The sequence below is a fragment of the Enterococcus sp. HMSC076E04 genome (genome assembly GCF_001814285.1).
Classification (GTDB): Bacteria; Bacillota; Bacilli; order Lactobacillales; family Enterococcaceae; genus Enterococcus_B; species Enterococcus_B lactis.
In genome coordinates this window covers 1-57,671 of sequence record NZ_KV815580.1, presented here as the reverse complement: position 1 = coordinate 57,671, position 57,671 = coordinate 1, and the positions used below count along the sequence as shown (strand labels likewise).

Here is a 57,671-nt window from a genome sequence, read left to right as displayed (position 1 = left end):
AATTTAGCGTGATCGACACAGGCGGAATTGATCTTGGTGATGAACCTTTTATGGATCAGATCAAACATCAAGCAGAAATCGCGATTGAAGAAGCAGATGTGATCATCTGTGTCGTCAGCGGACGCGAAGGCGTGACAGACGCAGATGAGATGGTTGCGAAAATTTTATACAGAAGTAATAAACCAGTGATTTTAGCAGTCAATAAAGTAGATAATCCGGAAATGAGAAATGATATCTATGAATTTTATTCTTTAGGACTAGGCGATCCTTATCCTGTTTCAGGAAGCCACGGACTAGGAATTGGCGATATTTTAGATGAAGCAGTGAAGTATTTCTCTGAAGAGACTGAAGAAGAGGATGACGACACGATCAAGTTTAGTTTGATTGGTCGCCCAAATGTTGGTAAATCTTCTTTGATCAACGCGATTTTAGGAGAAGAACGTGTGATTGTTTCGGATATTGAAGGAACGACAAGGGATGCAATCGATACTCACTTTGTTTCTGAAAATGGACAGAAATTCTTGATGATCGATACAGCCGGCATGCGTAAACGCGGAAAAGTATATGAAAATACTGAGAAATACAGCGTGATGCGTGCGATGCGTGCGATCGACCGTTCTGACATCGTTTTGATGGTACTGAACGCGGAAGAAGGGATTCGAGAACAAGACAAGCGAGTAGCGGGTTACGCTCATGAAGCTGGTCGTGGTATCATTATCGTTGTGAATAAATGGGACCTTGTGAAGAAAGAAACCAATACGATGCGTGATTTCGAACAAGAGATCCGTGATGAATTCCGATATTTAGATTACGCACCGATCGTCTTTGTTTCTGCAGTGACTAAACAACGGTTGGAACGTCTTCCTGAAATGATCGAACAAGTAAGTATGAACCAGAATCTTCGTATCTCTTCTGCTGTTTTGAATGATATCATTATGGATGCTGTAGCCATCAATCCAACACCGACAGATAAAGGAAAACGGCTGAAGATTTTTTATGCTACACAAGTTGCTGTCAAACCGCCTACATTTGTTGTTTTTGTCAATGAAGAGGAATTGATGCACTTTTCTTATGAGCGTTTCTTAGAAAATCAAATCAGAAAAGCATTTACTTTTGAAGGGACATCCATTCGAATCATCCCTCGTAGAAGAAAATAGGCATTTTACCATATCAACGTTTTTTTTTCAAAAGAAAAAGACAGTTTTGTTTGTTACGTTTCTATGACTAAAAAAAGCATATGAAAATTGGTAAAAACCTTGCTATTAAGCGGTTCATATGATATCGTGATAACAGAATATTGAAGTTAATCAATATTTCTTTTTAAACTTCTGGACCACTCAGAAAGTTTTAACTAAATGATATTTCTATCATATCTCTTGTGGAGGAGGTGAATCTATCCATGGCAAACAAAGCAGAATTAATCGAAAAAGTTGCTTCAGCTACTGATTTAACTAAAAAAGATGCAACTGCAGCAGTAGATGCTGTATTTTCAACTATTCAAGATGCTTTAGCTAACGGCGAAAAAGTTCAATTAATCGGTTTTGGTAACTTTGAAGTTCGCGAACGCGCAGCTCGCAAAGGTCGCAACCCACAAACTGGTGAAGAAATCGAAATTCCAGCTAGCAAAGTACCTGCATTCAAACCAGGTAAAGCATTAAAAGACGCTGTTAAATAAGACAGTAAAAAAGCGCTTGTGGCTCTAGGGCTACAAGTGCTTTTCTTTTTATTTCCTAGCAGAAAAAGTCAATTAAGAGACAAAAATTTCGAATCCGCATGTCATACATAAAAAACACATGTATTTTATTTAATTTTTATTTATTTCTAAGTTAAGAGGTGGACTTTGCCCTTATCTTTTCTAGATTTTGCTTACTAATGGTAAAATAAAAATAAGAAGAGGAGGGATGCGCATGGAACTTGATTATCAAGTAGAAGAAGCATTGACGAAAGTGTTCTACGGAGAAACGCTTGTCAGTCAACTAAGAGCACTTTCGATCGATCAACCCATCTTGTTTTTAACAAATCAGCGTTATTATGATTTGTTTGCAGATAAGATTAACCCATTATTTGCAAATCAGGCAAATAATGACTGGTACATTTGTGCCAATACTCAATGCAATCATTTAACAGAATTGAAGAACTTGCTTGATTTCACCAAACGCTATCCCGAAAATCAATCCATGTTTGTTATCGGATTTGGAAATGAAGGGATCATGGATCTGGCAGGTTTTTTTCAAAAACATACAATCCTTGATTCATCACTTTGGCTGATTCCTGTGTCGATCCGTTCGCTGAGCCGAGCATTAACTCCACAGCGAACGATTTTGCAGCTACCGAATCGTGTCGTGCTGCAAACCATCAACATGCCAGAACGTATCGTTTATGATCAAACGATCAGCGAGCGGCAAGTGGACGGAAAACAGATTGACTTTTTGACTTTTATCTGTTGCGGAATGATTTGTGATCACCGTTTTTTACAAAATTTGTATAAAAACTATCCAAATAAAAAGCAATTAACGACCCGGCCATTTGCCGGGATGATCGAAGAAATGATTTATTTTTATCAATTAGAGGCAGAAAATCTGTCAAATTATGGTAAACTGTTTGAACAAGCTTTTTATCTGACTGAAAATGGGCACTTGCTTTCTGCTAGTATGAAAAAATTTTTAGGGATGATGTTTCATTTCGTGTGGAATCTCCAAGCCTATCCTTTTGATTTCCAACTAAAAAATTTTTTTGTATGGCTAGACTTGCTTGGCTATCCTATCCAATGGTTAGAACAGATTTCAAAGATGGAGTATTTGGAAAAAGTCCTTTTCTTGGCAGAAAAAAGCAAAAAAATACTTGTTTTAGAAAAAATAGGTATAATAGACGGATACCAACGACCAAACGAAAAAGAATTGTTGAGAACAATGACGGTATTTCAACAAATCGTCAGCGAGATAAGAGGGAATTGAAATGAATACAAATAGCGAAAAAATGTTGCAAGCTTTATCAGATGAAGATCTGGCACAAGCACAACTCTTTTTAGAAAAAGCATTAAAAGAAGATCCAGCAGATATATTAGCTGAACTAGGGGAAGAATTGCTAGCTATTGGCTTTTTGATCGAAGCAAAACAGATTTTTGAACAATTGATCAACCAATATCCAGAAAATGACGGACTAAACATCCCCCTAGCAGAAATTGCAATCGAAGACAATGAGATCGACCTAGCTTTTGAATACTTGGAAAAAGTGGATAAGGAAAGTGATTACTATCCGCAAAGCTTATTGGCGATAGCTGATTTGTACCAAGTCATCGGGATTCCTGAAGTAAGTGAAGCAAAATTGAAAGAAGCGGCAGGGTTGCTACCGGATGAACCATTGATCCAGTTTGCACTAGCTGAATTGTATTTTTCAGTCGATCGTTTCAAAGAGGCAGCAGTGATTTATGAAACATTGTTGGCAAGTGGGATAAACGAGATGTCAGGAATCTCAATGCAAGAACGTTTAGGGCAATCCTTAAGCATGCAAGGTGAATTTGAAGCAGCTATCGCACCTTTAGAAGAAGCATTGAAAGAAGAAAAGACAGATGATCGACTGTTCCAGCTAGCCTTTACGAATCTCCAATTAAAAGAAAATCAGCAGGCAATCAACTATCTGGAAGAACTTCGAGAAGTCAATCCGCATTATCAATCGTTATACCTATATCTAGGACAAGCTCTTCAAGAAGAAGAAATGGTTGAAGAAGCGCAAACAGTGTTAGAAGAAGGAATCAAAGAAAATCCTTACCAAGTTGAACTTTATCATCTAGCCTCTGAAAATGCTTTTCGTCTCCACGACAAACAGCGAGCAGAGGAACTCTTGCTGAAAGCTTTAGAAGTAGGAGACAAACAAGATGAAACATTACTTACTTTAAGCAATCTTTACTTGGATGATGAAAGATATGAAGATGTGATACAAGTGATCAATCAGATGGAAGAAACTGCTAATCCGTATGCGGAATGGAATCTAGCGCATGCTTATAATGAATTAGAAGACTTCACCGTTGCAGCTGTACACTATGAACAAGCTTATCATGAACTATCTCATGAACCAGATTTCTTGAAAGAATATGCCTTTTTCTTAAGAGAAGAAGGACAGCTAAAAAGAGCGCAAGAATTATTGACTCATTATTTAAAACTTGAACCAGGAGATATGGAGGCACTGTCATTATTAGATGATCTAACAGAGAGGTGAGAAAAATGCTAATTGATGTACGGGAAAAGAAGAATTTTTTAACGTGGATGGTCAATCATGTATCTTTTAGCCGAAGAGAAGTTTTTTGGATCTTGAATTATCTTGCCAATCATGAAGCGATTTTAAGTAATGTCCACTTTGTAGAAGGGGCAAATTTTGCGGATCGAGGTCTGCAAATCAATGATCTATCTGTTGAAGGGGAACCAATGAAATTGTTTTTGCAGGGAAAAGAATTTACGGATACAGATCAGATTTTTCATGAGATCCGATTGAATTGGAAGAAACCCTTATATGTGGAATGTCTATTTGAGAATGCTTGGCAGACAAGAGAATACCTATCGATCTTAGAAGATAATCCATTTTCTTCTTGGGATGCTTCTGTCAGTGAAGAAGATACTGAATTGATCGAGCGATATTTTCAAGAAAAAGAAGAAGCAGCAAAACTAAATATGCTTTATGCTCAAATCGATCAAGCGCTAGAAGATGGAGACAGGGATGCATTTTTGAAATTGTCTGATGAAGTCAACCGAAAAATCCTTTTGCAGACGCAAAAGAAAAATAATCGAGTAAGTGAACATAATAATTAGCTAAAAATGAATCATACCAAAAAAGACAAGGGGTAGCTGTGAGGAAAGATTCCAAATCCAGCTGCCCCTTGTCTTTTTTATCGTTTTTTCAGTAATCTTGTTTGTGGCTTCAAATAGGTAAACCCTTGCCCTTCAACTTCATGCACATTAATGATCGACAGAAAAGCTTTTTCGTCAATCTCGTGGACAATTCTCTTGGCTTCCGTTAATTCACTAGAACTAACGACCATGTAGATGATCTTTTTTGAATTTCCAGAGAATGCGCCTTCGCCAGAGAGGAAGGTGACACCTCTTTGCAGACCGGTCATCAGCAGCGGTGCAATTTCTTCGCTTTTGTTAGAGACGACAAGCAGACCTTTTGCAGAATACCCACCATCCAAGATTGAATCAATTACGCGACTGAAAACATAGGAAACGATCAATGTATACATCATGCGTTTCAAGTCGATATAGGTTAAGGAAGCAAGCAAGACGATGATATCGAATGCCAATAGAGAACGCCCCATGGAGATGCCGTAATTTTGTTCTAAAATCCGAGCGATAATATCGCTTCCGCCTGTTGTTCCACCCATCCGATAGACGATCCCGCTTCCTACCCCTGCAACCAAACCCGCAAGTAGAGAAACGATCAGTAGATCATGCTGTAAATTGATTTCTAGCGGAACCCGTTGCCAGATCCATAAAAAGAATGACAAAGAGAGTGTACCTAGAACAGTGTAGGCTAAAGAACGTTTTCCGAGGATCTTTCCCCCTAGTAAAATCAACGGGATATTGATTAATAAAGTCGTATAAGCTGGATCAATTCCGAATAAAGCTCTCAAGATCAAGGTGATTCCTGAGACGCCCCCTTCTGCTAAGTGATTAGCGATGTTCAAATAAACAAGTCCAAATGCGTAAATACTCGTTCCTATAATAATAAAAAGTACTTCTTTTACTGTTTTCCGTGTGGCCATATGAATCCCAGCTTTCAATTATGTATTTTCACAGAATCTCCATTTAGAAAATCCTTCCTAAATGTAGCATGGAAATTCGATTTTCTCAATTGCTCTTATCTAGGATTTGCGTTAAAGTTTTGGTAAGATAGTTTTGGAGGGAAAAAGATGGATGAAAAACGTTCTTTATACAGTATGCAGCAGGAAGTAGATGAATATATCCAACAATTCAAGGTCGGGTATTTCTCTCCATTAGCTCAGCTGGCTCGATTAACGGAAGAAGTAGGTGAATTGGCCAGAGAAGTCAACCACACTTATGGAGAAAAAAGCAAAAAAGCTTCGGAACCAGATAACTCGGTAGCAGAAGAACTTGGAGATGTTTTATTCGTTACGATGATCATGGCTAATTCATTGAATATCGACTTAACTGATGTTTTTGAAAAAAATATGGAAAAATTCAATCACAGAGACTATAACCGCTTTGAACGGAAGGACAAGTAAGAAAGATGAAGTGGTTTGTGCTTTGAAGCCGCTAAAACGGACGTATCAATCAGGCATCATGCAACTGATTGCTTATCTCAGTACAAGAAACACACAGGAAAGGTTGGAAAAATGAAATTAAAACAATTACCTCTGGAATACCAAAAGGCAATTCCAGTTCTGAAAAAATTAGAAAATGCAGGATATGAAGCTTATTTTGTAGGTGGAAGTGTTCGTGATATCTTGCTGAACCAGCCGATCCATGATGTGGATATCGCAACAAGCGCATTTCCAGAAGAAATCAAACAGCTTTTTCCAAAAACGATAGATATCGGGATCGAACACGGGACTGTATTGGTATTAGAAAACGATGAACAATATGAAATCACCACATTTCGGACGGAATCAACTTATCAAGACTACCGCAGACCAGATCATGTAGAATTCGTTCGTTCGTTGGAAGAAGACTTAAAACGAAGAGATTTTACAATCAATGCCTTTGCTTTGAAAGAAGACGGCGAAATCATCGATTTGTTCGATGGCCTGCAAGATTTAGAAGAACAAATCTTGCGAGCTGTAGGCAATCCTCATGAGCGGTTCCATGAAGATGCCTTGCGAATGATGCGCGGGTTGCGTTTTGTCAGTCAATTAGGATTCAAATTAGAGGAAGAAACCTTCTACGCCATCAAAGAAAACCACGAGCTATTAGGCAAAATATCTGTAGAACGTATAAATGTGGAATTCATCAAGATGCTTTTGGGAAATGAACGGTCTGCAGGAATCCATGCATTCATTGAAACAGAATGTTATATTTGCTGCCCTGGTTTGAGAGAAGAAGGTGAAGCACTTTTACGCTTTGCTGAATTACCTTCCGTTCCATTGAAAGAAGAGAGTCAAGCATGGACATTATTAATCAGTCAACTGGATCTAAAAGAAAATGAAATCCGCTCCTTTTTGAAATCGTGGAAGTGTTCCAATCAAATGATCAAGGATGTCCAAGCACTTGTTCAAGGACTGCGTCAACGAAAAACTGGAGTTTTAGAACCGTTCGAATTATACTTCTTAGGCAAAGAGCATGCATTGCAAGTAGAAGAATTGATGACTTATTTTGATGAAACACCACAGATGGATGTCGTAGAAGAATCCTATGATCGTTTACCTATCAAGTCATTAAGCGAATTAGCTATAGATGGTAAAATCTTGTTGGAAGAAAGTGGAAAAAAACCTGGCAAGTGGGTTAGTGAAGCTTTGCAATCAGCTGAAAAAGCTGTCGTAGAACAAAGAATAGAAAATGATAAAAAACAGGTTTTGGATTTTTTATCGAAAGAAAAATTGATTTAAAAAACGCTAGACTGTATCTGCTCAGCTTGGCTAGCTACTTAAACTGGGCAGATACGTCATTAGAAGAAAAAACATAAAATGTGACCACTTACATAAATTTGTGCTAAACTGAGGAAGTACAAGAATAAATTACATCATAAAGGAGTCTTTTTAATGAGTAAAGAAATGACAGCGCTAAAATTTTATTTTAGAAATGGAGAAACATGGACGATTAACCGCCGCCACATCGGCGATCTTTGGATCAAACAAATCACAACAAGTTTTGGACGGATCAACGGCAGTGAATTTGTTGAAATCCATCCATGTGCCGGATTTAAAATCGAAATCTTCCATGAAGGGGACGCAGTTGCGACACATGATATCAACTTAGGTGGACTGGAAATGGGCATGTTTAATCGTGCATTGAAATACGAAGATATCGAACGAATGGAAATCCTTTATCGCAATGAAACACCTGATCTTGTATACTTCCCATATCTAGATAAAGGAACAGAAGGATTAGACAACCAATACCAATCTACAAAAATCAGCGAAAAAACAGGTAACTTGTACATCGTAATCAACCCAGACCAACGTGTAGAAGATGTATACGGAGAATTTTTCGAATAAATTGATTTTACGCAAAAAATGAGGTTGTGAAAGAGACATTCAGCCTTGAGCGATGATGAAAACTCTAACAAAAAAATTGCGACGAGTAACCGCAGGAGCGATAAGAAGTGATGTTGAAAAATAGCTTCTCATATTTTACAAAATCGTGCCTTATGGCTGATAGGCTGTCTCTAGAACACCATTTATTCAGAATAAGGGGCTGTGACAAGATTTTTGTCACAGTCTTTTTTTTGTTATGACAAAGGAACAAGGAGGATATGATAAAAAAACGAATATTATTTTTGTTAGAAACTTTTATCTTTCTTAAGTTTTACTTGATATCTGAGACTATTTGGAATAGAATGAGGCGTTGAAAAATTTATGGAAATTTCTAACTAGCAATAAACGATGAAACAATGAAATATTTTTCATTCAAAGAGAACTTTGCTATAATGATGGAAGTTTGTGTATAGGAGATCTAGAAAATGAGAGAAAGTTTTGAACAACAAAAAAAACTGTTGCATGATCGCTATGGCGCCCTTTCGATGGATGACCGCCGTCAAATACTTTGTAAGTTGCGTAAAAGAAATATATTGATGTATCGTCAGTTGGAACGTCTGAAACATGATCTGCTTCGTTTGGAGTCAAAACGTGTACAGTGTGAATTAGAGGGAAATCAAACACAAGTTGAAGTAGTTGAAACCAAAATTTTAAAGAAAAAAGAACAATTTTTAAAAATGCTTACACAAAATAAAAAATAAAGGGGATGAACGATGGAATTTGCTGAGTTAGTTATTGTATTTGCAGTAACGATCACCTTATCGAACATAGCTAGCCGCATTTTGCCAATGATCCCAGCTCCACTGATCCAAATTTTCCTTGGAGTGGTATTAGGTCTGACAGAGTGGGGACAATCAGTTGATTTTGAACCTGAATTGTTCTTGGTTATGATCATTGCACCATTATTATTTAGAGAAGGAGAAAAAGCAGATATTTCTTCGATTCTCAAAAATTTCGGGACGATTCTGTTCTTGGCATTTGGCGGAGTCATTTTGACCCTTGTCGGCGTAGGTGCGACGTTGTCATTCCTGTTGCCAAGTGTCCCTCTTGCTGCCTGCTTTGCTTTTGGAGCAGCGTTAGGTCCGACAGATGCGGTGGCAGTCAGTTCGCTTTCTGGACGGGTGAATATCCCTAAGAAAGCAATGCATATTTTAGAAGGAGAAGGCCTGTTGAATGACGCATCTGGTGTTACTGCCTTCCAGTTTGCTCTTGGTGCGCTGATCACCGGTTCTTTTTCCGCAGTAAATGCTGGGATGAGTTTAGTGGTCTCCAGTATTGGTGGAGCTTTGATCGGTTTTTTGCTTGTCTGGTTCAAACAAAAAATAATCCATTTGATTGAAAAAGCATCGGCACAAGATGTCACAGGGTATCTGCTCATCGAACTTTTGCTTCCTTTTCTAGCCTATGTATTGGCAGAGGCATTTGATGTATCTGGGATCATTGCTGCAGTAGCAGCAGGTATTCTCCAAGCTTCTGGTTTTAGGAGAATCACCGTGTTTGATGCAGAGTTATCGAGTTTGTCCCACAGTACATGGACAACTATTGCTTTTACACTGAATGCATTAGTGTTTATATTCTTAGGAATCGAACTGACACAAGTATTCTCGCCGGTATGGGGCGACGGTTTATATCCAAACGGTCTTTTGTTAGCAATTATCGTATTGATCTCTATTATGCTTTTTGTGATTAGATTCATTTCCATCAGTCTTTTTTATGTATTCAAAGATGGCAGTAAAAAGTTCAAAAAACAGTTGAACGAGATCTTGATTTTGACATTTGGCGGTGTAAAGGGAACAGTCAGTTTGGCTACGATCTTTATTTTGCCCTTTTCGATCAATAATATGATGTTTTACCAGCGATCTTTACTTTTGTTTCTGACGGCCGGTGTCATCTTAGTGACTTTGGTCATAGGGATCATTGTCTTGCCTATGCTGACGGAAACAGAGGAAGCGAAAAGTACGGATTTGAATGCTTTGATGATCTTAGAAGAGGTCGTTGAAGTTTTGCGAAAAGAAATAAAGGAAATTGATCGTGATACAAAAGAATTTTTAGCCACTGAAGCAGTGATAGAAAATTACCAGGAACGGATACGTGATCTGTACTTGGAAGATTTAACCGATGATGAAAAGCAAGAAGTACAAGAAATACAAGCGCTGATTTTGTCGATCGAACGCGACGGATTAGATGAAAGTTATCGTTCGGGTAAACTTTCTTCTAATGGTTATCGCTTTTATTCCCGTTTTCTTTCCCGGTTCGAACATTCGATCACCAGTCAATTTTTATCTTTTATCGGCTTTTGGTTCATTGTTGTCCGTAGGTTGATGCGAATCGTTCTCCACCCCAAAATGTTTTGGCAAAGAAGGTATGCGGATCGTCAGACATTTATTAGTGATGAAGATATCCAAGAAATCAGGGAGACATATCAAAAAAATACCCAATTGATTATTGAAAGTTTAGATAACTTGACTGATATTTATGATGAAACGATGCTTCAATTTTTTATCCAGCAACGCAAACTTGAGGGAATAAAAATGAGCTCGGGGAATTTGATTTCTTCGTGGATGATCCAGCAAGATAGCCTGTTTACGAAAAAAATGCTGAGAGGTTATTATCTTGAAAGAAAAATCATTGATGAATACGAAGTTGCTGAGAAAATCACGACGTTTTCTGCGAATAGCTACCGTAGGAATATCAATTTGTTAGAATCTTATACGATGAACAAACCGTCAGATAACTTTTCTTTCCGATTTGCGTTTCGAGCAAAGTCAAAAAAATCGAGCGCAACGAAATAAAAAAATAGATTTTCAAGAACGATAAAAACAAAACATGTCAGAACAGGATCGGATTGGTCCTGTTCTTTTTTTGGAACACAAAAAGAACAAATTCGAAAAAAATTTTCCTGAAGTTCACTATTTTTATGATACAATATCCAAGATAAGGAGGGAACACGTTGAAAGAATTAAAAGTAACTGACCTCAAAAAAACTTATGGTGAAAAAGATTTGTTTGACCAGATTTCTTTTTTGATCCACGAAAAAGACCGTATCGGGTTGATTGGGACGAACGGGACGGGTAAAACAAGTCTCTTAAATATTATTGCTGGTATCGATAGCGGCGATGGCGATCGGCAAACAGTGTTTTATCCAACTGATTACCGTATAGGTTATCTTTCTCAAGCAGCTGAATTTTCCGATGAATTAACTGTTCTCCAAGCAGTCTTTCAAGGAAACAGTCCCTTGATCCAAACTGTTCGAGCATATGAGGAAGCATTGATCGAACTAGGGGAAAATGGAGAAGACCCTAATGTGCAAAAACGTTATGCTAAAGTAGAAGAACAAATGAATAAAGAAGATGCTTGGACTACAGATACCAATGCGAAGATTATTTTGCAAAAATTAGGAATCAGTGAATTAGATAAAAAAATAAATACGCTATCGGGTGGACAGAAAAAACGAGTTAGTTTAGCTCAAGTGCTGATTGATGAACCCGATTTACTATTACTAGACGAGCCAACAAACCATTTGGATTATCAAGCGATCGAGTGGTTGGAAAACTATTTGAAACAATACCGTGGCGCCCTACTGATGGTTACCCACGATCGGTATTTTCTAGATAGAGTAGCAAACCGGATCTTCGAACTTTCATTTGGGAAATTATACGAGTACAAAGGAAATTATGAAGCTTACGTCTTAGAAAAAGCAGAACGTGATCGTGTAGAAGTAGAACAAGAAGAAAAGCGCAAGCGGCTTTATAAGCAAGAACTAGCATGGATGAGGGCAGGAGTGCAGGCTCGCGGTACCAAGCAGCAAGCACGAATCAACCGTTTCGAAGATCTAAAGGAGAATTTATATCAAGTAAACCAAGAAGATGACTTAGAATTGAATCTAGCGACACAACGTTTAGGAAAAAAAGTACTGGAAATCAAAGATGGCAGTTACCGTATAAATGACCAAACACTGCTAGAACATTTAGATTTGCTGATTCAATCTCGGGAAAGGCTAGGAATTACTGGTAAAAATGGGGCAGGGAAATCGACATTGCTTAATATTCTAGCTGGCAGAATTCCTCTGGGTAGCGGTACAATTTCTATCGGTGAAACGGTTCGGCTTGCGTATTATACACAAGAAAATGAAGAAATGGCACCAGATAAACGGATGATTGCTTACTTGCAAGAAGCTGCTGAAGAAGCAAAAACGGCTGATGGCAGTCAAATCGGGGTAGCAGAATTACTTGAACGATTTTTATTTCCGAGATTTATGCATGGGACACTGATTGGCAAACTTTCAGGCGGAGAAAAACGGCGATTGTTTTTGTTGAAACTGCTGATCCAACAACCCAATGTGTTATTATTGGATGAACCGACCAATGATTTGGACATAGCAACATTGACGATTTTGGAAGACTATTTCAGAAGTTTCCCAGGTGCTGTAATCACTGTTTCCCATGACCGTTATTTCTTGGATAAGGTAGCAGATAAGCTATTGGTATTCCAAGGAAACGGAAAACAAGAACTTTATTATGGAAACATGTCCAGTTATTTGCTGAAGCAAAAAGAACTCCAGCAGCCTGCTGAAAAAGTGAAGCCAAAAACACAGAGCAAGGAACCTGCTGGAAAGAAAAAATTATCTTATATGGAGCAAAAAGAATGGGAAACGATTGAAGAGGATATTGCAGAACTTGAAGAAAAAATCTCATTGCTCCAAGAAGAGATGAATCATCAAGGTGATGATTTCACTCGGTTACAGGAATTGCAAAACGACGTATCTGAGACAGAAGCACAACTTGAAGAAAAAATGGCACGTTGGGAATATTTGAGTGAATGGGCAGAAGATTAGGAGGAAAAGGGATGGAACAAGCGTATCTTGACTTAGGAAGAAAATTGTTGGAAGAAGGACATCGTAAAGAAGACAGAACGGGCACGGGTACGTTAAGTTTATTCGGGTACCAAATGCGGTTTGATCTGCAAAAAGGGTTTCCTTTGTTAACAACGAAACGAGTACCTTTTGGCTTGATCAAAAGCGAACTGCTTTGGTTTTTAAAAGGAGATACGAACATCCGCTATCTATTACAAAATAAAAACCATATTTGGGATGAGTGGGCATTTGAACGCTATATCAAAAGTACAGATTATAACGGACCAGATATGACTGATTTTGGACATAGAAGTTTGGCAGATCCTGAATTCAATGAAGAATACAAAAAGCAGAGCAAACTTTTTTGCGAAAAGATCCTAACAGATGATTCCTTTGCTGAGAAATACGGTGATCTTGGTCACATCTACGGTTATCAATGGCGGCATTGGGAGACAAAAGACGGCGGTTTTATCGATCAAATCAAAGAAGTGATCGAAGCAATCAAAAAGACACCTGATTCTAGAAGATTGATTGTCTCTGCATGGAATCCAGAAGATGTTCCTAGCATGGCTTTGCCTCCTTGCCATACAATGTTTCAATTTTATGTGCAAGAGGGACGGTTAAGCTGCCAATTGTATCAACGTAGTGGGGATGTCTTTCTAGGTGTTCCGTTCAATATTGCAAGTTATGCGTTGCTGACTCACTTGATTGCACATGAAACAGGTTTAGAGGTGGGAGAATTTGTTCATACATTAGGAGATGCTCATCTTTATATCAACCATATCGAACAAATGAAAGAACAATTAAGCCGAGAAGTACGCGCATTTCCAACTTTAGCTTTGAATCAGGAAAAGCAGTCAGTATTTGATTTTGAGATGGAAGATATCCAGTTAGAAGGATATGACCCACATCCAACAATCAAAGCGCCTATCGCTGTTTAAAATCAGAAAGGATGAGAAAATGTTAGCTGCAATTTGGGCACAGGACGAAAACGGATTGATTGGAAAAGAAGACCGCCTTCCTTGGCGTTTGCCAAATGATCTGAAATTCTTTAAACAAATGACAGAAGCAAATACATTAGTGATGGGACGTAAAACTTTCGAAGGGATGGGCAGCCGTCCGTTGCCGAATCGTCAAACGATTGTTTTGACTAGAGATCCTTCCTATACAGCAGAAGGCGTGCATGTTATGCATAGTGTAGAAGAAGTGCTTGCCTTGGAAAAAGAAACAGACGGTATTTTTTTCATCGCTGGAGGTTCAGCTGTTTATCAAGAATTTCTACCATTTTGTACGATATTATACCGGACAGTCATCCATCATGTATTTGATGGAGATGCTTATTTTCCACCTGTTGACTGGTCTGATTGGTCATTGATCAATACGAGTCAAGGAGAAATAGATGAAAAAAATCGTTACCCGCATCAATTTGAAACCTATCAGCGTAATGAGAATCCTTTAAAAAAAGGGACAGGCGAATAGACGATAAAAAAAACTATTGATGGAACAGCTTTTATTTAGAGCTGACCCATCAATAGCTTTTTTATTAAGTAAAGAATAAAACAGAGAAGTACATAAAACCTGCACCTAACATAACAAACAAATGCCAAACAACATGCATATAGCGGATAGAATTCAAACTATAAAAGAATGCGCCTATCGTGTAAGAAAGGCCGCCTGCCACCATCAAAATAACACCAGTCATTCCAAGAGAATGATAAAGAGGAACAGCAGCCACGACACAGAGCCACCCCATAAAAATATAGATGATCGTAGATACTTTTGATACTCTCTCGCGTTTATGCAACGTCAACGCTTTATATATAATGCCAAGAATCGCAAACAACCAGATCAATACAAATAAAGTCCAACCTAGCCATCCTCGGATACTCAGCAAACAAAAAGGAGTATAACTTCCTGCAATCAAAAGAAAAATCGAACTATGATCGAATACTTGGAACACCTTTTTTGCTTTTGTAAAAATCAATGAATGAAACAACGTAGACGTTAAAAATAAAAGAATCATCATCGATCCATAGATAGCATAAGAGACAATATGGAGTGAGGAATGCAAGTGGGCACCCTTTATCAAAAGAATCACTAGTCCTGCGATACTCAATCCAGTCCCAATTCCATGGGTGATTGCATTAAACACTTCATTTAATATTTCATACGTTCGATTAAATTTCGTTTTTTCCATGAAAACGGCTCCTTTACTAGGTGTAATTAATGAAAAATCATTATTTGTCTGTTATACTAAAAATAGAAATTGTCTTACATGTAGTTTAACATGAATAAGGCATCTTGTTAAAGAAAGAGAGAGAAAATAATGACAAACGTAAAAATCGTAACAGATTCTTCATGTACGATGGAAAAAAACATACGCGACGCTTTAGGCATTCGTGTCATGCCGCTATCCATCATGATCGACGGAACAGTATATCCGGATGATGACCAATTAGACGGTGAAAGATTTATGGAAATGATGGCGAAAGCAAAAAATCTGCCAAAAACCAGCCAACCACCGATTGGAGAATTCATCTCAATGTATGATGAGTTAGGAGAAGACGGCAGTGAAGTGATTTCGATCCACATGACAAAAGGCTTGAGTGGAACAGTAGAAGCAGCAAGACAAGCTAGTAATTTAACAAAAACGAAAGTAACGGTTATCGACAGTGATACCACTGACCAAGGATTATCGTTTCAGGTAATTCGAGCAGCTGAATTAGCAAAAGAAGGTAAATCAGTAGAGGAAATCCTTGAAGAAGTCAAAAAAGTACAAGATCATACAAAATTATACATCGGAATTTCCACACTAGACAACTTGGTAAAAGGTGGAAGAATTAGCCGAACGACTGGTTTACTGTCTAGTGTTTTGAACATACGCGTGGTGATGAATTTCGCCCACTCTGAATTGATTCCTGTAACGAAGGGGCGAGGAAAGAAAACGTTCGACAAATGGTTCAATAATTTGAAAAACGAACTGAAAGAATTGCCAAATGTGCGGCAAATCGGCATCTCACATGCGGATGCAAAAGAATTGGCACAAGAATTCAAAGAAGGTCTGCAAGAATTGTTTCCTGATATGCATATCCCTGTACTGCATACGAATCCGGTTATCGCTACGCATACTGGGAAAGACGCGTTTGCAATCATGTATTACGTAGACTAGTCAAAAAGAGGATAAGCCCTCAGCCTGCAAGGCTTTTAGCTTATTCTCTTTTTCTTTGTAAAAATAGGAAAATAATTATTTTCTTTTTTCATAAAGACTACCTTTTTGAGAAAATTTTTGATAACATTAGACCAATCGAATACAAGAGGTGAAAAGATGAAATTAACGAAACGACATTTGATCCTCGTTTTGTTCCCATTATTAATTGCGATCATCATCTATGCAGGTCTAGCTGCTTCCATACCGAAAGCTGGCCCTCTAATGAAACCAGTAACTACTGTGAGAGAAGATCCAAATAAAAAAGAAAAACTTCACTACATAGCTATCGGAGATTCGCTGACTGAAGGAGTAGGAGATCAAACCAAACAAGGAGGCTTCGTTCCCCTTGTCGCAAATGATCTAAAAGACCGTTATAATTTGACTGCGGTTGAAACAGAAAATTATGGTGTAAATGGTGAACGAAGTGACCAGATCTTAAAGCGAGTAAAAACAAAAGAAGAAATTCGAAACAATATCAAAACAGCTGATTTTATCACGCTGACTGTTGGCGGAAATGATTTGATGAAAGTTATCCAAAATAATTTGTTCGGGTTAACGGTCAATTCCTTTAAAAAACCACTGAAAAACTATCAGGAAAATGTCACAGAACTATTGGAAGAATTTCGATCCCTCAATAAAACCGCGCCAATTTATATTTTAGGCATCTACAATCCATTTTATTTGAACTTTCCTGAAATCACTGACATGCAGACCATCGTTAATAATTGGAACAAAGGAACAGAAACGGTGACGAAAAAAATGCCGAACTGCTACTTTATCCCAATCAACGATTTGCTTTATCAAGGATTGATTCAGGAAGTAGGTGTCACAGAAGAAGGCACAGATCAAACAACTAGCACGACAGAAAATCTAAATGGCATCAAAAACAATGTGCTTTACGAAGAAGATCATTTCCATCCGAATAATTTAGGTTATCAATTGATGGCAAATGCAGTGAGAGATCAGCTGATCGAGACACAAAACCAATGGCTAGAGAAGGAGGACGATTAAAAAACATGAAAACAAGATCTGGAGCAACTTCAAACAAAGCAAAGAAAATGAATTACTGGAAAGTCGCCTTTCTTATCCTTCTTGGGGTAGTACTCGGTTCGACAGTATTTTTAGGTAGCCGTATTTTTGCTAATCGGGAACCAGAACTCCCAGAAATACCTGCCCTCACGGAAAGGCAAGGCGATCCTGTCCTCACGATCAATTCAAATAAAGAAAAAGTCAATCAAATCATTAGCTTTTTCCTTAGTGAGTATCAAAAAGATAGTGATATCGAATATAAATTCTATTTGGAAAATGAAGCACTGCTCAATGGTACTTTCGAAGTATTAGGTTTTCCTATCAATTTCTATTTATATTTTGATCCTTATGTGATGGAAAATGGAAATGTCCAACTAAAAGCTAGAAGTCTTTCTATTGGAACATTGAGTTTGCCAATCAAAGATGTGATGAATATGATCAAGAGAAACTATAAATTGCCAGATTGGATCGAAGTTAATACAGATGATTTGACTATCATGCTTAGATTAGATCAATTCCGAATGCAAAACGGGATGTATATTAAAGCAGATAAAATCGACTTAGTAAATGATGACATTCGATTTAGTCTATATTTGCCAAAAGATACCTCTGATGCTTCAAACAACTCAAATACAAACAAAACTAGCAACAGCAGTACTGAAAGCAAAACAAAAGAGAACAATAAAACATCAAATGAGTAGTATTAGAGGAGGAATAATAATGGAACGAGCAATATTTGCAGGAGGCTGCTTCTGGTGTATGATCCAACCTTTCGATACGCTTCCTGGTATTCATACAGTGATGTCAGGATATACTGGAGGACACGTACCAGATCCAACTTATGAACAAGTAAAAAGCCAAACGACTGGACATACGGAAGCCGTGGAGATTATCTATGATCCAACATTGATTTCATATGAACAGTTAGTAGAACTTTACTGGCAGCAAACGGATCCGACTGATGCTTTTGGACAATTTGAGGATCGCGGCGACAATTACCGTCCGGTCATCTTTTATTTGACAGAAGAACAACGGATCATTGCTGAAAAAAGTAAGAAACAGCTAGCTGAAAGTGGACGTTTCGAACAGCCAATCGTTACGAAAATCGAACCAGCCCAACCATTTTATCTAGCAGAAGAAGACCATCAAGAGTATTATAAAAAGCATGCTGAAAATTTTAAAAGAAACCATGCACGCCGGGCTGCCTTTATTGAAGAAAATTGGAGGAACGAAGGGTGAATCGAAGCTTTTTTCACTATTTAATGACACTGCGAGGCGGTGGTGCACATGATACTTTATCTATTTTTGCTACAGAAGCCGGTAAAGATATCCAATTCCCTAAGCATAGCTCTAGCTACGAAGAAATTTCTAGTTATCTAGAATTGAATGTCGACTATTTGCCATCCATGGATATTTTTGACGAAGCCTGGGAAAAATATTTAGAGAACAATCATGACTTATAAAAATTGGCTTTCCATTTATGATCCAAGCGCTTTTTGTCCAACAGTTTGATAGAAAGAATTATTTTTATTTCAGCTATCTAGTCGCATTTTTTTGATATTTTTCTTATAATAAAGAAAGAATGAAAAAACGAGGGATGGATTGATAGAGATTGACAAAAAAACAACGCTATATTGATCGCTTCTGGCTTATATTCAAATACTTGCTTGTTTCTGTATTCATTGCGTTCATGTTGCGGGGATTTTTGTTCATCCCTGTACCAGTGGAAGGCAATTCAATGGAAAATGTCTTGAAACAAGGCGACATGGTTGTGATGGAAAAATTTTCGGAGATCAGACGATTTGATATTGTTGTTTTTCAATTAGCAGATGGGACGATTTATATCAAACGAGTGATTGGGCTTCCAGGAGAAAATGTTAGCTACCAAAATGATCAATTGAAGATCAATGGAAAAGTAGTGAAGGAGCCTTATCTAACTAAAAACATGAAGTCAGATCATGCAAATGCGTCCTATACGACGGACTTCACACTACAAGAACTGACGGGTCAATCGAAGCTTCCCGAAGATAGTTACTTTGTACTTGGAGATAATCGAAGAGTTTCAAAAGATAGCCGCTCATTTGGTACGATCAATAAAACGGATATTTTAGGTAAAGCAAGATTTGTGTATTATCCGCTTGATGAAATAAAATGGATCCAGTGAGAAATAATAAAGAGGTTGTGACCATTCTTTTGTCACAACCTCTTTATCGTTTGGTCCAAAATCAGCATATTACCTTAGTACATAAAATCAAACAGCTCGTTTAAACACTTTTCTAGCCTCTAAAGCTTTGATAAATGAATAAACGACTGTTACTTGAATAGGAATCTGAATCATATTCCTGATAACCCTGCCTAGAAAAATCACTTTGAAATCTGCACCAAACAAAACAGACATCAGCCAAGAATTGATAAAAAGGCTAACTGGAATCATAATCAATAGTTGGGCGGCGATGACGGAAAGCAGATTTATCTTTTTATGATATAAAAATAAGCCATTGATAAACCCACCAAGGAATGCTGTGATAAGAAAAGCAGCTTGAAACGTACCTGAACCAAATATTGTGAAATTCAAAGTGTTCGACAACATTTCAAGCAAACCAGCCCAGATCGGCCCATATAGATAACCCATAAGCGCCATACTTAAAAATCCGAATGTGACTTGAAAATAAGCAGGACCAATCGCTATCTTGTATAAGATGACATCAAGGGCTAATAAAAGGGCAGAGGTCGATAACAATCTTGCATTCATTTCAGGCAATCTAAAAACGTCTTTTGCAATCAAAGTGTTCAAAATATTCTCTCCTTTGTCAGTTAATAAGAAAAGGATACCATAAAATCGCCGATGTGTCATGACACCTTTGCGATTTACAAAAGTAACCATCCAACGACTAATAAAAGGAGAAGAAGACTGATTTTATAAACTGTAAAAAAGGCAATTGTACGATCGAAAAAAATAGAGGTGGAGAATACTTATCATATCACCCATCTCTATTTTTTTGTTATAAAAACGTCAGTTTCGTTATCTGCTTACATCTTCATCCATACGGGTTCTAATGTGTTTCCATCCAAATCTTGGACTTCTAATGAAAACATTTCTTCTTCAGGTATTCCCATATCGACTTCGTGGAAAGTACCACCATTTTCTTTGGCAATTTGAGCGAATTTTTTTACTTTGTCCGCGTTGTCCATGCTAAACGAAATCAAAGCGCCACTTGTTTTTTTATTATCGGCTATTTCTTTATCTTTTATAAATTTTTTATAAAAATCATGAGAGAGGAGCATCACCCAAAAAGTGTCATCCCACACCATTGAACTAGCTTCTTCAGTAGAGAATTCTTCGTTTTTTTTAAACCCAAGCTTTTCATAAAAAGCAACGGAACGATTGACATCGGCAACAGGAAAATTAACAAAAACCATACTATTCATTTGTTTCGTCTCCTTTCTGCTTTGTTCGTCCATCATCTCTTATTTAGGAAGCGCTGTCAAAAAATCAGGCTCGTATAGAGAGATCAAAATAAAAAATTTACATCATCAAAAAAGAGAAGATGTGATAGAATGAGGACTGGTTCACTTTCACTTAACTAATAGATAGGATTTTTTTATAATAGAAAAAGTGAATATATATTGAAAAAAAACAAGTAAAGTCGGAGAATATTCCGATATGAAAGGAATGGAGAGAACAATGACCATCCAATGGTTTCCAGGACACATGGCAAAAGCCCGACGAGAAGTTTCTGAAAAAATGAAATATGTGGACATCGTATTTGAATTGGTAGATGCACGTTTACCTTTATCTTCTCGTAATCCAATGCTAGATCAGATCATTCAGCAAAAGCCTCGGCTTGTTTTGTTGAATAAAGCGGATCTAGCAGATCCACAACAGACAAAGCTGTGGCAAGAATATTTTCGTAAGCAAGGCCACCTTGCGTTAGCTATCACGGCACAAGAAAGTAAAGGAATCAAAGGGCTAGTACCTGCAGCTAAAGAAGCGTTGAAAGAAAAGCGAGCAAGAGACGCTGCTCGTGGGATCAAGCCTCGCGCTATTCGGGCAATGGTGTTGGGTATTCCGAATGTTGGAAAGTCTACGTTGATGAATCGACTAGTAGGCAAAAAAATTGCTCAGACAGGAAATAAACCAGGTGTAACAAAAGGTCAGCAGTGGCTTCGTTTAGGTAACGAGTTGGAATTGTTAGACACACCAGGGATTTTATGGCCTAAATTTGAAGATGAAGAAATCGGCAAAAAACTAGCGCTGACAGGCGCCATCAAAGACCAACTTGTCCATTTAGATGATTTGGCGATTTACGGATTGGACTTTTTTGCCCGATATTATTCAGGAAGAATCAGCGATCGTTATGGTTTGCCAATCGAGCAAGAAGAAAAATTGGCACCGGAATTGCTGATGGATATCACAGCAAAACGTGGGTATAAAGAAGACTATGATCGCGGCAGCGAACTAGTCGTGCATGATATCCGTCAAGGAAAACTTGGTCGATACACATTGGATCGTTGCGAAGAAATAGAGCAAAAAAGCGATGAATGAATCCATCCAAAGTATCAAAGAACGATTGAAAAGCATACAGAGAATAGATGATCCTACACTAGAATCATTGAGAAACGATCCACGCAAAGGCGTACAGCAAGCGCTAGTTTCTTTTGAACGACGATTGAAAAAAGAGGCATTGATCAAGGAAAAATATGAAGAAATGTTTTGCTTTGAAAAACAAGGGTACGCACAAGGTCACCAATGGATTGCCGGCATTGATGAAGTAGGAAGAGGACCGTTAGCTGGACCTGTCGTGGCAGCTGCAGTTATCTTGCCGAAAAATGAGATCATATTAGGGCTGAATGATTCAAAACAGTTATCAGAGAAAAAACGAGAACTTCTTTCTCAACAAATTCAAGAAAAAGCTTTGGCCATCGGGATCGGAATCATTGATCAGCAGGCAATCGATGAAGTGAATATTTATGAAGCAAGTAAATTGGCGATGATCCAAGCAGTAGAAAACTTGTCTATTGCACCAAGCTATTTGTTGATCGATGCGATGACCTTGGATTTGCCTATACAGCAGGAAAAAATAATCAAAGGGGATGCACGATCTGTGTCGATTGCGGCTGCAAGTATCATTGCTAAAGTATATCGAGACCAATTGATGAAAGAATATGACGTGCTTTATCCTGGGTATGGTTTCTCGCATAATGCAGGCTATGGAACAAAGGAACACTTAGAAGGACTTGAAAGACAAGGGATTACGCCAATCCATCGCAAAAGTTTTGCACCTGTAAAAAAATATTTACAATAAAAAACAGCCGCTTTTACGTATCTTATTAAAAAGAGAGACGAAAGGCGGTTTTATGATGTATCAAATAGAAGAGAATTTATTGAAACTTGCTTATGCAAAAGGAATCAGTAGCCAAGGGAAATGGGCACTTGCTAACTGGATGATGCAGTATCCTTACAAAGAAATCGGATTTGAAGACATCGTTAAGATAGGAAAAATCACCGCACATCGGGAGCTGTTCCGTACAAGTTGGCAAGAAATTCACAATAATTGGGACAATATCCAATCGAAACAGTCGTTTGTTACTTGCTTTGATCTCAACTATCCCCCTCAGTTGCTTCACTTGACCTATCCGCCAATTGTCCTGTTTTACAGTGGTGACCTGTCTTTACTTTCTTGTAATATGTTGAGCGTTGTTGGTGGAAGACGTACTTCTGCTTTAGCAAAAAAAACAGTGTATTATTTACTAAAACCAGTGGTAGAAGCTGGATATGTGATCGTCAGTGGCTGCGCGAAAGGGATAGATACCTACAGTCACCAAGCAGCAATCTCTCATGGTGGACGGACAATCGCGGTCATTGGAACAGGGATAGAGCAAGTTTATCCTGCTGAAAATCGTGACCTGCAAGAGGTGATTGCAAATGATCATCTTCTTTTGAGTGAATATCCTCCTCAATCCGGCCCGAAAAAGCATCGTTTTCCAATGAGAAATCGTATTATCGCAGCTTTGTCTAAAGGAACATGTGTCTTTGAAGCCAAGAAAAAAAGCGGCTCTCTGATAACAGCACAGCAAGCATTGGATCTTGGAAGAACAGTTTTTTCTGTTCCAGGAAATATTTTAACAGAACATTCTACCGGATGTCATCATTTGATCCAAGACGGTGCAGTTTGCACGGTTTCGGGTGAAGATATCTTGGCAGAATTTAAAGAATAACACCATACTTTTCATTTGCTTTTCTTGACAAACGTTTTCTGAATGGATATGATTAGCTACGATTTGTATGAATCCTCTTTTAATAGTAGGAACACGACAATGGAAAGGAGTCCATTCAGTAATGGCGTATAAATATTTAGTGATTGTAGAATCACCTGCAAAAGCCAAGACGATTGAGAAATATCTTGGACGAAACTATAAAGTAATGGCCAGTGTTGGCCATATAAGAGATTTACCGAAAAGTAAAATGGGTATCGATTTTGAAAACAATTATGAACCCCATTATATTTCTATACGCGGAAAAGGCGATGTCATCAAAAGCCTGAAAGCCGCAGCAAAAAAAGCTCAAAAAGTTTACTTGGCAAGTGACCCGGATAGAGAAGGAGAAGCGATTGCTTGGCATTTAGCGTACCTACTTGGGTTGGATCTGAAAGAAAAAAATCGGGTGGTCTTCAATGAAATCACAAAAGATGCAGTCAAAGCAGCCTTTAAGGAACCAAGAACAATCGATGTAGATTTAGTAGATGCACAGCAAGCTCGTCGTACCTTAGACAGAATCGTTGGTTATTCGATCAGCCCTATTCTTTGGCGCAAAGTCAAGAAAGGGTTAAGTGCAGGACGTGTCCAATCTGTCGCTTTAAAAATTATTATTGACCGTGAAAAAGAGATCCGAGAATTTGTTCCAGAAGAATATTGGAGCATCGACGGTAATTTTAAAAAAGCTCGCAAGAAATTCAAAGCAAATTTCTGGGGAATCGACGGTAAGAAAAAGAAATTACCAGATGCACAAAGTGTAAAAGAAGTCACTGCTAGAATTGATGGAACAGACTTCGAAGTTAAAAAAGTAGAAAAGAAAGAGCGCAAAAGAAACCCTGCGAATCCTTTCACTACAAGTAGCCTGCAACAGGAAGCTGCCCGTAAATTAAACTTTCGAACAAGAAAAACCATGATGGTAGCACAACAATTATATGAAGGAATCACTTTGGGTAAACAAGGAACAGTCGGCTTGATTACATACATGCGTACTGATTCTACCCGGATTGCCGATACAGCAAAAGCAGAGGCCGCAGCATTTATTGAAGATACGTATGGAAAAGAATTTTCTAGACATGATCACCGAAAGATCAAAAATGCTCAAGGTGCACAAGATGCCCATGAAGCTGTGCGTCCAACAAGTGTGCTTCGTACACCAGATGAACTCAAACAATATTTAGATAAAGATCAATTGAAACTTTATACATTGATCTGGTCACGTTTTGTGGCTAGTCAGATGACGCCGGCTATTTTAGATACAATGAAAGTAACATTAGAACAAAATGGTGTGATCTTCATTGCGAACGGTTCAAAAATCAAATTCAAAGGATTCATGCAAGTGTATGTGGAAGGTAGAGATGACGGCAAAGAAGAGAAAGAAAATATTCTTCCAGAACTTGAAGAAGGCGATGTCGTCCAATCTGTTGATATTGAACCAAAACAGCATTTTACTCAACCACCTGCACGTTTCAGTGAGGCTACGTTGATTCGTGCACTAGAAGAAAACGGGGTAGGGCGACCTTCCACTTATGCACCAACACTTGATACGATCCAAAGACGCTACTATGTAAAATTGACACAAAAAAGATTTGAGCCGACAGAATTAGGAGAGATTGTCAATTCGCTGATCTGTGAATTCTTCCCTCAAATCGTCGATATCCATTTCACAGCAGAAATGGAAGGAGATTTGGATAAAATCGAAGAAGGCACGGAAGCGTGGGTCAAAGTAGTCGATCGTTTCTATAAACCGTTTGAAAAAGAACTGACGAATGCGGAAGAAAAAATCGAAAAAATCCAAATCAAAGATGAACCAGCAGGATTCGATTGTGATGTCTGTGGACATCCGATGGTGATAAAATTAGGGAAATACGGGAAGTTTTATGCTTGTAGCAATTTTCCTGATTGTCGGAATACCAAACCGATCGTAAAAGAAATCGGTGTGACTTGTCCAGTATGTCATGAAGGGCAAGTCATCGAACGAAAATCTAAGAAAAACAGACTGTTCTACGGTTGTTCTCGTTTCCCAGAATGTGAATTCACTTCTTGGGATAAACCAGTGGGCAGAAATTGTCCAAAATGTGACGGATATCTGGTCGAAAAGAAAGTCAAAGGTGGCAAACAAGTAGTCTGTGTAAATGGAGACTACGAAGAAGACATCCAAAAATAATAGAAAAGAGGTTCTTTCATTGAAAATGGTAAATGTTGTTGGAGCAGGACTTGCCGGAAGTGAAGCTGCTTGGCAGATCGCACAAGCAGGAGTACCTGTCCGTTTATATGAAATGCGTCCAGTCAAATCGACTGAGGCGCATCACACAAGTAATTTTGCTGAACTAGTATGTTCCAATTCACTAAGAGGAAACAGTTTGGCTAACGCAGTAGGATTATTGAAAGAAGAAATGCGACGATTGAATTCAGTAGTAATCACTTCGGCAGATGAAACAGCAGTGCCAGCTGGTGGTGCTTTAGCTGTTGACCGAGATTCTTTTTCTGAAACGATTACCCGAAAAGTCAAAGAGCATCCATTAGTAACAGTGATAAACGAAGAAATTACTGAAATACCAGAAGGAATCACCGTAGTAGCAACAGGACCGTTGACTTCTCATCCATTGGCAGAAAGCATCAAAGCATTCAATGGTTCAGATGGTTTTTATTTCTACGACGCAGCTGCACCGATCGTAGACAAAGCTACGATCGATATGGATAAAGTATATTTGAAGTCCCGCTATGACAAAGGAGAAGCAGCTTACTTGAACTGTCCGATGACAGAAGAGGAATTCAGAGCTTTCCATGAGGCACTAATCAATGCCGAAGTGGCAGAACTTAAATCTTTTGAAAAAGAAAAATATTTTGAAGGATGTATGCCAATCGAAGTAATGGCACAGCGTGGATTCAAAACAATGCTTTTTGGTCCTATGAAACCAGTTGGATTGGAAGATCCTAAAACTGGCAAACGTCCTTATGCTGTTATCCAGCTACGTCAAGACAATGCTGCAGCTTCTTTATACAACATCGTGGGCTTCCAAACTCACTTGAAATGGGGCGAGCAAAAACGTGTTTTCCGGATGATTCCTGGATTGGAAAATGCTGAATTCGTTCGCTATGGTGTTATGCACCGAAATAGCTTTATGAATTCGCCAGAATTACTGAAACCGACGTATCAATCAACGAAACGCGAAGATTTGTTCTTTGCAGGTCAGATGACTGGTGTAGAAGGCTATGTTGAAAGTGCAGCAAGCGGATTACTTGCTGGAATCAATGCCGCACGCTTAGCAAAAGAAATGGAACCAGTCGAGTTTCCACAAGAAACAGCTATTGGAAGCATGGCTTATTACATTACTCATGCGGAAGGAAAACATTTCCAACCAATGAATGCCAACTACGGTCTGTTTCCTGAATTGCCGGAACGCATTCGGGACAAAAAAGCAAGATATGAAGCAATTGCCCAACGCGCTTTAAAAGCGAATGAGACAATAAAAAAAGAATTAGAAAAAATAGCAGTCCCAAATGAGTGAGCAAACTCGATGAAGAGGGTGAGACGGATAGTCTCGCTCTTTTTCTTGCGTTTTTCTTAAGGATTTCTCAAACAAAATGTGAGGAATTGCATTAATTGTGAACAAACTTAGAAATATTGGTTAAATTCTGACAATTTATTTGTCTTTTTGTAGACGCTGTGCTAAATTATTCTCTGGGACAAAAGGAAGGTGAGAAAATGACGGAAGCCACGTGGGAACAAAAATTTTTGCGTTATTTGATTGTCGAAAGAGGATATTCAGAAAAAACGAAAGAAGCATATGAAGAAGATATTCTCCATTTTAAACATTTCTTGGAGGAATCTGGAGACGCTGATCTGCTGAAGGCGGAATACTTTACGGTTCGTGTCTATTTGAGTGCATTAGCTGATCATCGCCCCAGCTATAGCAGAAACTCTATCAGTCGCAAGATAGCTAGCCTCCGTTCGTTTTATCAGTACCTTCTCAAAGAAGAAGTGATAAAAGAAAATCCATTTTCTTACGTTCATCTCAAAAAGAAAAATTTGAGATTGCCACGCTTTTTTTATGAAGATGAAATGCAAGCACTTTTTGACAGCGTAGCAGGAGATAGTCCTCTAGATTTGAGGAACCGCGCTTTGCTGGAAGTCCTTTACGGATCTGGTATCCGTTTAAGCGAGTGTAGCAATCTGTTGGTATCAGACATTGATTTTGATTCAGAGGTCATGTTGATTCATGGTAAAGGAAACAAGGAGAGATACGCGCCTCTAGGTTCTTTTGCCCAAGATGCTCTACAAGAATATTTCACAGAAGGCCGTCAGGTATTGATGACAAAATATCACGAAGAGCATGATATTGTTTTTGTGAATCATCATGGAAAACCAATCACGCCTACTGGTATTGAATATGTCTTGAATCAGATGATCAAAAAAAGCAGCTTGGATAGCGATACCCATCCCCACATGCTGCGCCATACATTCGCCACTCATTTATTAAATAATGGGGCAGATTTGCGGACAGTCCAAGAATTGTTAGGACATGCCAATTTATCAACTACCCAGATCTATGCCCATGTAACAAAAGAAAGTTTACAAAAAAACTATCGTTCATTCCATCCAAGAGCGTAAAATAAGGAAAAGAACAAATTTAGGAGGAAACAAACATGGTCGAATCACCATTTCATTCAACCACAATCTGTGCTGTCGAAAAAGACGGAAAATTTGCCATGGCTGGAGATGGCCAAGTAACAATGGGTGAATCTGTTGTCATGAAAGGCACAGCAAAGAAAGTACGACGTATCTACAATGGCGAAGTCGTTGTAGGTTTCGCCGGAAGTGTCGCAGATGCATTTACTTTAGAAGAAAAATTTGAAGGCAAACTGAACGAATACAATGGAAATCTGCAACGTGCAGCTGTTGAATTAGCTCAAGAATGGCGGACACAGCAATCTATGCAAAAACTTGAAGCGATGCTGATCGTAATGAATGAGAAAGAAATGCTTCTTGTTTCAGGTACAGGAGAAGTAATTACGCCAGATGATGGCATCTTAGCTATCGGATCAGGCGGGAATTTTGCGTTGGCCGCAGCCCGAGCAATGAAAAATTATGCTCAAAATGACATGAGTGCGAAAGAAATTGCAGAAAATGCGTTAAATATTGCCGCAGACATCTGTATCTTTACTAATCATAATATTATCGTAGAAGAACTGTAAGAGGTGAGTAAATATGTATGAATTGAAACAAACACCAAGACAAATCGTAAGTGAATTAGACGAGTACATCGTAGGACAGCATGCAGCAAAAAAATCTGTTGCCGTCGCTTTGCGTAACCGCTACCGCCGTTTGCAGTTAGATGAAAAAATGCAACAAGATATTACACCCAAAAATATGCTGATGATCGGACCTACAGGGGTCGGTAAAACAGAAATCGCGCGACGTTTGGCCAAAATCGTCAATGCACCATTTGTCAAAGTCGAAGCAACAAAATTTACTGAAGTCGGTTATGTCGGAAGAGATGTAGAATCAATGGTCCGGGATTTAGTAGAAAATGCGATCCAAATCGTAGAAAAAGAGCAATACAGCCGTGTATACACAAGTGCTAAAAAAAATGCTGAAAAACGTTTGGTAAAAATCTTAGTGCCTGGTATAAAAAAAGAACAGAAACAATCCACTAATCAATTTGAACAAATGATGAATCTTTTTAATGCTAGTCAGCAAAACAACGCAGAACCACAAGAAGAAGTGACAGAAGATATTCGGATCAACCGCCGTACAGTTTTGGAACAACTACAAAAGGGATTACTGGACAATCGTGAAGTAACCATTGAAGTCGAAGATCAAAAGAAACCTGCACCAATGATGAACAATGGATTGGAGCAAATGGGGATCGACCTAAATGAAACGTTAGGTGCTCTAACACCAAAGAAAAAAGTGGAACGGACGGTAACGGTCAAAGAAGCTTTAGAGTTATTAATCAAAGAAGAATCAGCAAAACTAGTCAAGGATGCTGATATCCACAGCGAGGCAATCAAATTAGCAGAAGAAAGCGGGATTATCTTTATCGATGAAATCGATAAGATTACTTCTAAATCACAGCAATCTGGAGAAGTATCCAGAGAAGGCGTCCAAAGAGACATATTGCCAATTGTCGAAGGTTCACAAGTAAACACAAAATACGGAATCATCCAAACAGATCACGTCCTATTCATTGCTTCAGGAGCTTTCCATTTGTCTAAACCAAGTGATCTAATTCCAGAACTTCAAGGACGCTTCCCAATACGGGTAGAATTAGATGATTTGACAGCTGAAGATTTTGTGAAAATTCTGACTGAACCGAATAATGCTTTAATAAAACAATATGTAGCATTGATTGGTACAGAAAATGTGTCAGTTACATTTACAAAAGAAGCAATTGAACGGATCGCTCAAATTGCTTTCGATGTCAATCGTGACACAGATAATATCGGTGCACGTAGACTGCATACTATTTTGGAAAAACTATTAGAAGACCTATTATTTGAAGCACCAGATATGCAAATGGGTGAAATAACGATCACAGAAGCATACGTTGATGACAAACTTGGCTCAATTGCGGCAAATGAAGATTTAAGTCGCTATATTTTATAAAATCGGAGGACGACAATGACAGACTTGCTAACGAAAACCCGCAAGATAAACACACTTTTGCAGCAAAAGAATACTTTTGACATGCAAGCAGATTTGCCTTACGATAAAATGGCTGTCACATTAGGTGGTATTCTTGACAGCAACACCTATATCATAGGAAGTGACGGAGTATTACTAGGTTATAATGAACGCCACGATGTGAATAATGAACGAATCAAAACAATGTTTGTTGAGAAACAATTTCCTGAATCTTACACTGATACAGTGGCACAGCTGATGAAAACTGAAGCTAATATCCCGATTACAAGTGATATTACTGCGTTTCCGGTAGAGTCAAGAGAAAAATACCCATTTGGTTTGACGACTGTCGTTCCAATCTTTGGAGCTGGCGAACGTCTGGGGACGATCATTTTATCTCGCGTGGAACAATCGTTTGCAGATGACGATCTCGTCTTAGCAGAATATGGAGCTACGGTTGTCGGTATGCAGATCCTTTATCAGAAGTCTCGAAGTATCGAAGCTGATGTACGGAGTGCAACGGCTGTTCAAATGGCAATCAACACATTGTCTTACAGCGAGTTAAAGGCTGTACAAGCCATTTTTGAAGCATTGGATGGAGATGAAGGACGTTTGACTGCTTCTAACATCGCCGATAGCATCGGAATCACTCGTTCTGTGATCGTCAATGCTTTACGAAAATTGGAATCAGCTGGAATCATTGAATCTCGCTCGTTAGGCATGAAGGGAACTTATTTAAAAGTATTGAATTCCCGTTTTAAAGACGAATTGGCAAAACATAGTTATTAGAAACAAGGGGACTGGGGCGGATATAGATGTTTGCTCCAGCCTTCCCATTTTAAAAAGTAAGTCGAAGTTGGAGGAATGGCAATGACTGTTATTATTCAAAATGACCAGCTGATCGCTGAAATCGCTGAACACGGTGCGGAATTGATCAGTTTAAAATCAAAAGAACACGGTTTAGAGTATATCTGGCAAGGTGATCCAGCGTATTGGGGTAGACATGCACCAGTTTTATTCCCTTTTGTTGGACGCTTAAAAGATGACCAGTATGTTTACCAAGGGAAAACATATCAAATGGGACAACATGGATTTGCCCGAGATATGGATTTTGAAGTCATTGAACATGGACAAGAAATGGCTAGTTTCATCTTGCGGAATACACCGGAGACATTAGAAAAATATCCTTTTGATTTTGAATTAGTGATTAGTTATGAATTAGGAGGAGACGGTATCACGGTCCATTACCAAGTAGCAAATACAGGTGAAGAAGAAATGTTCTTTTCTATCGGTGGACATCCTGCTTTCAATGTACCTCTTGAAGAAGGATTGTCATTCGAAGACTTTTATCTAGCATTTTCTCCATTGAAATCAAGATTACGCCTGCCTTTGAAAGGCCCATTCATTGATATGGATCAAAAGACGTTAGGACAAACAAATACGAATTTGGCTTTGAATCGGGAGCTTTTTGATCAAGATGCATTGGTTTTTGAAACAAGAGGACTAAATGCGTACGCCATTCGGAGTGAAAAATCTTACCATAGCATAACTTTAAGCTATAAAGATATGCCTTATGTAGGAATCTGGTCTCCTTATCCAAAAGAAGCCCCTTTCGTGTGTATCGAACCATGGTGTGGAATTGCTGACACGGTGAATAGCAGTGGAAACTTGATGGAAAAAGTAGGAATCAATCAACTAGGTGCCCATGAAATCTTCAAGACAAAATATTCGATCACAGTGAAGTAAGAGGGTGTAAAAAAGCTATTCTACATCAAGTAATAAGAGGTTGTGGCAGAAGTGGTCAGCTTCTGGAACATCGTTTGTTCGAAAAAAGGGAGTGTGACATGGATTTGTCACACTCCTGTTTTATCTCTTTGGACTGAAAAAGTGTCAGGATTTTTTCTTGCTGCTGTTCAAACCAAATGGGATTCGACTTTCCGTATGGTTTCTGATACGCTTGATATTGTCTTTGTGACGATAGAAGATAAAGGAAGAGACTAAAAAGGCAATGATCGTCAGCAACCAATTGGGCTTAGCCAAAATCACAGGAGCTACATAAGGAAGGACGATCGTGGATAAAGTGATCAACGCTGCACTGATCATACTGCTCAAACTCACCATACTTGTACAAAATAGACTAACGATAAAAATGATACAGGAATAAACAAAAAATACAGGATTAAATCCTAAAAGCATTCCTGCACTTGTCGCAACAGCTTTTCCTCCTTTAAACCCAGCAAATATCGGAAATGTATGACCAAGAATCGCACATACCCCAAACCAAAGAGGGTTAGTCCCAGAAAGGTGAAAAATCATCGGCAGACAAGTAGCCAATGTACCCTTTAAAATATCCATAAGAAGGACAACGATCCCGGCGGTTTTGCCTAATACCCGAAATGTATTGGTGGTTCCAGTATTACCGCTCCCATGTTGCCGGATATCTTTTTTGAAAAACAATTTGCCGATCCAGACACCGGAAGGAATAGAACCTAAAAGATATGCTAAAATAAGTAATAAGATCAATTTCATTTTTTACCCTCTCTCAAGTTGAAAACTATCCTTTATTTTAGCATGAATAGGTAACAGGAACAATTGAAAAAATGAAAGATACAAGTATAATAGATGAAATAAAAAGAAAAGCAAGGGGTGACAGAAATGTCTATAAAAAATCCAACACAAGAAACGATTTTTAACTATTTGAAAGAAGCAAAAAATATTGCCGTCGTAGGCTTGAGCAATAAACCAGAGCGAACAAGTTACATGGTTGCACAGGTATTGCAAGACAATGGATATAAAATCATACCAGTAAATCCATTATTGGCTGGTGAAGAAATTCTAGGAGAGAAAGTTTATGCGAATGTAACAGAAATCGATGATCCAATCGATATCGTAGATGTATTTAGACGGAGCGAATTTTTGCCTGAAATAGCAGCTGATTTTTTGAAAACCGATGCTAAAGTGTTTTGGGCACAACTAGGGATCGAAAACGAAGAAGCAGATGAGATGCTAAGAAAAGCAGGACGCACAGACATCGTAATGGATCGCTGTATCAAGATTGAACTTGGTAAGTTGAAAGAAAACCAAAAATAAAAATGACCACAAAGAAGAGATGATCGATAGAGAGGAATGTCGAAAAAGCGGTTAGGAGATAATTAAAATTGATTTCTCATCTAACCTCTTTTTTTTCACGACCTTTTCTAGTATGATAATCGTGGTGCGGTTTTGCCGCAAAGTATTATTGAAGGAGCGTTTGCCTTGGCAAAAAAAGTAAACAACGAATATAATGACTCGTCCATCCAAGTATTGGAAGGATTAGAGGCAGTTAGAAAAAGACCAGGGATGTACATTGGATCCACTGACAGCCGAGGCTTGCATCATTTAGTCTATGAAATCGTCGATAATGCAGTTGATGAAGCATTATCAGGATATGGCAGTGAGATTGATGTGACCATCCATGAAGACAATAGTATAACTGTTGCAGATAGCGGACGCGGGATGCCTGTAGGGATGCATGCTTCCGGAATCCCAACAGTTGAAGTGATTTTTACTGTGCTGCATGCTGGCGGAAAGTTTGGCCAAGGAGGGTACAAAACTTCTGGTGGACTTCACGGTGTAGGAGCCAGTGTGGTAAATGCCTTATCGAAATGGCTGACTGTAACAATCGTTAGAGATGGCATAGAGTATCAGCAGAAATTTAAAAACGGCGGTAAACCTGACGGTACGTTGAAAAAGATAGGAAAAACAAGAAAAGCAAACGGGACGATTGTCCATTTTTTACCAGACGATACAATATTTAGTACAACAAAATTTTCATACGAAATTTTAGCCGAACGGTTAAGAGAATCTGCCTTTCTTCTAAAAGGCGTTAAAATCTCACTTTCTGATCTTCGGGGAGAAGAATCAGTCAAGGAAGTTTTCCATTATGAAGAAGGAATCAAAGAATTTGTTGATTACCTGAATGAAGAAAAAGATACATTGACACCGGTCGTTTATTTTTCAGGAGAAAAAGAAGGTATCGAAGTAGAGGTCGCTTATCAATACAATGACGGGTATTCAGAAAATGTCTTATCTTTTGTCAATAATGTTCGAACAAAAGATGGTGGAACCCATGAAGCTGGAATGAAAGCGGCAATGACGAAATCTTATAACGAATATGCGAGAAAAGTCGGCTTGCTGAAAGAACGGGACAAGAATCTGGAAGGTAGTGATTTCAGAGAAGGATTAGCTGCTGTTCTCTCTATCCGTGTACCTGAAAATCTTCTGCAATTTGAAGGCCAAACAAAAGAAAAACTTGGTACGCCAGTTGCTCGTACCGTAGTAGATAACGTCATCAGTGAACAAATGGGCTTTTATTTGCAGGAAAATAGCGAAATGAGCCAGATGTTGGTCCGTAAAGCAATCAAAGCGAGAGAAGCGAGAGAAGCAGCACGTAAAGCCAGAGAAGAAAGCCGAAATGGGAAGAAACGTAAAAAAGGCGAATCTCTTCTTTCAGGAAAATTGACACCCGCACAATCCCGAAACCCTAAGAAAAATGAATTGTATTTAGTCGAAGGGGATTCTGCCGGCGGATCTGCTAAACAAGGAAGAGACAGAAAGTTCCAAGCAATTCTACCTTTACGAGGAAAAGTCATCAATACCGAAAAAGCTAAAATGCAAGATATCTTGAAAAATGAAGAAATCAATACGATGATCTATACGATTGGTGCAGGAGTCGGCCCTGAATTTTCTATCGAAGACTGTAATTACGACAAAGTAATCATCATGACCGATGCGGATACAGACGGCGCCCATATTCAAGTATTACTGCTTACTTTCTTTTATCGTTATATGAAACCGCTGATTGAAGCTGGGAAAGTATATATCGCGTTACCTCCTTTATATAAAGTATCCAAAGGACAAGGGAAGAAGCAAGTCATTGAATATGCGTGGACAGATGACGAATTGGCAGCAATGATTAAAAAAGTCGGCAAAGGATATATGCTACAGCGATATAAAGGACTTGGAGAGATGAATGCGGAACAATTGTGGGAAACAACGATGGATCCAACTTCCCGTACGTTGATCCGCGTCCGTATCGACGATGCTGCGCAAGCTGAGCGTCGAGTAACCACACTAATGGGTGACAAAGTAGAACCTCGAAGAAAATGGATCGAAAATCACGTACAATTTACGTTGGAAGAAGATGGCAGTATCTTAGATAAAAAAGAGGATGCTGAAATCTCTCCTTCGGTTTCTAATGAATTGTTAGATGAAGAACGAGCAGATAAAAACGAAGACAATCAGTTATTTGAAGTAGAATAGGAGGTCACCTGATGGAAAATCGACAAGAAGTACAAGAATTAACTTTAGAAGAAGTGATGGGTGACCGCTTCGGACGTTATTCCAAATATATTATCCAAGAACGTGCACTGCCTGATATCCGTGATGGATTGAAACCAGTACAACGCCGGATATTATTTGCCATGAACAAAGATGGCAATACGTATGACAAAGGATTCCGTAAATCAGCAAAATCTGTCGGAAATATCATGGGGAATTATCATCCTCATGGTGACAGCAGTATTTATGAAGCGATGGTCCGCATGAGCCAAGATTGGAAGTTGCGGGAAGTACTGATCGAGATGCACGGAAATAACGGGAGTATGGACGGTGATCCACCTGCTGCGATGCGTTATACTGAAGCCAGATTATCCAAGTTAAGTGGAGAGATGCTAGCAGATATCGAAAAAGAAACAGTCGATCTCGTGTGGAATTTTGATGATACAGAAAAAGAACCAACAGTCCTTCCAGCTCGATACCCAAACCTTCTAGTCAATGGATCGACAGGTATATCTGCTGGATATGCGACAGAAATCCCGACGCATAACTTAGCTGAAGTGATCGACGGCACAATCTATATGATCGATCATCCACAAGCGAGCCTTGAAAAATTGATGGAATATATTCCTGGACCTGACTTTCCAACAGGAGGGATCTTGCAAGGAAAAGATGAAATCAAAAAAGCTTATGAAACAGGGCGAGGAAAAGTTATTCTTCGTTCGAAAACAAAGATAGAAGCAATGAAGGGCAATAAACAGCAAATCGTGATCACTGAAATCCCATATGAAGTAAATAAAGCGACATTGGTGAAAAAAATGGATGAGATCCGTTTGAATAAGAAAATCGATGGAATAGCTGAAGTACGAGATGAAAGTGATCGAACTGGTCTGCAAATTGTCGTTGAATTGAAAAAAGACGCCAACGCTCAAGGTATTCTGAATTATTTGTTCAAAAACACTGAGCTACAGATCAATTACAATTTCAATATGGTCGCTATCGATCATATGACTCCGCATCAAGTTGGACTGAAAGACATTTTAAGAAGTTATATCGAGCATCGAAAGCAAGTCATAACAAAACGCAGCCAATTCGATTTAGCCAAAGCTCAAAAAAGACAGCATATCGTGGAAGGCCTGATGAAAGCTTTATCGATTCTGGATGAAGTAATCGCAACGATTCGTGAGAGTAAAGACAAAAAAGACGCCAAAAAGAATTTAGTCGACGTTTTCCAATTTACAGAAGAACAAGCAGAAGCAATCGTCACATTGCAACTATATCGTTTGACGAACACAGATATCACAGAGCTTCAAAAGGAATCTGAAAGCTTGATTGCACAAATCACAGAGTTGAATAAAATCCTTTCAAACGACAAAGAGCTTTTCTCTGTTATGAAAAAAGAATTGCGAGAAGTGAAAAAAAATTACTCTTCCGCTCGTCTGACGACAATCGAAGACGAAATCGAAGAAATCAAAATCGATACGCAAGTTTTAGTGGCGCAAGAAGACGTAATCGTCAGTGTGACACGAGAAGGCTATGTGAAGCGAACAAGCCTTCGTTCTTATAGTGCTTCGAAACCAGAAGAAATCGGGATGCGAGAAGGCGACTACTTGCTGTACTCAGGTGAATTGAGCACATTGGACCATGTTCTTCTGATTACGAATAAAGCAAATGTGATCTACCGTCCTGTTCATGAACTACCCGATTTGAAATGGAAAGATGCTGGCGAACACATTTCTCAAACAATCTCCAATCTGTCTGTAGATGAATCGATCTTAGCTGTTTTCCCATATCAAAAAATCCAAGCAGAGAAAACATTTGTATTCATCAGCAAGAATGGATTGATCAAGCAAACACGAATGACAGAGTTCGAACCATGGCGCACCTACAAGAGCCGTCCGCTCAGCTGTATGAAGCTAAAGGCGGAAGAAGATGAACTTATTGCTGTATATCTGAAAGAAGACCAGCCAGGCTTAGATGTGTTCTTAGTAACGCATCAAGGAATGGGCTTGCGCTATCCTTTAACAGATGTTCCCGTTGTTGGAGCAAAGGCAGCTGGAGTGAAGTCTATGAATTTGAAAGATGGAGATAGGATTGTCAATGGGCTGCTTGTGTTAGCAGACGGAGATACGCCGATCGTAATCGTTACTCAGCGAGGAGCTGTGAAACGCATGCTTGCTCAAGAAATCAGCCAAACTTCACGTGCGAAGCGGGGAGTGACGGTCATGCGTGAGCTGAAAAAAAATCCGCACCGTATTATCTATATGTCGGAAGGAAGATCAAAAGAAATAATCTTGATGAATCAAAAAGGACAACAGATAACGATTGATCCAACGGATTTTCCTATAGGTGATCGAACATCGAATGGTTCGTTTGCTATGGACGAGAAAAAAGGTGGAGAAGTCATCGAAGTTATCGATGCTCCTGAGATTTTCATCGAATCATAACTGTTATGGTATTTTAGTGAAGAGGGGCCATCTGTATTAATACAGATGGCCCCTCTTTTTCATTTGTTTTTAATAAATCCTTATACGTTTGCAAAAAAAGATGAAAGTGTTCACAATACTTAAATATTGGTATATCAACGTTACTTGCAATATACATAGATAAAACATAAAAATTGTTAAATAAAAAACAAGAAAACCCTTGCAAAGATAAGGCGCTGTGTTATACTAATCACGTAAAAACTGTTACATAAAACAGAAATTTAGGAGGTCCATACAATGGAGCAATGGAATGGATTTAAAGGTACCAAATGGAAAGAAGGCGTAGACACTAGAGACTTTATTCAAAACAACTACACTGAATATCGCGGTGATGACAGCTTTTTGGAAGGCCCAACAGAAGCAACAGAAAAATTATGGGATGAATTGCAAAAGCTGAATGATATCCAATTCGAACGTAACGGTGTCTATGATATGGATACAGAAATCGTATCAACTATTACTTCCCACGATGCAGGCTATTTGGATAAAGATTTGGAAAAAATCGTCGGTCTACAGACAGACAAACCTTTGAAACAAGCATTCATGCCGTTCGGTGGAATCAATATGGCTAACAATGCGCTGAAAAGCAATGGCTATACACCAAACGATGAATTAACACATATTTTCACTGACTGGCGCAAAACACATAATCAAGGGGTGTTTGATGCCTATACTGCCGAAATGCGTGCAGCTCGTAAAAACAAAATCATTACAGGGCTTCCAGACGCTTACGGTCGCGGACGTATCATCGGCGACTATCGTCGTGTGGCATTGTATGGAATCGACTATTTGATGGAACAAAAGAAAAAAGATCATGATATGACTGGTTATCATACGATGAGTGAAGAAGTGATTCGTTTACGTGAAGAAATCACTGAACAATATCGTGCATTAGCACAAATGAAAGAAATGGCTGCAAAATACGGCTATGATATCTCTAAACCAGCTGCAAATGCAAAAGAAGCTGTCCAATGGTTATACTTCGGTTATTTAGCAGCAATCAAATCACAAAATGGCGCTGCGATGTCAATCGGACGTATCTCAGCATTCCTTGATATCTATATCCAACGTGATTTGGATAATGGAGTAATCACAGAAAAAGAAGCGCAAGAATTGATCGATCACTTAGTAATGAAATTACGTATGGTCAAATTCGCGCGTACACCTGAATACAACCAATTATTCTCAGGTTTCCCTATCTGGGCTACTTTATCCATTGCTGGTATGGGCTTAGATGGTCGTTCATTAGTGACAAAGAATGATTTCCGTCTGCTTCACACATTGACAAATATGGGACCTTCACCAGAACCAAACTTGACTGTTTTGTACTCTGAACACCTTCCAGAAGGATTCAGAACATATGCGAGCCGAATCGCTATTGAAAGTTCTTCGATTCAGTTTGAGAATGACAATCAGCTTCGTGAACAATGGGGTTCTGATGATTGTGCGATTGCTTGCTGTGTATCAGGAACAGTTGTTGGAAAAGACATGCAGTTCTTTGGTGCTCGTGCTAACTTGGCTAAAACACTATTATATGCTATCAATGGTGGGGTCGATGAAGTGACTGGCGCCCAAGTTGGACCAGAATATCGTCCAATCACATCAGAAGTACTAGATTTTGAAGAAGTGAAACATAACTTCATGAATATGATGGATTGGTTAGCAGAACTATATGTCAATACGTTGAACATCATTCATTACATGCATGATAAGTATTCTTATGAAGCAGCTCAGCTTGCCTTGATGGATTCTGACTTGCAACGCACATTTGCTACAGGTATTGCTGGAATCTCTCATGCGGCAGACAGCTTGTCAGCCATCAAATATGCAAAAGTAAAAGCAATCCGTAATGAAAAAGGAATAGCAGTTGATTTTGAAGTAGATGGCGACTTCCCTAAATACGGAAATGATGATGACCGTGCAGATGAATTAGTTTCATGGATCTTGGAATACTTCATGGGACAAATCAAACGTCATAAAACTTACCGCAACTCAAAACCAACAACTTCATTATTGACGATTACTTCAAATGTTGTTTACGGTAAAAATACAGGAAATACTCCTGATGGCCGTGAAGCTGGAAAACCACTTGCGCCAGGAGCAAACCCAAGTTACAATGCAGAACAAAGTGGGTTATTAGCTAGCCTGAACTCAACAGCTAAAATGAATTACGGCTGTGCATTGGATGGAATTTCAAATACCCAAACAATCAATCCTTCTGGTCTTGGAAAAGAACAAGATACAAGAATCGAAAACTTGCGTAATGTCTTAGATGGATACTTCTCAAAAGGGGCTTATCATTTGAATGTCAATGTATTCAGTAATGATCTATTGCGTGATGCAATGGAAAATCCAATGAAATATCCGAACTTGACGATCCGGGTATCTGGTTATGCAGTTAAATTCCGTGACTTGACAAGAGAACAACAACTAGATGTCTTGATGAGAACTTCACACGACAGAATGTAAAAAAGTTTAGGAAACAGCCTTTCGACTCAGTGCCGAAAGATCGTTAGATATCCTTCGCATCATAATCGAATGATCAGTATGCTTATTTGAAAGACACGATTTACAGGGGCAGGACATGTATGTTCCGTCCCTGTAAATTTTACACATAACGAAGCGGTGATTGCGAAAAATTTTGTTCAAAAAGCTTCGCTTCGACAGCTAACTTGTACTTAAAATGAAATCAAAGAAAAGATGTGAATTTAAATGGAAGAAAAAACAATCGGCTATGTTCATTCTATCGAAACTTTCGGTTCAGTAGACGGCCCTGGACTGCGCTTTGTCGTGTTTATGCAAGGATGCCGCATGCGTTGCCAATTCTGTCACAATCCTGATACTTGGAATATTGGCGGAGGGAAAGAGTACTCAGCAGATGAACTTTTAGATAAAGCGGAACGCTTCAGACCTTACTGGGGAGATAAAGGTGGTATTACTGTTAGTGGCGGAGAGCCTCTATTGCAGATCGATTTTTTGATCGAACTGTTTAAAAAAGCAAAAGAGCGGGAAATGCATACTACATTGGATACATGCGGAAAACCTTTTACGTATGAAGAACCCTTCTTCTCTCGTTTTCAAGAATTGATGAAGTATACAGACTTACTGTTATTTGATATCAAACACATCGATAATGAAGAGCATAAAAAACTAACGCATTGGGACAATGAAAATATTCTAGAAATGGCTCAATATTTGTCAAAAATCAACAAACCGGTTTGGATTCGTCATGTACTAGTTCCTGAGCGAAGTGATTATGATGAATATTTGATCCGACTAGACAACTTTATCCAAACCTTGTCAAATGTAGACAGAGTAGAGATCCTTCCTTACCATACGATGGGAAAATACAAGTGGGAAACACTTGGTTTGAAATATCCATTAGAAGGAATCGAACCACCTACAAAAGAACGTGTCGAAAATGCTAAACGATTGCTTCATACAGAAGAGTATACAAAATATTTAACGCGATAGAACGCATCGGAAAGAAGTTAAGTATTGCTTCTTTCCGTTTTTTTGCTATTATTAAATAGGAGAAATCACAAAGGAGCGAATGACATGTCAAAAATTTTAGTTTTTGGTCACCAAAATCCAGATACAGATGCAATTGGGGCAGCCATTGCCTTTTCACACTTGCAAAATGAATTAGGTAACGAAACAGAAGCAGTTGCTCTAGGTACACCTAATGAAGAAACACAATACGCATTAGACCACTTTCAATTATCTGCACCACGAGTAGTAGAGTCAGCTAAAGCAGAAAATGCAGATGTCATGCTTGTGGATCATAATGAATTCCAACAAAGTATTTCAGATATCAGCGAAGTAAATATTTTGGCTGTAGTAGACCACCATCGTATTGCAAACTTTGAAACAGCTAATCCATTGTACTATCGTGCAGAACCAGTTGGATGTACAAGTACGATCATTTTAAAACTATATAAAGAAAACCAAGTAACGATCCCTAAAGAAATTGCTGGGATCATGCTTTCAGCTATCATTTCAGATACATTGTTGTTCAAATCGCCAACATGTACGCCTGAAGACGAAGCAGCTGCAAAAGAACTTGCAGCAATCGCTGAAGTAGATCTAACTGCCTATGGTCTTGAAATGTTGAAAGCCGGAACGAATCTAAGTGATAAATCAGCTGCGGTTCTTCTTGATTTGGATGCAAAAAGTTTCCCAATGGGCAGTTCCAATGTGCGTATCGCTCAAGTCAATACAGTGGATCTGAATGAAGTGATGGATCGGCAAGCAGAACTAGAAGCAGCGATGGAAGAAGAAATGAAAGCAAATGGCTACGATTTATTCGTATTAGTTGTCACAAATATCTTAGACAGCGATTCAGAATTACTTGTTGCTGGTAAAGAAAAAGAAAAAGTAGAAGAAGCTTTCCAAACAACTTTGACCAACAACCGAGCTTTGCTTAAAGGTGTCGTTTCACGTAAAAAACAAGTCGTACCTCAGTTGACGGCTGTATTCAGCTAATCAAATGGTAGGATGAAGCATTCAAAGTGAATGGGATAAGCGATTGAATAAAAAGAAACACAGAACATACTAAAAGTCTAAGAAATGGAGGAGAATAACAGTCAAACATGACTCTTATTCTTCCTCCTTTTTATGTAAAAGCCTTTTAAGTAAAATAAAATGGATAGAAAAGAGAACATATATGAACTATTATTATTCAAAAAATAAGGAAAACTTTTATCAAAAACTGACCGGTGATCCGCTTTTTTCTTTATTGACCGATTATCTATATGAACATCGAGAAAAAGAAACGATTCTAAGAGAATTGAAAAAAGAATTTCCGCAAAACAAATTTTCTCATTTTCTTGATCTATTGATCGATGCAGGATTAATCAAGAGAGAAGAACGAAGATATCATTTGAACTTTCCAGTATTTGATCCCAACGATTACTTGCAACAAGCCACTTCGGCTGCTGAAACCATAGCCGACCAATTGAAGAGACTCTCTGTGGCTGAACAAAAATTAGCGATGGGAGAAGTTATTTGGGCGTATTGTTTTGAAGATGAACGAAAAGAAACGCATTTTTATGGAGTAAGAAACAGCCGAGAGACAGAATTGCTGAGAACGACTGCAGGAAATCAGAAGTATCGTTTTATTACACTTTCCTCTAAAGAACACTTCCCGCTTACGTTGGCTAATTATTTTTTTATACAAAAGAATCAGCTTCCTGTAACGAAGGCATTCAAAGAATTAGCCGAACTTATTGGAGATGTAAATGAAGCGTACTTTTTTGATCAAATAGAAGTTATCGTTGACAGGATACGTAAGAATAAATATAAAAATCGTCGGCCTAGTATTTTCCATCAGTCATTACTTGTGACGAATACCATAAAGGAAGAAGAATCATTTACACTAGCATTGCCTATTGTCGAAAAAAACAATCTTGAGATCGAATTTCCAACATTGGATCCTTCATTGACAATGGAGGAAACGGCCTTTCTTAAACGACAAATCTTTTCTGAGCTGAGCAAAAAATTTATGCCGCATGCATTTTCTTATATCAAAGAATATGGAACAATATAGAGTAGCTTTGGTGAGTAGAATCTAAGAGAGCAGTAAGCAAAAATTATGCTGATTTTTGCAAGAGGAGTCTTTCTCTTCTTTTATGGTTAAAAGAATTATTTGAGTATTTTGCCTATCTACCACATATTGGATTCACTACATGGTCTGGAAACAAAGGAATGCAAAAAATTGGTGAGAAATGTGGAATGACTAAGGAAGGAGTCATAAGAAAAGTTAGATTTTTAAATAATCAATATTATGATTCAGTCAAGTATGGCATTCTAAGGGAAGAACTAGCCGATTAGATTAGGAAGCCCATTTGGTGATCCAGAATCACTCAGAAACGAATGGTAAGTCATTATTAATCATCTATCCAAACTTGGGTTATTTTTTTAGATTGAAGTGTTTAAAACTAAAAAAGCATTTATGAAGTCGTCATAGTCAGGCTTCAAAATGCTTTTTATTTTGTTTCTTTTTTCTTTGCCACATAAATACACCTAGACTGACGATGAAAAGCATATCCAACAGATTTCCTGCGACTTGGATCGTCGAAGGGTTGGCCAATGGTATCAAAGCAAGGACAAAAAAAGAAAACAAGCTGTAGATAAAACATGTGACAGGAACTAATCGAAAGAAGAGCGGACATCTCATTTGGCTAAAAATGAGTGAAAAAATAAAATAAGTGAAAATAGATAAAATCACGACTAAACCATTCATGATAAAGAAGAAAAGCGTATTGTGATTAAACGAATAAAAAAGGATAGCTAAAAAAGAAAACGTTTTAAATGCAATCAATACACCTGAAGCTTCATTTAACGTACCAGGATGTCGATGAAAAAAATAGGCACCGAAATATACAGAAAACATCAAGCCGCATAGAGAAGATAGAATCAAAAAAAACGGATTTTCTTCGGTTTCTGTAATATCAGAATGATCCAAAAGCAACCAGCCTAATGCACTAGAAGGCGCATGTGAGGTCTTAACGTACGAATAACATAGAAAAAATAAAATCGTCAAAGTTGCAAAAAAAGAGCCTAAATGTAAAAAATTAGTTGTTTTACGTTGAATTTCCATAATATCTCCAAATTAAATTGATAAGTATATAAAGTATAATAACAAATCAATGAGTATATGTCGATGTTTTTTAATCAAAATTATAAATAAAAACTGTCGAACATCTAAAATTTAATTTATATGTTCGACAGTTTTTTAATTTGTGAGTTATTTTCCTTGTCTTTTTCTTACTTTTTTAGTCCAAAAACCACCTGAAATATATTTTGGCTCATATGAGATGATGAAAGCACGCTCTTCAATTTCTTTGATCAGACGATACAGTTCACGTTCGCTTTTTCTAGGAGAAAGTATTTCCAAGACCAGTCGCTCGCCTTCTAGACCCATTGCAGAAGTTTGTGTCACACCGTAACCGTGTTCTCTCAGTATACCAGGCAAACTTTTATCTTCCGCGCTATTTGCTGGCAAAATCGTTGTGACCATGATGTATCCTAATGCCAGCTTGTCTTCAATCAAAATCCCAACACTGATACCTACTGCGTAACCTAGCGCATAGACAAATAAATTCAGCGGATTATCTAAACGATCCAATACAAGAGATAGCCCTACGATATAGATCGTGATCTCAACCATACTGACAAGGGGAGCAATCAGCCGGTAGCCTTTCATTGTCAGCATAAAACGTAACGTGTTCAAAGTGATATAAGCAAAATTGATGAGGAAGATCATCCCCAACATTTTAGGATCAATCATTTGTAAAACTCCTTTCATTTGTATAAAAACAATATCAAAAAAAATCGCAAGTGAAGAAAAATTGAAACTTTATCGGTACCAAAAAATGATAAAATGATTATAATAGAATTATAAAGATAGGTTAGGTGATTAAAATGAAAACGGTCAATCGAGTGTTTTGTGCCAGCCACGTGCTCAGTCTCCTTCTCAGTATATACTTAGGTGTCTATGCGATTCAACAGCCAATTGATGTAGAGAACATTGTTTTTCAGATGTCGCTGACAGATGGTTTGATTCTAAGCGTTTTTTTCTTTTTGATACTATTTATTGGTAATATTTTCGGTAGCGTTGCCAGTTTTTTGAATTTCTCTATTTATCCTCTCCTTTCGCTAGCATTAGGAGTGGTGGGGCTTTGTTCCCTATTCTTATTTCCTGAGCCATTCAGTCCTGCATTTATATTATTTGGTATACTGAACCTGTTCCAGACGACTGTCGGATCATGGTTGCTATGGCGATCAGGAAATTTAATGAAAATAGGTGAGTAACCATTGAATCCAATTATATTGAAACGTTCTGTCAATCAAATTCCAGTGCTAGAAGTTGTCCTGAAAGAATTAAGAGAAGAACGGATTCCCGTTGTCATCTATTATCACGGATGGCAGACAAGTAAGGAGTTAGTTTTGACACAAGGAAGGAAAATTGCACAGCAAGGTATTCGCGTGATCCTGCCAGATGCGATGAATCATGGGGAACGAAAACAGCCAGTTTCTTCTATTCCATCCTATACATTTTGGGATAGTATCTACGGGAACTTGTTTGAGTTTGACACGCTTATCAAGCATTTAGAAAAAAGAGATCTTTTACATGATCGGCTTGCAGTTGGCGGGGTTTCGATGGGCGGAATGACAACATGCGCGTTGTTAGCCAAGCATCCTCATATAGCAGCAGGTGTATGTTTGATGGGATCTCCTGCGCCTCTGGAATATGGGAAAGAAATCGCAAGACGAGCGTCAGAATACAACTATATCTTGCCAAAAGACTATTTTGATCTGATCTCGTGGATCAAGAGTTATGATTTATCATTGCAGCCGGAAAAGTTAGCTGGACGCCCTCTGTTCTTTTGGCATGGACAAGCAGATGAAAAGATCCCTTATATACAAACGGAAAGATTTGTAGAGAAAAACCGGCATGAGCCTTACGGAAAAGAAATTGTTTTTCGTTCCTCCAAAACACAGCGACACATGGTACAAATACCACTGATGGAGGAAGCTTCCGCTTTTTTAGCAAAGAATTTGATAAAAAAATAGAAATAGCTGAATCGGAAAATCACTTAAGGAGGATAGGAGATTTTCTGATTTTTCTTTTGGGCTATAATGAACCCTGTTAGGAAAATTTGGTATAATTGGTAATAAGAACGACAACATGTTAGAAAGGAAGAGAGCATGCCCACTTTAGCAGATGTTGCAAAACGTGCCAATGTTTCAAAAATGACGGTTTCTCGAGTCATCAATCATCCGGAACAGGTGACGGATGAATTGAAAGAGTTAGTTTTCTCAGCAATGGCTGAATTGGATTACCGCCCAAATATTGCTGCAAAAGCACTTGTCACGAATCGGTCACAGATCATCAAATTATTTATACTGGAAGAAATCGACACAACCGAGCCCTATTACATGAATTTGCTGATGGGGATCGCTAAACGGATCGGAAAAGCGCATTATTCTCTCCAACTAGTTACAAATGACGCATTCGATGTCGGTTCTTGTGATGGATACATCATCACAGGTGTCAGAAAAAAAGACTTCGATTGGATTGACCGCTTGGAAAAACCAGTTGTTTTGTTTGGAGAAAATTGTGAAGGATATGACTATGTAGACAGCGATAATGAATATGGTACAGCAAAAGCAACGCAATATGCCTTAGAAAGAGATTACCAAACAATTATTTATATCGGGATCGAAGTGGACGAATCTTTTGAGCTTTCAAGGGAAGCTGGTTACTTATCTGTGATGAAGGAAGCTGATCTTCCAAGTAAGATCTTGCGATTTCCAAATCATTCGACAGAAGTAGAAAGATATATGATAGAAAACTGGGCAGGTTTCACCGATAAAACTTGTTTTGTATGCAGCTCAGATCGACTGGCACTAGGAGCGGTAAGAGGAATTGTAAATGCTGGTGGGCACTTGCCGGAAGAATTTGGTGTGATCGGCTTTGATGGCGTGTTTTTAGACCAAATCAGTTCGCCTAAATTGACAACGATCAAGCAAGATATTATCCGTATGGGGGAAGTATGCGGGGAAATGTTGCTGAAAAAAATAGAAGAGAAAGGGGCAAGTCAAGGTTATCGTCGTTTTTTCCCTGAACTAGTCATCAGAGAAACGACAAATTAAGCCTCGTTACTTTTTATATATTTATGAAATTCATCGCTATTTTCTTAAAATAATCAGCGCATTGCTACTGAAAACAAAAAATCTGTGCTATTATTGAGAAAAGTTCCATTTTTGAGAAGGATGGTTTGAATGAAAGAAATCAGACGAAAACATTTCCGTTTTCCTGCGTACGATGACGAGTTAGGCGTAAAATTAACCAGCGAGAAGAAGCGGGTATTATTTGACGGACAGGAAGATCTTTTGACTGAACAGAATCAGCACCCGTTTGAACAAATGAAAGAATTCCATTTCACGAACACAAACACTGAACAGGTCCGACGCAAGCGCCGTGCAACAAATGGATTGAAGTCAGCTCCGCGTAAGGAAAATTTGGAAAAACATAAAGAAAAATTACCGGATTATACTGGACATCATCAATCAGAACTCACGTCGACTGGACGAAAAAAACTTTTTGGTGAGTCTTCTCGTCCTGTCAGGCAAAGTGAAACGAGGACAGAGTCTCGAAATACTATGAGAAGTTCATCAGTGGACACAAAGGTACGGGAACGTTCTTATTTTGTTCCTAAATATGTACCTGCATCTATTATTCCAGACCCTAGAGAAAGTAAAATTTCTGAAGAGCATTTGATCGAATCAATGAAAAAAACAGATGACTCTTATCTGTTGTTTGATACAGAACCAACGCCTTATCAAGAAAAAAGAAATGATGAGCCTTCTGTACGCACGTTCAATCTAACAAAAACATTAGAGGAAACAAAGCAGTCAGAAGAAAAAAAATCGAAAAAAAGCCATAGTATCTTAGAACGTTCACTGCAAGGGCTGATTGACGATCAGGGAAATTCTTTAGGAGAGAATAGCTATTTTAAATAAGTCAAATACAACCTTGTATTATGTTATAGTGGGGAAGGAAACGCTGCGGCGTTTCTTTTTTTATACTCTACTCGAATGATTATATCGTAACCTAATCTTTTTTTCTTAGCTGATGTTTTCTGCCGTGAGCAAGAGGAGAAAGGGTGAAGAGTAAAAAACAAACTATTTTCACAGGTTGTCTGCAAAAATAGTTTGTTTTCATATTTTATAAAAAATTTTATTGAAAGAATATACGTCGTAGTTTACATAATGATCTTTTAGTAAAGTAAATAAAATAGTAAAAATAAGAATCAGTGCTCTAACTGTTCAAGAGGATCAAGTGGTTCAAATGTTTCTGTAGTCTGTTTTGCTTCCAATTGGGGTAAAACAGATCCAATTTCCAGATACTTCACTTTATTCAATGTATAAGATAGAATAGAACAGCTAAGCAATGTATACAGAAAATGTGTGAGATCCAAATAAAGCAAGGAGACAACTAAAATACCAAAAGTGATCAAGAAAAGACTTTTGCCAATCTTAATATGAAAATATTTTTCAATGGCTTGATAAATGATATCTGTTCCGCCTGTGCTTCCGCCAAATCGAAAGACGAGACCGCAACCAATGCCAGAAAGAATCCCTGTCATCAAACTATTGATCAGTAGACTATCTACAGCAAAATGTATATGAAGGCTTTCCCATAAATGTAAAAAGAAAACCAGCGCAAATGTTCCGACGATCGTCCGAAGAAAAGCGTGTTTTCCAAAAAGAAACAATGAGATAAGCAGTAAAGGTAAATTAAAAAGCAGCGAAGTGATAGAAGGCGCGAATCCAAAAAGATTATGCAAGAGCAAAGCAATACCAGTAACACCACCATCTGCCAGTTTAGATGGAATATTGATGCCTGTCACAGCCAATCCATAGATCCCTGCGCCTAAAATGATTCCGCACAATTCTGTCATTAAATTTAATTTTTTCATTTCTAGCCTCTTTTCTTTTGAAAATTTTCAGCAACCTCTTCATTATACTGACTTATACTCTTTCTTCAAGAGGAAAATGAAAAAAATTTATTTTTGGTTGTTTCTTCCAAATTATCAAAAAGGAGTGGAAAAATGCGAGCAGCAGACTTATTGACAATTCTTACAAAATCACCCAAAAAAACAGATTATCAAGGTGTTTTTTTGGCTCAAGACCAAAAACTGATTCCTGTGACAAGAATCCAGATAAATGAATCGTATCAATTCATCTTTTTATTTGAACAAGGCAAAGCACCACTTGCTATGAAAGAAATCTTTCTATTTTTGATGAAGAACCGTGAAAAAGCTGTTTATTATCAGTCAAAAGAAGAACTCATTCCGCTTTATGGAGTGAAAGAGATAGAAAATAAAGTGGTGATATAAGTAAAAATAAGAAAACAAGACGTTTATGATGCCAAAACAACCGTTTTTTACATTTTTGGCAAAAAAGTGTCATGATACAGTATAATACTTGTTGAACAGGCCAATAAAGGTGTTCTCCCCCACGAGATTTCTACTTTATTGGCTGTTTCTTTTTATTTAAAAGAAAAGTTGTATATGAAAAAATACGGTTGATTCCGAGTAATCATTTCGTATAGATGTATTGGATGTTCGTTGTGAAGAAACGAGAACCAAAAAATCTATCCGATTTTGTTGCTCGGATTCTTTTTTTATCCGCATATTTAGAGGTGATTTTTCTATTAATTACTGACGTCTAGTAGGGTTAAGGCAAGTCAAGTTAGTTGGGAAAATGTAAAGAAATGTTTATACTTAAAGAATAACAGAAAGGAAGGTCGCATGAATAATTTTATACAAACATTAAGTGAAAGAAAAGGCGAGTTGCTGGAAGCTGCATTTCAACATCTGTCTATTTCTCTCATTTCTTTGCTGATTGCAGCACTGATTGCTATTCCTCTAGCAATTTGGGCAGCTAATCATAAAAAAATGGCAGAAGTCTTATTGCAGATCACGGGTGTGCTTCAAACGATTCCTTCACTTGCCTTATTAGGGTTACTTATCCCATTTGTAGGGATCGGAACTGTTCCAGCATTGATTGCACTTGTTATTTACGCTTTGCTTCCGATTTTCCAAAACACGTATATTGGTCTAGCTGAGATTGACCCGTCTATTGAAGAAGCGGCGGTAGCATTTGGTATGTCCAGAATGAGACGCTTGCTGAAAGTAGAACTTCCCATCGCATTGCCTGTCATTATCTCAGGTATCCGAACTGCCTTAGTTTTGATCATCGGTACGGCTACTTTGGCGGCATTGATCGGAGCAGGTGGATTAGGAACATTTATTTTATTAGGTATCGACCGCAACACACCAGTTTTAACATTGATTGGTGCAATCAGTTCTGCCTTGCTTGCCATTATATTCAGCGGATTGATTCGCTGGTTGCAGCATAAGAAACCTCGATATTCTATCATTACTTTAGCAGCCGTCGTGTGTTTATTTGGGGGCGTTTCTTTATATCAGTCTGCCTTATTTAAAAATGAAACCATCACGATTGCTGGAAAATTAGGAGCAGAACCTGAAATCCTGATCCAAATGTACAAAGAATTAATTGAAGACAACACAAAAACAGAAGTTGAATTAAAACCGAATTTTGGCAAGACTAGTTTTTTGTTCAATGCCTTGGATCAAGGGCAAATCGATATCTATCCTGAATTCACAGGGACTGTCCTAGAAAGCTTGGTGAAGGTACCTGAAGCAATGAAAAGTGCTGATTTGACAAAAGAAAAAACATATGACGAAGCAGAAGAATTATTGAACAAACAATTCGATATGACATTATTGAAACCAATGGCTTATCAAAATACGTATGCCTTGGCAGTCAAGAAATCTTTTGCAGACGAGCATCAACTTAAAAAGATTTCCGATTTAGCAGCAGTTTCTGATCAGATCAAAGCGGGATTCACACTGGAATTTATTGATCGTTCCGATGGATATAAAGGAATTCAAGAAGCATATGGATTGAATTTCTCAAGTGTACAAAGTATGGAACCAAGTTTGCGTTACCAAGCAATCAATAATGGAGATGTCAATATTGTGGATGCTTATTCCACAGACAGCCAACTCAAAGAGTATGATCTAGTCACTCTAGAAGATGATCAAGGCCTATTCCCAGCTTATCAAGGCGCGCCACTGATGAAAACAGATTTTGCCAAGGACCATCCTGAAATCGTTGAAGCGCTGAATAAATTAAGCGGAAAAATAACAGAAAATCAAATGATCAATATGAACTATCAAGTCAATGTCGAAAAGAAAAAACCGGCAGAAGTAGCACGAACCTTCCTGGAAAACGAAGGATTACTAAAGGAGGGAGATCAGTGACTAAATTAATCGAATTCAAACATGTGCAAAAAAAGTACGATGGAAAATATGTCATTGATGACCTAACTCTTGCAATCAAAGAAGGAGAAATCTTTGTTTTGGTTGGGCCTTCCGGTAGTGGAAAAACAACTACTTTGAAAATGATCAATGGATTATCTAAACCATCAGCAGGAGACATCTACTTCAAAGGAAAATCGTTAAATGAATATAATCTGCAGAAAATGCGGTGGAATATGGGGTATGTGCTGCAGCAAATCGCTTTGTTCCCGACCATGACAGTCAAGCAAAACATTGAAGTCATCCCTGAAATGTTAGGTTGGGAAAAGCAGAAAAGAGCAGACCGTGTAGATGAACTTCTTCAAAAAGTTGGCTTATCTCCTGATATTTATCGAGATCGTATGCCTAGAGAGTTGTCTGGAGGAGAACAGCAACGGATCGGGATCATCCGAGCTATTGCTGCAAGCCCAGATGTGATTTTGATGGACGAGCCATTTAGCGCATTAGATCCTATTTCAAGAAATTCATTACAAGAATTAGTTTTATCTTTACATGAAGAACTGGGAACGACCATCGTTTTCGTTACGCATAACATGGAAGAAGCAATCAAGCTAGGAGATCGTATTGCGTTTATGAAAGATGGAGAAATTATCCAATGCGACACACCAGAACAGTTATTGATGAATCCTAAAAATGAATATGTACGGCATTTCTTTGATGAACCGAAACAGACGAAAGAATGGCGAGTCGAAGATTTAGTCGTCAATGGATATTTTTTAAAAGAAGTACCAAAAAACAGTCATCAACAAGTTTGCCTTGATACGCCTCTGAAAGAAGTGTATTCACTTCTTTCAGTGTACCCAAACATTGTGATAGTAGAAAAAGGAAAAAACATTGGTTCACTGACAAGTAAAGAAGTCTTTACTTTTTTAAGTCGAAAGGAGGAAGAAAATGAAAACATATGAGGCAATCGTCATCGGTTCAGGTGTGAGCGGCTTAAGTGCTGCTTATGGATTGAAAGAAGCAGGTAAAACAGTACTAGTGGTCGAAGAAGATCTATGGGGCGGGACTTGTCCTAACCGTGGATGTGACCCTAAAAAAGTCTTGTTGAGTGCAGTAGAAGCCCGTAATCGGATAAAACAATTGAATGGAAAAGGATTTAACGAGATCCCAACCGCTAATTGGGAAGAACTCCAAAAATTCAAACGCACATTCACAGATCCAGTTCCAGAAAATCGGAAAAAACAATTGGCAGAAGCTGGAATCGATCATCTTTCAGGGACCGCTCGTTTTTTAGACGACTCATCTATTGAAGTCAATGAAGAAGTTTTTCATGGAGATTACTTTGTTCTGGCAACAGGACAAAGACCCACGATCTTACCAGTGGAAGGAAAGCAATACTTGAAGACTAGTGCAGATTTTTTATCATTGCCTGTACTGCCTAAAGAAATCATTTTTATCGGCGGCGGATATATTGCTTTTGAACTGGCTACGATTGCCAATGCTGCAGGGAGCAAAGTAACCATTGTCCATCATAATCAACGGCCATTAAAAGAATTTGAGGCGTCTTTGGTAGGGGAAGCCGTCCATCAAATGGAAGCATCTGGCATTCAGTTTGCTTTTGATGTTGAAACTCAAAAGATCATCTCGGAAGGAACTCGATATCGTTTAGTCGGAAAAGAGACGGAATTAGTAGCAGATATGATTTTTTGTGCGACTGGGAGACAGCCGAATACAGAATCTTTAGCACTTGAACAAGCGAATGTCGTCTTTGATAAACACGGGATTGAGGTCAATGATTATTTGCAAACGAGCAATCCAAAAGTTTTTGCGTGTGGAGATATTGTTTCAAGGAAAACACCCAAATTGACACCAGTCGCCACTTTTGAAGGAAATTATGTAGCTAAGCGGATAACAGATGCAACAAGCGAACCTATCAAATATCCGATTATACCCACGATCGTCTACGCCAGTCCTAAACTTGCTGAAGTAGGAGTTACAAAAAGTCACGCCTCTTCGTCAGATCAAGTGGTGGAGATGGATCTTACCAGTTGGTTCACCTATCATCGCGTCAATGAACCAGTTGCTAAGGCTGAATTGACCTTTGACCAGCAAAATTATTTGATTGGTGCTGCAGTGATTAGCGAGCAAGCAGATGAATTGATCGATGATTTGACACTAGTCATCAATCAAAAATTGACTAAAAAAGAGTTGGATGGCTATATCATGGGGTATCCGACATTGGCAAGTGATCTCTCCTATTTATTGAAATAATCAGCATGATAACTAAAGCGCTTGTTGCTTTTTCCTTCTTGTGCTACACTTTAAAAAATGAATACCTGTTTCTGGGGATGTCGTAGACGACATGAGAGTAAGTTGTGAACTTAGACCCATTGAACCTGTCAGTTAATACTGGTGAAGGGAGAAACATAGCAGACGCTTGAAGCGGGTTACTATGTCGTGCCCATTTCAAGCGTTTTTTGTTATCCATATTAGAAGAAAGGAGGCATTAAAATGAAGAAAAATCTTTATCCAGCAGTCAGTATGGCATTCATTTTAATTATTTGGCAGATCGTTGTCTTAGTTTGGAAAATACCCGCTTTTATTTTACCCGGACCTGCTGCTGTATTTTCTGCGTTAACAGCAGATGCACACGTATTGCTTTCCCATTCTGTCACAACATTAAATGAAGCAGTGATTGGTTTGGCAATAGCTAGCGTTCTTTCTTTTATTACTGCTTTGGCAATGGATTATTGGAAGTTCTTAGAAATGTCTTTTTATCCATTATTAGTGATTTCTCAAATGTTGCCAATCATGGTTTTAGGGCCTTTGCTGACCCTATGGTTTGGTTTCGGTATGCTTCCAAAAGTGATCCTTGTTGTCTTGATAAGCTATTTTCCGATCGTAGTTTCTTTTTCGGATACATTGAGGAAAGTATCAAAAGAGCAAATCATCTTTTTGAAAACGATGGGGGCAGATACAGGGAAGATTTATCGAATATATAAAATACCAGCGGGTTTATCCGGATTCTTTTCCGGTTTAAAAGTGGCCGCTACTTATTGTGTCAGCGGAGCAGTTGTTGGAGAATGGCTAAGCGCTCAAGCAGGCTTAGGGTATTATATGATACGCGTAAAAAACAGCTACCAGATCGATAAAGTTTTTGCTGCGATCATTTGTGTCATTCTATTGAGTTTATTGCTGAATGGCGCTTGTTCATTATTGAAAAAAGGGTATTATCGTATGCTTTATATTTTTTAAGAGAAGGGGATCAAATGAAAAAATTATGGCTTTTATTACCGCTACTGTTGCTTTTATCCGCTTGTGGCACTGCAAAGGAAACAAGTAGCAAACAAGAAACGAAGGATTTGAAAAAAGTGACACTTGTTTTGGATTATGTACCGAATACTAATCATACTGGCATCTACCTAGCAAAAGAAAAAGGCTATTATAAAGAGGCTGGTTTAGATGTCCAAATCATCGAACCAGGAGATAATTCGACAAGTATTGGTCTAGTAGGTGCGGACAAAGCACAATTTGGTGTAAGTTATCAAGAAGATGTCACTTATGCTCACGCAGATGGACAGAATATACCAGTCAAAGCAATTGCTACAGTGATCAAACATAATACTTCTGGATTCGCCACCCTATCAGACAGTAACATCCATTCACCAAAAGATTTTGAAGGAAAAACATATGCAGGTTGGCAAAGTCCAAGTGAAGAAGCTGTCTTAAAAGCTGTGATGGAAAAAGACGGCGGTGACTTTTCAAAACTGACAATGGTAGGAAGCAATGGAGAAGGGCCAGAAAGCTTAGGAAAATCCTCAGATATCCAATGGTACTTTGAAGGTTGGGATATGATCAAAGCAAAAGAAGCCGGTATCAAACTAAACTATATCCCATTGAAAGAATTAGATGAACGGTTAGATTACTATACTCCGGTAATTATTACGAATGATCAACTGATCAAAAATGATCCAGGATTGGTACAGTCTTTTATGGATGCCACGAAAAAAGGCTATCAGGAAGCTATTAAGGATCCAAATGACAGTGCTAAACTGTTGCAAAAATATGCAAAAGGAAATGAATGGACGTTTTTAGAAGAATCACAAGCATTCTTGTCAAAAAATTATACGGATGATCCTGAGAATTGGGGATTGATGGAAGAAAAAGTTTGGCGCAATTATACAGCTTTTATGCAGGAAAACGGATTGATCAAGCAAGATGTACCTTCGAAAGAACTATTCACTAATCAGTTTATAAAATAGGAGTGATAGATGTGTCAATCCAAATCAGCCACTTGAATGTAGTCATTGAAAACCTGAAAATATTAGAAGACATCCATTTCACTCTCCCTAAAGATACTTTTACATCGATTGTCGCGCCAAGCGGAGCCGGTAAGTCAACATTGCTGAAAACTTTAACAGGAGTCCAGCCTATGACTTCTGGAACGATCAAAGTAGACGATCAAAAAGTAACGGGTCTCCATACAGCATTTAGTTATATGCCGCAAGAAGATATGTTACTTCCTTGGCTGAGCGTCTATCAAAACGTTACGTTATATCAAAAAATCAATCATCTAGCAATTGATGAAGAACAAGTAAGGGATTATCTGGATATCTTTGGGTTAAACGGCTATGAACATTTTTTGCCGGAACAATTATCTGGCGGGATGAAGCAGCGAACGGCCTTGTTACGAACAATCATGAATCCTTCTTCTTACTTGCTTCTTGATGAACCATTTGGAGCGTTAGATGCTATGACCAGAGGGCAGATGCAAGACTGGATGCTGAAGCTGCCTAAAAAAGCAAAGCGGACTACTTTGCTCGTGACACATGATATTGAAGAAGCAATTTATTTATCAGACAGGATTCTTGTGCTTTCCGCCCGTCCGGCACATGTGATTGCTGAGATTCAAGTGCCTGAAAAACGACGGTCACGTGAATGGCTACTGCAGCAATCAGAGTTGAAGCAAACGATTTATCAGTTATTGGCAGGTGAATGAGATGTTAAGTGATGCTCATTGCCATTTAGATGGGAGTCAGAGTTTAGCACTCCTTCAGCAGGAACACACGATTTTGACGATCATTAATTGTGATTCGCCAGAAGAATGGGAGGAAAACAGACGGCTTGCAACAAGCAAGAATCAAGTCTTAAGTTACGGTATCCATCCTTGGAAAGCGGATAGCTATACGTTTGCACAAGTTGAGCTTTTTTTGAAAAAAGCAAGGATCATCGGTGAAATAGGGCTAGACAATATCTGGACGAATGTGCCGCTGTCTACACAAAAAAGGGTGTTTGAGCAACAGCTTGCTTTTGCATCCATAAATAAGAAACCTGTTGTACTGCATACAAAAGGATGCGAAAAAGAGATCTTAAGCTATATCCAAGCTTACCCTAATCACTATTTGATTCATTGGTATTCTTCTTTGGACTATCAACAAGACTATATTGATTTAGGCTGTTATTTCAGCATTGGTCTTGATTTGAAAAAGAACCCAGCAGTCTGGCAACTAGCTAAAACAGTCCCAATCGACCACTTACTTATTGAAACGGATGGACTACATGCAGCAGAATGGGCATTAGGTGATAGCTTTTCAGAAAAAGATTATGTCTTACTGCTTGAAGAACAGTTAAAGACAATCGCTGAAATCAAAGAGCTATCAGTTGAAGAAGTTAAGAAAAATACTTACCAAAACTTGGAACGTTTCATTAGATTAGGTAAATAAAAAAGAGGTGCGACACTAGTTGTGTCGCACCTCTTTTTGGCTTTCTTTGTATAAAAGTAAACCGTTCGATTAATAAATGAATCTTAGTACCAACCGTTTGCTTCCCAGA

General features: G+C 38.4%; 56 protein-coding genes, 1 pseudogene and 1 riboswitch (1 of these 58 running past the window's edge). Of the genes and pseudogenes, 49 read left to right on the top strand and 8 right to left on the bottom strand.

The window, feature by feature from the left end; genetic code table 11:
- The 5 genes from der to HMPREF2961_RS04320 all read left to right on the top strand — a co-directional run.
- Positions 1-1,157, top strand: partial view of a ribosome biogenesis GTPase Der gene (gene der, locus HMPREF2961_RS04340; protein WP_002315215.1) — the 3' portion only. 154 nt of this gene lie to the left of the window's left edge; the window shows 1,157 of its 1,311 coding nt (coding positions 155-1,311); the start codon falls outside the window, past its left edge; the stop codon is at positions 1,155-1,157.
- Between the two features lie 242 nt (positions 1,158-1,399).
- Positions 1,400-1,675, top strand: a complete 276-nt coding sequence (locus tag HMPREF2961_RS04335) for an HU family DNA-binding protein (RefSeq protein ID WP_002290178.1) — start codon at positions 1,400-1,402, stop codon at positions 1,673-1,675.
- Positions 1,676-1,907: 232 nt separating this feature from the next.
- Positions 1,908-2,954, top strand: coding sequence for a hypothetical protein (locus tag HMPREF2961_RS04330; protein WP_002309590.1), 1,047 nt, complete (start codon positions 1,908-1,910; stop codon positions 2,952-2,954).
- Position 2,955: 1 nt separating this feature from the next.
- On the top strand, positions 2,956-4,215 hold the full coding sequence (locus tag HMPREF2961_RS04325; protein WP_002290180.1) for a tetratricopeptide repeat protein: 1,260 nt from the start codon (positions 2,956-2,958) through the stop codon (positions 4,213-4,215).
- Positions 4,216-4,220: 5 nt separating this feature from the next.
- A complete protein-coding gene (locus HMPREF2961_RS04320) occupies positions 4,221-4,802 on the top strand; it encodes a ReoY family proteolytic degradation factor (protein WP_002315214.1) in 582 nt (193 codons plus the stop codon).
- A 77-nt stretch (positions 4,803-4,879) separates the two neighbouring features.
- On the opposite strand, the gene HMPREF2961_RS04315 is transcribed toward HMPREF2961_RS04320, so the two are convergent.
- A complete protein-coding gene (locus HMPREF2961_RS04315; RefSeq protein ID WP_002290183.1) occupies positions 4,880-5,755 on the bottom strand; it encodes a YitT family protein in 876 nt (291 codons plus the stop codon).
- 147 nt (positions 5,756-5,902) lie between these two features.
- On the opposite strand from HMPREF2961_RS04315, the gene HMPREF2961_RS04310 reads away from it, so the two are divergent.
- The 8 genes from HMPREF2961_RS04310 to HMPREF2961_RS04275 all read left to right on the top strand — a co-directional run bounded on the left by HMPREF2961_RS04310 (position 5,903) and on the right by HMPREF2961_RS04275 (position 14,534).
- Positions 5,903-6,235 carry a nucleotide pyrophosphohydrolase gene (locus HMPREF2961_RS04310; RefSeq protein WP_002315213.1) on the top strand — a complete coding sequence of 111 codons (333 nt, stop codon included), beginning with the start codon at positions 5,903-5,905 and terminating at the stop codon, positions 6,233-6,235.
- Positions 6,236-6,346: 111 nt separating this feature from the next.
- Positions 6,347-7,555, top strand: coding sequence for a CCA tRNA nucleotidyltransferase (locus HMPREF2961_RS04305; protein WP_024636190.1), 1,209 nt, complete (start codon positions 6,347-6,349; stop codon positions 7,553-7,555).
- 153 nt (positions 7,556-7,708) lie between these two features.
- Complete coding sequence (locus HMPREF2961_RS04300; protein WP_070704015.1) at positions 7,709-8,164, top strand: hypothetical protein; 456 nt, start codon at positions 7,709-7,711, stop codon at positions 8,162-8,164.
- Between the two features lie 464 nt (positions 8,165-8,628).
- The gene (locus HMPREF2961_RS04295; RefSeq protein ID WP_002290188.1) at positions 8,629-8,904 is read left to right on the top strand and encodes a hypothetical protein; all 276 of its coding nucleotides are present in this window, start codon (positions 8,629-8,631) and stop codon (positions 8,902-8,904) included.
- Between the two features lie 12 nt (positions 8,905-8,916).
- Complete coding sequence (locus tag HMPREF2961_RS04290) at positions 8,917-10,995, top strand: cation:proton antiporter (protein WP_002290189.1); 2,079 nt, start codon at positions 8,917-8,919, stop codon at positions 10,993-10,995.
- 158 nt (positions 10,996-11,153) lie between these two features.
- Positions 11,154-13,037, top strand: a complete 1,884-nt coding sequence (locus tag HMPREF2961_RS04285) for an ABC-F family ATP-binding cassette domain-containing protein (RefSeq protein WP_002315210.1) — start codon at positions 11,154-11,156, stop codon at positions 13,035-13,037.
- Positions 13,038-13,048: 11 nt separating this feature from the next.
- Positions 13,049-13,996, top strand: a complete 948-nt coding sequence (locus tag HMPREF2961_RS04280; protein WP_002290192.1) for a thymidylate synthase — start codon at positions 13,049-13,051, stop codon at positions 13,994-13,996.
- 19 nt (positions 13,997-14,015) lie between these two features.
- Entirely contained in the window at positions 14,016-14,534 is a 519-nt protein-coding gene (locus HMPREF2961_RS04275) for a dihydrofolate reductase (protein WP_002290193.1), read from the top strand.
- 64 nt (positions 14,535-14,598) lie between these two features.
- Here the strand turns inward: HMPREF2961_RS04275 and HMPREF2961_RS04270 are convergent, their stop codons facing one another.
- Positions 14,599-15,252: a PAQR family membrane homeostasis protein TrhA gene (locus HMPREF2961_RS04270; RefSeq protein WP_002290194.1), complete on the bottom strand. Its 654-nt coding sequence runs from the start codon at positions 15,250-15,252 to the stop codon at positions 14,599-14,601.
- 129 nt (positions 15,253-15,381) lie between these two features.
- Here HMPREF2961_RS04270 and HMPREF2961_RS04265 point away from each other — a divergent pair, with 129 nt between their 5' ends.
- From HMPREF2961_RS04265 to lepB, 6 genes are all read left to right on the top strand, one after another.
- Positions 15,382-16,224, top strand: coding sequence for a DegV family protein (locus HMPREF2961_RS04265; RefSeq protein ID WP_002290196.1), 843 nt, complete (start codon positions 15,382-15,384; stop codon positions 16,222-16,224).
- Between the two features lie 156 nt (positions 16,225-16,380).
- Positions 16,381-17,274 (top strand): SGNH/GDSL hydrolase family protein, encoded by an 894-nt coding sequence (locus HMPREF2961_RS04260; RefSeq protein WP_070704012.1) that lies wholly within the window; start codon positions 16,381-16,383, stop codon positions 17,272-17,274.
- Positions 17,275-17,279: 5 nt separating this feature from the next.
- Complete coding sequence (locus tag HMPREF2961_RS04255; RefSeq protein ID WP_002315207.1) at positions 17,280-17,993, top strand: YpmS family protein; 714 nt, start codon at positions 17,280-17,282, stop codon at positions 17,991-17,993.
- Between the two features lie 19 nt (positions 17,994-18,012).
- Positions 18,013-18,531, top strand: a complete 519-nt coding sequence (gene msrA / locus HMPREF2961_RS04250) for a peptide-methionine (S)-S-oxide reductase MsrA (RefSeq protein WP_002315206.1) — start codon at positions 18,013-18,015, stop codon at positions 18,529-18,531.
- A complete protein-coding gene (locus HMPREF2961_RS04245; protein WP_002309571.1) occupies positions 18,528-18,755 on the top strand; it encodes a YozE family protein in 228 nt (75 codons plus the stop codon). The genes msrA and HMPREF2961_RS04245 overlap by 4 nt, the downstream gene beginning before the upstream one ends.
- A gap of 149 nt (positions 18,756-18,904) precedes the next feature.
- Positions 18,905-19,456 (top strand): signal peptidase I, encoded by a 552-nt coding sequence (gene lepB / locus HMPREF2961_RS04240; protein ID WP_002290203.1) that lies wholly within the window; start codon positions 18,905-18,907, stop codon positions 19,454-19,456.
- An 87-nt stretch (positions 19,457-19,543) separates the two neighbouring features.
- Here lepB and HMPREF2961_RS04235 read toward each other — a convergent pair whose 3' ends face one another.
- Positions 19,544-20,086 (bottom strand): folate family ECF transporter S component, encoded by a 543-nt coding sequence (locus HMPREF2961_RS04235; RefSeq protein WP_002315205.1) that lies wholly within the window; start codon positions 20,084-20,086, stop codon positions 19,544-19,546.
- 236 nt (positions 20,087-20,322) lie between these two features.
- Entirely contained in the window at positions 20,323-20,721 is a 399-nt protein-coding gene (locus HMPREF2961_RS04230; RefSeq protein ID WP_002290207.1) for a VOC family protein, read from the bottom strand.
- A gap of 256 nt (positions 20,722-20,977) precedes the next feature.
- Between HMPREF2961_RS04230 and ylqF the strand changes: the two genes are divergently transcribed.
- The 10 genes from ylqF to HMPREF2961_RS04180 all read left to right on the top strand — a co-directional run bounded on the left by ylqF (position 20,978) and on the right by HMPREF2961_RS04180 (position 31,921).
- On the top strand, positions 20,978-21,838 hold the full coding sequence (gene ylqF / locus HMPREF2961_RS04225; protein WP_070704033.1) for a ribosome biogenesis GTPase YlqF: 861 nt from the start codon (positions 20,978-20,980) through the stop codon (positions 21,836-21,838).
- Positions 21,831-22,598 (top strand): ribonuclease HII, encoded by a 768-nt coding sequence (locus HMPREF2961_RS04220; protein WP_002315203.1) that lies wholly within the window; start codon positions 21,831-21,833, stop codon positions 22,596-22,598. The genes ylqF and HMPREF2961_RS04220 overlap by 8 nt, the downstream gene beginning before the upstream one ends.
- A gap of 55 nt (positions 22,599-22,653) precedes the next feature.
- Complete coding sequence (gene dprA, locus HMPREF2961_RS04215) at positions 22,654-23,511, top strand: DNA-processing protein DprA (RefSeq protein ID WP_024636191.1); 858 nt, start codon at positions 22,654-22,656, stop codon at positions 23,509-23,511.
- 121 nt (positions 23,512-23,632) lie between these two features.
- Positions 23,633-25,711, top strand: coding sequence for a type I DNA topoisomerase (topA, locus tag HMPREF2961_RS04210; protein WP_002288411.1), 2,079 nt, complete (start codon positions 23,633-23,635; stop codon positions 25,709-25,711).
- Entirely contained in the window at positions 25,680-27,056 is a 1,377-nt protein-coding gene (gene trmFO, locus HMPREF2961_RS04205) for an FADH(2)-oxidizing methylenetetrahydrofolate--tRNA-(uracil(54)-C(5))-methyltransferase TrmFO (protein WP_083314203.1), read from the top strand. Before topA ends, trmFO begins: the two co-directional genes overlap by 32 nt.
- A 197-nt stretch (positions 27,057-27,253) precedes the next feature.
- Positions 27,254-28,159: a tyrosine recombinase XerC gene (xerC, locus tag HMPREF2961_RS04200; protein WP_070704008.1), complete on the top strand. Its 906-nt coding sequence runs from the start codon at positions 27,254-27,256 to the stop codon at positions 28,157-28,159.
- A gap of 35 nt (positions 28,160-28,194) precedes the next feature.
- Positions 28,195-28,743, top strand: a complete 549-nt coding sequence (gene hslV, locus HMPREF2961_RS04195) for an HslVU peptidase proteolytic subunit (RefSeq protein ID WP_002290221.1) — start codon at positions 28,195-28,197, stop codon at positions 28,741-28,743.
- Between the two features lie 13 nt (positions 28,744-28,756).
- Positions 28,757-30,157 carry an ATP-dependent protease ATPase subunit HslU gene (gene hslU / locus HMPREF2961_RS04190; protein ID WP_002290222.1) on the top strand — a complete coding sequence of 467 codons (1,401 nt, stop codon included), beginning with the start codon at positions 28,757-28,759 and terminating at the stop codon, positions 30,155-30,157.
- A 15-nt stretch (positions 30,158-30,172) separates the two neighbouring features.
- Positions 30,173-30,964: a GTP-sensing pleiotropic transcriptional regulator CodY gene (gene codY / locus HMPREF2961_RS04185; protein WP_002315199.1), complete on the top strand. Its 792-nt coding sequence runs from the start codon at positions 30,173-30,175 to the stop codon at positions 30,962-30,964.
- 81 nt (positions 30,965-31,045) lie between these two features.
- Complete coding sequence (locus HMPREF2961_RS04180; RefSeq protein WP_024636192.1) at positions 31,046-31,921, top strand: aldose 1-epimerase family protein; 876 nt, start codon at positions 31,046-31,048, stop codon at positions 31,919-31,921.
- A gap of 144 nt (positions 31,922-32,065) precedes the next feature.
- Here the strand turns inward: HMPREF2961_RS04180 and plsY are convergent, their stop codons facing one another.
- The gene (gene plsY, locus HMPREF2961_RS04175; protein WP_002290229.1) at positions 32,066-32,704 is read right to left on the bottom strand and encodes a glycerol-3-phosphate 1-O-acyltransferase PlsY; all 639 of its coding nucleotides are present in this window, start codon (positions 32,702-32,704) and stop codon (positions 32,066-32,068) included.
- 126 nt (positions 32,705-32,830) lie between these two features.
- Between plsY and HMPREF2961_RS04170 the strand changes: the two genes are divergently transcribed.
- The 8 genes and pseudogenes from HMPREF2961_RS04170 to HMPREF2961_RS15510 form a co-directional block, all read left to right on the top strand.
- Positions 32,831-33,265, top strand: a complete 435-nt coding sequence (locus HMPREF2961_RS04170) for a CoA-binding protein (protein WP_002315197.1) — start codon at positions 32,831-32,833, stop codon at positions 33,263-33,265.
- A 165-nt stretch (positions 33,266-33,430) separates the two neighbouring features.
- Positions 33,431-35,476, top strand: a complete 2,046-nt coding sequence (parE, locus tag HMPREF2961_RS04165; RefSeq protein ID WP_002315196.1) for a DNA topoisomerase IV subunit B — start codon at positions 33,431-33,433, stop codon at positions 35,474-35,476.
- Positions 35,477-35,487: 11 nt separating this feature from the next.
- Positions 35,488-37,938 carry a DNA topoisomerase IV subunit A gene (gene parC / locus HMPREF2961_RS04160; RefSeq protein WP_024636193.1) on the top strand — a complete coding sequence of 817 codons (2,451 nt, stop codon included), beginning with the start codon at positions 35,488-35,490 and terminating at the stop codon, positions 37,936-37,938.
- A 276-nt stretch (positions 37,939-38,214) separates the two neighbouring features.
- Positions 38,215-40,446 (top strand): formate C-acetyltransferase, encoded by a 2,232-nt coding sequence (pflB, locus tag HMPREF2961_RS04155; protein ID WP_002309546.1) that lies wholly within the window; start codon positions 38,215-38,217, stop codon positions 40,444-40,446.
- A gap of 243 nt (positions 40,447-40,689) precedes the next feature.
- Entirely contained in the window at positions 40,690-41,451 is a 762-nt protein-coding gene (pflA, locus tag HMPREF2961_RS04150) for a pyruvate formate-lyase-activating protein (RefSeq protein WP_002290235.1), read from the top strand.
- 84 nt (positions 41,452-41,535) lie between these two features.
- On the top strand, positions 41,536-42,462 hold the full coding sequence (locus tag HMPREF2961_RS04145; protein ID WP_002315194.1) for a manganese-dependent inorganic pyrophosphatase: 927 nt from the start codon (positions 41,536-41,538) through the stop codon (positions 42,460-42,462).
- Positions 42,463-42,643: 181 nt separating this feature from the next.
- Entirely contained in the window at positions 42,644-43,525 is an 882-nt protein-coding gene (locus HMPREF2961_RS04140) for a DUF1803 domain-containing protein (protein ID WP_002315193.1), read from the top strand.
- A gap of 74 nt (positions 43,526-43,599) precedes the next feature.
- Positions 43,600-43,809, top strand: a pseudogene (locus HMPREF2961_RS15510) (GNAT family N-acetyltransferase); the annotation flags it as partial.
- A 136-nt stretch (positions 43,810-43,945) separates the two neighbouring features.
- Here HMPREF2961_RS15510 and HMPREF2961_RS04135 read toward each other — a convergent pair.
- Both HMPREF2961_RS04135 and HMPREF2961_RS04130 read right to left on the bottom strand, forming a co-directional pair.
- Positions 43,946-44,578: a hypothetical protein gene (locus HMPREF2961_RS04135; RefSeq protein ID WP_002315192.1), complete on the bottom strand. Its 633-nt coding sequence runs from the start codon at positions 44,576-44,578 to the stop codon at positions 43,946-43,948.
- Positions 44,579-44,725: 147 nt separating this feature from the next.
- The gene (locus HMPREF2961_RS04130) at positions 44,726-45,268 is read right to left on the bottom strand and encodes a DUF2179 domain-containing protein (RefSeq protein ID WP_002289260.1); all 543 of its coding nucleotides are present in this window, start codon (positions 45,266-45,268) and stop codon (positions 44,726-44,728) included.
- 134 nt (positions 45,269-45,402) lie between these two features.
- Between HMPREF2961_RS04130 and HMPREF2961_RS04125 the strand changes: the two genes are divergently transcribed.
- The 4 genes from HMPREF2961_RS04125 (at position 45,403) to HMPREF2961_RS04110 (ending at position 48,507) form a co-directional block, all read left to right on the top strand.
- Complete coding sequence (locus tag HMPREF2961_RS04125; protein WP_002290241.1) at positions 45,403-45,792, top strand: hypothetical protein; 390 nt, start codon at positions 45,403-45,405, stop codon at positions 45,790-45,792.
- A gap of 3 nt (positions 45,793-45,795) precedes the next feature.
- The gene (locus HMPREF2961_RS04120) at positions 45,796-46,554 is read left to right on the top strand and encodes an alpha/beta fold hydrolase (protein ID WP_002315190.1); all 759 of its coding nucleotides are present in this window, start codon (positions 45,796-45,798) and stop codon (positions 46,552-46,554) included.
- A gap of 135 nt (positions 46,555-46,689) precedes the next feature.
- Positions 46,690-47,637: a LacI family DNA-binding transcriptional regulator gene (locus tag HMPREF2961_RS04115; RefSeq protein WP_002290245.1), complete on the top strand. Its 948-nt coding sequence runs from the start codon at positions 46,690-46,692 to the stop codon at positions 47,635-47,637.
- A 129-nt stretch (positions 47,638-47,766) separates the two neighbouring features.
- On the top strand, positions 47,767-48,507 hold the full coding sequence (locus HMPREF2961_RS04110) for a hypothetical protein (RefSeq protein ID WP_002315189.1): 741 nt from the start codon (positions 47,767-47,769) through the stop codon (positions 48,505-48,507).
- A 290-nt stretch (positions 48,508-48,797) separates the two neighbouring features.
- On the opposite strand, the gene HMPREF2961_RS04105 is transcribed toward HMPREF2961_RS04110, so the two are convergent.
- Complete coding sequence (locus tag HMPREF2961_RS04105) at positions 48,798-49,466, bottom strand: YitT family protein (RefSeq protein WP_002290249.1); 669 nt, start codon at positions 49,464-49,466, stop codon at positions 48,798-48,800.
- A gap of 132 nt (positions 49,467-49,598) precedes the next feature.
- Here HMPREF2961_RS04105 and HMPREF2961_RS04100 point away from each other — a divergent pair, with 132 nt between their 5' ends.
- The 8 genes from HMPREF2961_RS04100 to HMPREF2961_RS04065 all read left to right on the top strand — a co-directional run bounded on the left by HMPREF2961_RS04100 (position 49,599) and on the right by HMPREF2961_RS04065 (position 57,562).
- Positions 49,599-49,886, top strand: coding sequence for a hypothetical protein (locus HMPREF2961_RS04100; protein WP_002290251.1), 288 nt, complete (start codon positions 49,599-49,601; stop codon positions 49,884-49,886).
- A 414-nt stretch (positions 49,887-50,300) separates the two neighbouring features.
- Positions 50,301-51,839, top strand: a complete 1,539-nt coding sequence (locus HMPREF2961_RS04095; protein WP_002315188.1) for an ABC transporter permease/substrate-binding protein — start codon at positions 50,301-50,303, stop codon at positions 51,837-51,839.
- Positions 51,836-52,801: an ABC transporter ATP-binding protein gene (locus tag HMPREF2961_RS04090; RefSeq protein WP_024636195.1), complete on the top strand. Its 966-nt coding sequence runs from the start codon at positions 51,836-51,838 to the stop codon at positions 52,799-52,801. Before HMPREF2961_RS04095 ends, HMPREF2961_RS04090 begins: the two co-directional genes overlap by 4 nt.
- The gene (locus HMPREF2961_RS04085; protein ID WP_002315186.1) at positions 52,788-54,110 is read left to right on the top strand and encodes a dihydrolipoyl dehydrogenase family protein; all 1,323 of its coding nucleotides are present in this window, start codon (positions 52,788-52,790) and stop codon (positions 54,108-54,110) included. Before HMPREF2961_RS04090 ends, HMPREF2961_RS04085 begins: the two co-directional genes overlap by 14 nt.
- A gap of 62 nt (positions 54,111-54,172) precedes the next feature.
- A riboswitch (TPP riboswitch) is annotated at positions 54,173-54,277 on the top strand.
- Between the two features lie 73 nt (positions 54,278-54,350).
- On the top strand, positions 54,351-55,094 hold the full coding sequence (locus HMPREF2961_RS04080; RefSeq protein ID WP_002329108.1) for an ABC transporter permease: 744 nt from the start codon (positions 54,351-54,353) through the stop codon (positions 55,092-55,094).
- Between the two features lie 14 nt (positions 55,095-55,108).
- Positions 55,109-56,101: an ABC transporter substrate-binding protein gene (locus HMPREF2961_RS04075; protein ID WP_002315184.1), complete on the top strand. Its 993-nt coding sequence runs from the start codon at positions 55,109-55,111 to the stop codon at positions 56,099-56,101.
- 11 nt (positions 56,102-56,112) lie between these two features.
- Complete coding sequence (locus HMPREF2961_RS04070; RefSeq protein ID WP_024636196.1) at positions 56,113-56,838, top strand: ABC transporter ATP-binding protein; 726 nt, start codon at positions 56,113-56,115, stop codon at positions 56,836-56,838.
- A 1-nt stretch (position 56,839) separates the two neighbouring features.
- Entirely contained in the window at positions 56,840-57,562 is a 723-nt protein-coding gene (locus HMPREF2961_RS04065) for a TatD family hydrolase (protein WP_024636197.1), read from the top strand.
- Positions 57,563-57,671 lie beyond the last annotated feature (109 nt).

Excerpts from the sequence above, each read along its gene's own strand:
- HMPREF2961_RS04310 (WP_002315213.1), top strand. The coding sequence starts at position 5,903 with ATGGATGAAAAACGTTCTTTATACAGTATGCAGCAGGAAGTAGATGAA.
- parC (WP_024636193.1), top strand. The coding sequence starts at position 35,488 with ATGGAAAATCGACAAGAAGTACAAGAATTAACTTTAGAAGAAGTGATG.
- HMPREF2961_RS04320 (WP_002315214.1), top strand. The coding sequence starts at position 4,221 with ATGCTAATTGATGTACGGGAAAAGAAGAATTTTTTAACGTGGATGGTC.
- HMPREF2961_RS04295 (WP_002290188.1), top strand. The coding sequence starts at position 8,629 with ATGAGAGAAAGTTTTGAACAACAAAAAAAACTGTTGCATGATCGCTAT.
- HMPREF2961_RS04260 (WP_070704012.1), top strand. The coding sequence starts at position 16,381 with ATGAAATTAACGAAACGACATTTGATCCTCGTTTTGTTCCCATTATTA.
- HMPREF2961_RS04135 (WP_002315192.1), bottom strand. The coding sequence starts at position 44,578 with ATGGAAATTCAACGTAAAACAACTAATTTTTTACATTTAGGCTCTTTT.
- HMPREF2961_RS04270 (WP_002290194.1), bottom strand. The coding sequence starts at position 15,252 with ATGGAAAAAACGAAATTTAATCGAACGTATGAAATATTAAATGAAGTG.
- codY (WP_002315199.1), top strand. The coding sequence starts at position 30,173 with ATGACAGACTTGCTAACGAAAACCCGCAAGATAAACACACTTTTGCAG.
- HMPREF2961_RS04100 (WP_002290251.1), top strand. The coding sequence starts at position 49,599 with ATGCGAGCAGCAGACTTATTGACAATTCTTACAAAATCACCCAAAAAA.
- pflB (WP_002309546.1), top strand. The coding sequence starts at position 38,215 with ATGGAGCAATGGAATGGATTTAAAGGTACCAAATGGAAAGAAGGCGTA.
- hslU (WP_002290222.1), top strand. The coding sequence starts at position 28,757 with ATGTATGAATTGAAACAAACACCAAGACAAATCGTAAGTGAATTAGAC.
- HMPREF2961_RS04230 (WP_002290207.1), bottom strand. The coding sequence starts at position 20,721 with ATGAATAGTATGGTTTTTGTTAATTTTCCTGTTGCCGATGTCAATCGT.
- xerC (WP_070704008.1), top strand. The coding sequence starts at position 27,254 with ATGACGGAAGCCACGTGGGAACAAAAATTTTTGCGTTATTTGATTGTC.
- HMPREF2961_RS04335 (WP_002290178.1), top strand. The coding sequence starts at position 1,400 with ATGGCAAACAAAGCAGAATTAATCGAAAAAGTTGCTTCAGCTACTGAT.
- HMPREF2961_RS04140 (WP_002315193.1), top strand. The coding sequence starts at position 42,644 with ATGAACTATTATTATTCAAAAAATAAGGAAAACTTTTATCAAAAACTG.
- HMPREF2961_RS04130 (WP_002289260.1), bottom strand. The coding sequence starts at position 45,268 with ATGATTGATCCTAAAATGTTGGGGATGATCTTCCTCATCAATTTTGCT.
- HMPREF2961_RS04325 (WP_002290180.1), top strand. The coding sequence starts at position 2,956 with ATGAATACAAATAGCGAAAAAATGTTGCAAGCTTTATCAGATGAAGAT.
- ylqF (WP_070704033.1), top strand. The coding sequence starts at position 20,978 with ATGACCATCCAATGGTTTCCAGGACACATGGCAAAAGCCCGACGAGAA.
- HMPREF2961_RS04315 (WP_002290183.1), bottom strand. The coding sequence starts at position 5,755 with ATGGCCACACGGAAAACAGTAAAAGAAGTACTTTTTATTATTATAGGA.
- HMPREF2961_RS04255 (WP_002315207.1), top strand. The coding sequence starts at position 17,280 with ATGAAAACAAGATCTGGAGCAACTTCAAACAAAGCAAAGAAAATGAAT.
- HMPREF2961_RS04300 (WP_070704015.1), top strand. The coding sequence starts at position 7,709 with ATGAGTAAAGAAATGACAGCGCTAAAATTTTATTTTAGAAATGGAGAA.
- HMPREF2961_RS04280 (WP_002290192.1), top strand. The coding sequence starts at position 13,049 with ATGGAACAAGCGTATCTTGACTTAGGAAGAAAATTGTTGGAAGAAGGA.
- HMPREF2961_RS04085 (WP_002315186.1), top strand. The coding sequence starts at position 52,788 with ATGAAAACATATGAGGCAATCGTCATCGGTTCAGGTGTGAGCGGCTTA.
- HMPREF2961_RS04275 (WP_002290193.1), top strand. The coding sequence starts at position 14,016 with ATGTTAGCTGCAATTTGGGCACAGGACGAAAACGGATTGATTGGAAAA.
- HMPREF2961_RS04330 (WP_002309590.1), top strand. The coding sequence starts at position 1,908 with ATGGAACTTGATTATCAAGTAGAAGAAGCATTGACGAAAGTGTTCTAC.
- trmFO (WP_083314203.1), top strand. The coding sequence starts at position 25,680 with ATGGAGACTACGAAGAAGACATCCAAAAATAATAGAAAAGAGGTTCTT.
- HMPREF2961_RS04110 (WP_002315189.1), top strand. The coding sequence starts at position 47,767 with ATGAAAGAAATCAGACGAAAACATTTCCGTTTTCCTGCGTACGATGAC.
- hslV (WP_002290221.1), top strand. The coding sequence starts at position 28,195 with ATGGTCGAATCACCATTTCATTCAACCACAATCTGTGCTGTCGAAAAA.
- HMPREF2961_RS04125 (WP_002290241.1), top strand. The coding sequence starts at position 45,403 with ATGAAAACGGTCAATCGAGTGTTTTGTGCCAGCCACGTGCTCAGTCTC.
- HMPREF2961_RS04180 (WP_024636192.1), top strand. The coding sequence starts at position 31,046 with ATGACTGTTATTATTCAAAATGACCAGCTGATCGCTGAAATCGCTGAA.
- HMPREF2961_RS04265 (WP_002290196.1), top strand. The coding sequence starts at position 15,382 with ATGACAAACGTAAAAATCGTAACAGATTCTTCATGTACGATGGAAAAA.
- pflA (WP_002290235.1), top strand. The coding sequence starts at position 40,690 with ATGGAAGAAAAAACAATCGGCTATGTTCATTCTATCGAAACTTTCGGT.
- HMPREF2961_RS04220 (WP_002315203.1), top strand. The coding sequence starts at position 21,831 with ATGAATGAATCCATCCAAAGTATCAAAGAACGATTGAAAAGCATACAG.
- plsY (WP_002290229.1), bottom strand. The coding sequence starts at position 32,704 with ATGAAATTGATCTTATTACTTATTTTAGCATATCTTTTAGGTTCTATT.
- HMPREF2961_RS04095 (WP_002315188.1), top strand. The coding sequence starts at position 50,301 with ATGAATAATTTTATACAAACATTAAGTGAAAGAAAAGGCGAGTTGCTG.
- HMPREF2961_RS04075 (WP_002315184.1), top strand. The coding sequence starts at position 55,109 with ATGAAAAAATTATGGCTTTTATTACCGCTACTGTTGCTTTTATCCGCT.
- msrA (WP_002315206.1), top strand. The coding sequence starts at position 18,013 with ATGGAACGAGCAATATTTGCAGGAGGCTGCTTCTGGTGTATGATCCAA.
- HMPREF2961_RS04080 (WP_002329108.1), top strand. The coding sequence starts at position 54,351 with ATGAAGAAAAATCTTTATCCAGCAGTCAGTATGGCATTCATTTTAATT.
- HMPREF2961_RS04145 (WP_002315194.1), top strand. The coding sequence starts at position 41,536 with ATGTCAAAAATTTTAGTTTTTGGTCACCAAAATCCAGATACAGATGCA.
- HMPREF2961_RS04105 (WP_002290249.1), bottom strand. The coding sequence starts at position 49,466 with ATGAAAAAATTAAATTTAATGACAGAATTGTGCGGAATCATTTTAGGC.
- HMPREF2961_RS04170 (WP_002315197.1), top strand. The coding sequence starts at position 32,831 with ATGTCTATAAAAAATCCAACACAAGAAACGATTTTTAACTATTTGAAA.
- dprA (WP_024636191.1), top strand. The coding sequence starts at position 22,654 with ATGTATCAAATAGAAGAGAATTTATTGAAACTTGCTTATGCAAAAGGA.
- HMPREF2961_RS04065 (WP_024636197.1), top strand. The coding sequence starts at position 56,840 with ATGTTAAGTGATGCTCATTGCCATTTAGATGGGAGTCAGAGTTTAGCA.
- HMPREF2961_RS04115 (WP_002290245.1), top strand. The coding sequence starts at position 46,690 with ATGCCCACTTTAGCAGATGTTGCAAAACGTGCCAATGTTTCAAAAATG.
- HMPREF2961_RS04290 (WP_002290189.1), top strand. The coding sequence starts at position 8,917 with ATGGAATTTGCTGAGTTAGTTATTGTATTTGCAGTAACGATCACCTTA.
- topA (WP_002288411.1), top strand. The coding sequence starts at position 23,633 with ATGGCGTATAAATATTTAGTGATTGTAGAATCACCTGCAAAAGCCAAG.
- HMPREF2961_RS04305 (WP_024636190.1), top strand. The coding sequence starts at position 6,347 with ATGAAATTAAAACAATTACCTCTGGAATACCAAAAGGCAATTCCAGTT.